Source organism: Alicyclobacillus herbarius DSM 13609 (genome assembly GCF_000430585.1).
Lineage (GTDB): Bacteria > Bacillota > Bacilli > Alicyclobacillales > Alicyclobacillaceae > Alicyclobacillus_G > Alicyclobacillus_G herbarius.
The window spans coordinates 1-57,671 of record NZ_AUMH01000004.1; the positions used below are offsets into that span (position 1 = coordinate 1).

Consider the following 57,671-nt stretch of genomic DNA (forward strand, 5'->3'; position numbering starts at 1 on the left):
GGCTACGCATCGTCGCCTTGGTGGGCCGTTACCCCGCCAACCAGCTAATGCGCCGCGGGCTCCTCCATCAGCAGCGCCTTAGCGCCTTTCCCATCCCAGGGATGCCCCCAAGATGCCTATCCGGCATTAGCACCCGTTTCCGAGTGTTATTCCCGACTGATGGGCAGATTGCCCACGTGTTCCTCACCCGTCCGCCGCTGACGTCCGGGAGCAAGCTCCCTTCCGTCCGCTCGACTTGCATGTATTAGGCACGCCGCCAGCGTTCGTCCTGAGCCAGGATCAAACTCTCAACAAAAGTTCGCCTCCCGGAGTCCAGCGCCCCAAAGGGAGCGCTTGCACCCCGGTCCTTGGCTCTTATTGCGAATCACATCCGTGTTCGCAAGACTCTCTGTGCGTGTTTAGTTTTCAAGGAACCTCATTGACTTGCTTCACCTGTTCCCGCAGTGACCGGGCTATCCGGTCGCAAGCGGCATCGTTCATCGTATCACCCACGCGCCCTAATGGCAAGCGGTAGATGATGGATGCCGATGTTTTGCGGTTTTCAGGGTCGCCGGTCGATTGGCGACGCTGACTAATATAGCACGGATTGAAAGAGAGATCAAATGGAATCTTATGGAGCAAGATGCTTGCTGGGGAGCAGCATTCAACTCAGGAGTCGCAACGAAACTAGAGACATCATAACAACATGGATTAAAGAAGGCGCTGCCCCCTCCCCCATCTTACGATGAGTTGTGGAACAGCCCCGTTTTCTAGCCACGGAGTGATGAGATCATAAAGTCATTCTACATAAATCATTTTGCGCGTCATGCCCCCATCGAGCACCAGGTTCACCCCGGTCAGGAAATCATTCTCGGGATCCGTCAGGTAGAAGCAGGCACGTGCCACGTCCTCGGGCCGACCCACACGGCCCGCCGGGTGTTGGGCGTGATCGGCCTGGGTTAACGCCCCATAATCGCCCGTCTCAATCCAGCCCGGGCTGATGCAATTGACGCGAATGCGCTTATCTCCGAGGGAGACAGCCAGGGCGTGGGTGAGGGCCACAATCCCCCCTTTGGAAGCAGCATATGCCTCGCTGTTGGGTTCGGACATGAGCGCCCGCGTCGAAGCGATGTTGACAATACATCCGCCCTCAGGCATCTCCTTCGCCACTTCGCGGGCGCATAAAAACGCCCCGCGCAGGTTCGTATTGAGCACCGAATCCCACTCGTCTACCGTGAGTTCCAACGGCGATTTCCAAATCCCAATGCCGGCATTGTTGATGACGATGTCGATCCGCCCGAAGCGCTGCACGGCGGTATTGACCATCTGCACCACCTGGTCGGGTACGCGCAGGTCGCATACCACCGAGGCGATAGACGCGTTGTGCAGGGATGCGGTGGCCTCAGCCAGCAGATTGGCGTCCTTGTCTGCGAAAACGACGTACGCGCCGGCTTCCACATACGCTGTGGCCACCACCCGGCCGATGCCGCGACCGGCCCCCGTAACCAAAACGACTCGATTTGCAAAACGGTCTTTCGTCATAAGAATTCGTCCCTCCGTTCCGGAATCGTAGAACGATTAAGTGATGATTCGGGCCCGATGAACGGAGCTTGCGGATTGTCGGCCGGTCGAAAACCAGGCCACCCCCGCCACTAGGAGTAAGAGCCCACCCGTGCACCAAAACAAGCTGTGAATGGAATAGGCGCCGCCAATCCAACCACCGACCAGCGGGCCAAGCGTGTTTCCAATCTGATTGGCGGTCTGGTTCAGACCAAATGCGCGGCCGCGAAACTCGGGCGTCGTGCAGCGGACGACTAGACCGTTAATGGCCGGAAACACCGCGCAGAAGAACGCCCCATAGATAAAACGCACCAGGGCAAATGTCCACACTTGATGAAACGGGATCTGCGCCAAGGTCCACACCCCGCCGCCCACCAAGCCAATCAGCAGTACACGGCGAAACGTCGTTTTGTCCGCCAGTTTTCCCCACATCGGAGCAAACACCACGCTCGCGATGCCTGCCAGCGAGAAAACGACGCCGGACAGGAGCGACGCATCGCGCATCGATCCGGACAATTGCGCTACATAAAGCGTCAAAACGGGCTCCACGGTCATAATCGAAAAGGCGGTCAGTGCATTCAACCCGAGCGCGGAAAGGAGTGGTTTGTTCTGCCACGCGTCACGAAACGCGCCAAACACGGATGTACGCTGCTTGGTCGGCTCAAATTTTTCCTCGCGGACCCAGAAGATAACCAGCAGCGTCGAACAAAAGACCAACAGACCCGCGCTAGCAAACGCGATACGGTTGCCGAGCAAATGCGCGATGCCTCCACCAATCAAAGGGCCAATAATGCCTCCCGTCGCCGTAGCAGCAGAAATCATGGAGAGAGCATACCCCACCTTGTTCTCCGGTGTATTGGTGCCCACGAGCGCGATCGAACCGGGGATATATCCAGACAAGAGACCCTGCAGAATGCGCAGGCCCAAAACTTCGTATGGATTGGTCGTGAATGCCGTGAGGGTGTAGACCACAAACAACACAAACCCCGCTCGGACAATCATCGGTTTGCGCCCGTATTTATCGGCCATCGATCCCCAAAACGGAGACGAGATGGCCCCCGCCACAAACGCCACGCTGTACAACAGGCCAGACCACATTTCCGTGTGCGTATGCACGCCAATCTGAATCAGGAACAAAGGTAAAAATGGAACGACCATCGAAAAGCTCGCCGAAGTGACCAAACAGCCAATCCATAACACTGCCAGGTTGCGCCGCCACGTCTCCATGCTGCTTCGCCTCTTTACCCTGTATCTTCTTTCACTCATTCTACAAGGTTTTTCAGACGGAAGCATCTTACATGTTACGCGACATGAAAATTCCGCGGGTTGAAGGATAGGCGGACGATCCGCCCGTGAGGCCACGTTCTTAACGCGACCAAAGGTCCAAATGAAGAAACTCCTGCGCCTCCAACATCAAGAAGAAAATGACTGCCAGCAGGATGACGATCGCGGCCACATGCTTTGTTTTCATGAATACCGGTCTCCTCACAATAAGATGAGGATAGGATACCCAAATGATGGACGGTTCATAAAGGAGGTCGATGTAATTTGACATAACAGGTTTTCGTACGGATCGGGCCAGTTTTCGACCTACCAGTGGCGCCCCAACAAGAGACTCCGGTTATTCATCCAGGTCTTCCGACTCGTTTTCTGCGAGCAATTCCGCCTGTTGAATCACGAGGTCAATGGCCATTTTCTCAAGGTCGGGTGGATACCCGTATTTCTTTAGTAGCCTTTTGACGGTGACCCGCATCTGCGCACGTACATTTTCACGCAAAGTCCAATCCACGGTGATGTTCTTCTTGATGGCTTGGGTTAACTCGTGCGCGATTTGCTTGAGTACTAAGTCACCCATCAACTCCTTGGCCGAATCGTTCGCAGATAAGGCCTCGTAGAACGCGGCTTCTTCCTTCACGAGACCAAGGTCTTCGCCGCGCTTGACGGCCTCGTTCATCTCTTTGGCCATCTGAATCAATTCTTCAATCACTTGCGTCGTTTCAATCGTACGGTTGTTGTACTTGCGAATGGCTTGCTCGAGCATCTCGGAGAACTTCCGGGATTGCACGATGCTGGTGCGCGAGACCGCCTTCACCTTGCCTTGCAGGAGCCTGCGCAGCAATTCCACCGCGAGGTTCTTCTGCTTTAAGCCCCGGACGTGCTCTAAGAACTCATCCGACAGGATGGCGATGTTTGGCTTTTGCAACCCGACGGCGTCGAGGATGTCCACAACTTCCTCGGAGACGATAGACTTGGAGATCAGCTGATTGAGCTGGGCATCCAGCTCGCGGGTTGTTTTCTTCTTGTTCTCCGTTGTGATGAGTTTGACGATGCCAGATTTGACGGCCTTGAAGAAGCTGATCTCCAGATTGACCTCTTCGGCAGCGGCTGTGGTCGCACACAAGGCGTACGCCCGGGCCAGCTCCGTCGTCCAGTTGAGGAAGTTCTGCTTGCCCTCCTCTCCAAGGCCAAGGACATAGTCCACCGTTTCCACAATGGCTTTCATCCTGTCCGCTGCCCTCTCCGAAGTGAACCTGCTGTAGTCGTGCCCGTGCAGCAGCTCGCGAATGAGTTGCAGCTTCTCCAGCATAAAGTCCACTGCGGCGTCTGTGTCGATGCCGGCCGTTTTCCGGTCGTTTTCCGTGTACTGCTGCAGCGCCGACTTCAGCATGTCCGCAATCCCGATGTAATCCACAATCAGGCCACCCGGCTTATCCCGAAAGACTCGGTTGACGCGCGCAATCGCCTGCATCAGGTTATGGCCTTTCATCGGCTTGTCGATGTACATGGTGTTCAGGCACGGCACGTCAAACCCAGTCAGCCACATGTCACGGACTATCACAATCTGGAGCGGATCGTCCACATCTTTCATCCGCTTCGCCAAGTACTCGCGGCGGCGCTTGGTGCCAATGTAAGGTTGCCATTCCTCCGGATCGCTCGAGTTGCCGGTCATGACGATTTTGATTTTGCCCTCGCTGTCGTCGTCGCTGTGCCACTGCGGGCGTAGCGCGACGATGGCCTTGTATAGGTCGATGGCAATGCGACGAGACATCACGACAATCATCACCTTGCCGAACATAGCCGCCTGGCGCTGCTCAAAGTGCTCCACGATGTCTTTCGCGATCTGTTTGACCCGTTTTTCCGATCCCGCTAGTGCCTCCAACCTGGCCCACTTGGACTTGAGACGCTCACGCTGGGTGTATTCCTGGTACTCCGTAATCTCCTCGTACTCGTCGTCGATGACTGGCCGCTCCGCCTCGGACAGCTCCAACCGGGCGATGCGGCTCTCGTAATAGATCTTAACCGTGGTCCCGTCCTCCACCGCGCGTGTCATGTCATACACGTCGATGTAGTCGCCGAAGACCGCCGGCGTATTCTTGTCGGTCAACTCGACGGGCGTCCCCGTGAACCCGATGTACGATGCGTTGGGCAGGGCGTCCCGCATGTACTTGGCGTAGCCGTATGTAATTTCCGCCCCGTTCTGACGCGCGACGATTTCCGCCTGAAATCCGTACTGGCTGCGGTGCGCTTCGTCTGCGATGACGATGACATTTTTTCGGTCGGTTAGAACAGGGAGCGTGTCCTCATCATCGTCTGGCGCAAACTTTTGCACGGTCGTGAAGATGATGCCGCCTGATTCCACGGACAGCAATTCGCGTAGATGTGCACGGCTCTCAGCCTGTTGGGGCATCTGTCGAAGCAAGTCCTGTGATTTACTGAAAGTGGTAAACAATTGGTCATCGAGATCGTTCCTGTCCGTCACCACGACGATGGTGGGATTGTCGAGCGTGAGTACCAGCTTTCCCGTATAGAAGACCATGGACAGGCTTTTTCCCGACCCTTGCGTGTGCCAGACGACGCCAATCTTCCTATCCCCTTCGTCCATGGTAGCGCGCAGGGTGCTCTCGATGGCCTTGTTGGTCGCATGGTACTGGTGGTAGCCGGCCAGAATCTTGATGAGGTTTTCTCCGTCCGTCTGAAACAGGACAAAGTGCTTCATGATGTCGAGCAAGCGCCGCTTCTCGAACATCCCCTTAATTAGCACTTCGAGCTGAGGCAGCGAAGACGGCGCGACGTCGTCGCCATCCACCGTGCGCCACATCATGAAACGGTCTTCGTCGGCTGTTAGCGTGCCAGCGCGAGCGTTGACCCCGTCGCTGATGACGAGGAACGAGTTATACGTAAACAGTGACGGAATCGCGCTTTTGTAGGTTTGCACTTGGTTGTACGCGTCGCTGATGCCGACTTCCTCGTTGGAAGCGTTTTTCAGCTCCACCACCGCAATCGGGAGCCCGTTCACGAACACAACGATATCTGGCCGCTTCTCCTGATTCTCCACCACAGTAAACTGATTGACCACTAGAAAGTCGTTGTTCTCCACGCGATCCGGATCTGTCTCGAACACCCAGACCTTTTCGGTCCGGTACTCACCGTTACCTGCGGGAACCTGCACGTCGATGCCGTCCGTGATCATCTTTTGAAACGCCCGGTTATTGATGAGCAGGCTGGGACTCTGTGGCACCTCGATGAGGCGAATCGCCTCTTCGATGGCTTCCTGAGGCACGCGTCGGTTGATGCGCTGCAAAGCCTCACGCAGTCGATCTTTCAAAATCACGTCGTGATAGGATTCCCGCTCTGGGTATTCGCCGCCCGGCGAGATTTCCGGACCGTATGCCCGGTCGTAGTTTAATTCCTCGAACCACTCCAACGCAGCCTGTTCGAGGTCGCTCTCGTTATAGGATGGGTGGTACACTGCGGCGCGTTCGGACATCAGCGCATCTCCTCTAGCTCTGCCTCTTCTATTGGCACACGGATTTCCCCGGACATGAGTTTGGGGAGCAGGGCGTCGCGGATTTCGGCAAGTTTATGGGCTTGTGCCCCCAACAACTGTATAGTCCTATATAACTCGTGAAACATGCTTGCATATTGCCTGGCGACTTCTATCGTCGGAATGGCCACGCGATGGACATTGAGCAAACTCGTGATGTCAAGGTTCTTGATCCCTGTCGTACCGTTCTCATATTGAAAAAGGATACCTTCTTGGTACAAATAGGACAGGTAGCTGTAGAGATAATCACCGTAATCAGATAACGGTTTAATGACTCGACAAAAGTTGGTGCATATCAATGGCGCTTCAAATTTCTGTAGGATTTCGTCCACAATCAGCACCGCTCTCCCCGTCGACTGTGTTGGGCTACCTCCTGAAATCTCAATCACGATGTCGCCATGCGATAGAACTTTCCTTGAAACATTCTTAGGTAGGATGAAACGGCGTGGAACCTTTCCAAGTGCACCCTTTCTAAGTTCGGGGATGTCTGCTCCACGGATACAAGATACTTCGTGCACGTGATTTCCTTGCGGACTGTCTTTCCCCCAATCTCCACCTGATATTGCGATAATTAAGTCTTGGATACTCCCAACCTGCCATCCCTTCGGGATGGGACCCAACTCACTTTCCTCAAACTCGCCGCCACTCGCCTTGTACGGATCTCCATCCTCATTCGGAAACTCAAAGTCGACGAACCAGCGCTTAAAGAGGGCCTGGGCTATTTCCTCGAGGTTCTTGTTGATGGCGTTGTTAAGTTCTATTTTGTCGTCCAGAGACGACAATATGGATGTAATTGCGATTTGATCAGCTAACTTGGGCGCTTTAATCTCCAAATTAGCCATTATTTTCGTATTTAACGAAGGCATGGTAGCCCCGACTGCAATATTGCGAACGTGCTCCTTAAAAGTTTCAAGCCCAAAATAATAGGATAGATACCTGGGATATATTCGCTTGGTATCGATCACACGTACACGTAAACACCGACCAGAAAACAGCCATCCATCTTCCTTTCGAGAAACGTATGCCCGCCTATCAACAGAACCGACCCTGCTGAATACAATGTCGCCCTCTCTGAGGGTATATTTGTTTAGCCGAGTTGCGTCTTCGTCGGATACAAATGGAGTATTCTCATGGATTATCCTATTCTCACCCAGATGTTCAACGGTAATAATAGGAGTCCCGCTCTCTACATAGTCTTCCTTGTGCAGCTGGCTTCCAAAAGGCCCCGTCTGTACATTGGCGATATCGCCAATTTTGAATGTTTCCCACTCAAAACTCAAACCCAATCCCCCCCAATCGCTTGCGAATTTCATCTTCCAATTGCCGCGACTTCGCGAACTGCTCAGCCAGTTCTGCCGTCAAGCGAGCCATTTTCTCCTCAAACGGTTCGCCATCTTCCTCGACCTCTTCGATACCGACATACCGGCCCGGGGTCAAAATGTACTCGTGCTCCTGGACTTCAGCAAGCTTGGCCGCATAGCAGAATCCCTTCACATCCTCGTACGTCCCGGCTTCACTCTGCCCGCGCCACGCGTGATATGTATCGGCAATCTTGCGGATGTCGTCCGGTGTCAGCTCGCGATGCGTGCGGTCCACCATCTGCCCCATCTTGCGGGCATCGATGAACAGGATTTCGTTACGGCGATCCCGCAACCCCTTCGGCGCTTTGTTCTTCGCGATGAACCACAGGCATACCGGGATTTGCGTCGAGTAGAAGAGCTGTCCGGGCAACGTGACGATGCAGTCCACAAGCCCCGCCTCGACAAGATTTTTCCGAATCTCGAACTCGGCGGTCGTGCTGGTCGACATCGATCCGTTCGCTAACACAAACCCGGCCACGCCGCTCGGAGCCAATTTGTTCACGATGTGCTGAATCCACGCGTAGTTGGCGTTCCCGGCTGGAGGCACACCGTACGTCCAGCGAGCGTCTTCGGTAAGCCGTTCACCGCCCCAGTCGCTCACGTTAAACGGCGGATTGGCAAGGATGAAGTCGGCCTTCAGGTGCTTGTGCAGGTCGTTGTGAAACGTGTCTGCATTGTGTGGGCCCAAGTTGCCGTCAATCCCGCGAATGGCCAGGTTCATTTTGCACAGCCGCCAGGTGGTGGGATTGGACTCCTGACCGTACACCGCAATGTCGCCGATTTTCCCCTGATGCTCTTCCACAAATTTTTCACTTTGGACAAACATACCGCCCGATCCGCAGCAGGGATCGTACACACGCCCCTTAAACGGCTGAATCATCTCTACGAGCAGTCGCACCACGCAGGTAGGGGTGTAGAATTCGCCGCCGTTTTTCCCTTCGGCGCTGGCGAATTTGCTCAGGAAGTACTCGTATACCCGTCCCAACACATCCTTGGCGCGGCTCTCCCGGTCGCCCACCTTGAACGAAAACAGGTCAATCACTCCGCCGAGCCGCGTCTTGTCGAGCGCCGGCCGCGCGTAATCCTTCGGCAGTACACCCTTGAGTGACGGGTTTTCCTTTTCAATCGCAATCATCGCGTTGTCGATGATTTGGCCAATCTCCGGCTTCTTTGCGTTGGCCTGAATGTGACTCCAACGCGCCTCTTTTGGCACCCAGAAAATGTTTGCCGCAGTGTATTCGTCACGGTCTTCCGGATCGGCATAGGGCTCATGCTTTAACGCCTCGTACTTTTCCTCAAAGGCGTCTGAGACGTACTTTAAAAACAACAGTCCAAGCACGACGTGTTTGTATTCCGCCGCGTCCATGCTGCCACGGAGCTTGTCGGCCATACTCCACAGCTTTTCTTCAAATCCGATATTTGCCGTCGCCACGGTCTATGTCCTCCTTAGTACAACTCACAGTAGAGTTGGTTTTTGACCTGCTCCCACCGGGTGGTCGCGTCCCGAATGGCAGATAAATAGCGTTCTTTCTCTTTTAAATAGCGTTCAATGATGCTGCGCTGTTGCTCTTCCGAAATCAAAGGCACCTCGATGTCCCCGACGTCGGCCGCGTTTAAGTTCATCACCGTTGTTCCCCTCTGGAAACGCTGAATCAGCGCTGTACCCGTCGGGCTTTCGAGGAATATTTTTGCGAAATGGCTCAAAATAGCCTTCTTAAATCGCAGAACCAGAATATTGGCGGACGCGATGACCATGCCGTCGGTCTCCGGAAAGACGGCAAGTTTTGTCACAGTCCCACGGCATGTTATGACCAAATCCCCAGGTAGAATCTCGTAGCGCTTCACTTTGCGCTCTTCCTCATCGATGGTGTCCAATCCACGCAAGTCTACCTCTCCATCCTGGAGATTCGATATGTTCAACACACGTATATTTCCAGCCTTTATGTCCTGCTTCAAAATGGACTTGCCACGGAAGATATCCGCCACATCCCGCAGCTTCACCTTAGGAGTCGCAGCTTGTTGGTAATCACGGAGTACATCCTCATTGACATCAAGTAATACGTCAATCCGCCAATTATCCAGCAGCCGAAACTTGTCCGGATGAACGGAAACCTGTTGTTCCGGGACCAGCTTCGTACTTTCCAGTGCAAACCGTCCAAGAACAACCTCGTCAGGAGGGGTGTTTCCAAATTCAACCTGATACGTTTTCACAGACGTAAAAGGACGGAACAACCCTTCGGGTAGTGCATAAATCGAGTGTACTGGAGCTTGTTCATTCGTTTTTTGCCGCCAAGCGGCGATATCTCCAGATTGGAAAACCACGCGCGCAGGAAGGGTGGTACTGAGTCGACCGCCCCCCCGCAGCAACGGTAGGAGATGATTTATCGCGACAGCCTCAGCTTCCCTGGTCGTGGTTTCGAGGCCCTCGCTCACCTTTGTGCCGAAGTCCGGGATCGTCAAAATGGCGTCAAATCTAGTCTCAAGCGGCAGCGGCTGATAAATGGAGCCTTGAATTACGGTGACATTGGGGAACGGATCGAAATACGTTTTCAACAACCGCCCGAGGACATAGTTTTGCGTCAGCAACGTCATCGAGAACGGCTGTAGATAACACTTGGTTTCCATCAAACCCCATATGTATTTCTCCGCCTCACAGAACAGCAAGGACTGATACCGTCGTTTCCGACACGTTTCAATAAATCGCTCGACGATTCCAGGATGAACCATGACGGTCCCCGTCACTCTATCGCGTCGCAGGGTTTCGCAGGCGTACTCCAGTAAGTCTAAATCCTTGCCGGCGTGGTACAACTTGAAGAATAAGTCCTGGTCACCAGGAAAGTGGCCAAATTCCCGTTCCCCGACTCCTTCCTTCATAAAGCGAAAGAGTTGCTCCGGATTCGAAGAGATCTCTTCTCCATTCTCGGTCTGCTCTAATTCTTGTTTGGTCCGTCCGACGCGAGCGGCTTCCCGGAGCAGTTGATCCCGAGAGGTTATTTCATGCAACAGGCAGATGTTCCAAAACGAATCCTTCACCTGGCTCACTCATTTCGCTTTCGGTTCTTGCATGAATTATACATACTCAGATTTAGTATCGCAATACTAATCGCAGTGGTCATCGGGCATTCTAAGTGGGGGAGACGAATTTATTCATTTCCGGCGTATTCATACCAGTTTAGTATGCTATAATGGGCACGAGGCTCAGAAATCTGAACCCGGAGCAACGGAAGGAAGGTTGAGATTATGTCCGAGTCGCTTAAAATCCCTCCTCGTCCGAAAATTGCCCGCAACATCACGGAACTGATTGGCCACACCCCTTTGGTTCGGCTCAACCAGATTAGCGATGCCAGCGGAGCAGAAGTTTTGGCCAAGCTGGAGTATTTCAATCCGCTGGGCAGCGTCAAAGACCGTATTGGGTATGCGATGATTGCCGCGGCTGAGGCGGAAGGCCGCATCAACAAGGATACCGTCATCATCGAGCCGACCAGCGGTAACACCGGCATTGCTTTGGCGTTTGTCTGTGCCGCGAAAGGGTATCGGTGCATCCTTTGCATGCCGGAAACCATGAGCATCGAACGTCGTAAGCTGTTAAAGGCGCTCGGCGCGGAGCTGGTTCTGACCGAAGGCCCCAAGGGTATGAAGGGTGCCATCGCCAAGGCCGAAGAACTCGCCAAGGAGACCCCGAACTCCTTCATCCCTCAGCAGTTTTCAAACCCGGCTAACCCGGAAATCCACCGCAAGACAACCGCTGAGGAGATTTGGGCGGATACCGATGGCAAGGTCGACATCCTCATCAGCGGCATCGGTACCGGTGGAACCATTACGGGCATTGCGGAAGTCATCAAACAACGCAAGCCTTCCTTCAAGGCGATTGCCGTGGAGCCGACCGATTCGCCAGTACTCTCCGGCGGACAGCCTGGCCCGCATAAGATTCAGGGGATTGGCGCTGGATTTATCCCTGATGTTCTGAATACGGAAATCTACGATGAAGTCGTTCAGGTTTCCAACGACGAAGCGTTCCAGGCTGCGCGCAAGTTGGCCCGTGAAGAAGGCGTCCTCGTCGGCATCTCGTCAGGCGCAGCACTGCATGCGGCAGCGACCGTCGCCAATCGGCCAGAAAACCGTGGCAAGACGATTGTCGCCATCCTGCCGGACACCGGCGAGCGGTATTTGTCGACAGCTTTGTTTGAGGAGTAAGTCCGGTATTCTTGTTGTGGTTGCGAGTCAAAGCACGAAGATAATCGTGAGCGGGGAGTTGTGAGTCTCCCCGCTCTTTGTATGAACGATTAAACAGCCAGGTTCCCGACCCTATCTTATGACAGTGCCATGCCGGGTTTTTGTTCAACGTACCCTCTCAGGCAGATTATCACGACACGCAACCGTTGAAGGCGGTTGAGACAACTTGGGTAAGCTCACTTCACGGCGGTTCTGCTACGCCATTACATAAAACGGTATTCCTTTAGTTTACGATATAATGTGGTACGCGACATACCGAGATACTGTGCGGTTCGACTGATGTTCCCGCCGAATTCGTTCAGATAGTATTGAATCTTATCTCGCTCGGATGCTATATTGAGGTTTCGTATCTCATATAAGTTTGACAGCCGGGACCGAATACCCCTCCGTTCTAAACTCTCATGGCGCACATGACCCGCGTTATTCACATAAAGATGCTCTGGCAGATGATTAAGCTGTAACTGTTTGGATTCTCCGGCTAGATAAAACGCACGTTCTATAACGTTTTGCAATTCACGGACGTTCCCGGGCCAGCTATAGCTCAGAAAAATTTTCATTACATCTTTCGAGATTGTTTTTCTTGGTAATTTAGAACGCTCACTTAATCGTTGTATAAAATGATATGTGAGTTCAGGAATATCCTCTTTTCTGTTACGCAAAGGCACAAGCTCGATTGAAAAAACATTGAGTCGATAGTACAGATCCCCCCGAAACGTCCCTCCAGCGACTTCCTGGGTGAGATCACGATGTGTGGCTGCAATCACACGTACGTCCACACAAATCGGTTGGTTATCCCCAACTCTTACGACTTCCTTTTCCTGTAACACCCTCAATAGCACGGCCTGCTGTTCGGCAGGCATGTCTCCAATCTCATCAAGAAACAACGTCCCGCCACTAGCGGCTTCAAATTTACCTTTGCTGCCTCCCTTTCTAGCCCCCGTAAATGCGCCTTCCACATAACCAAACAACTCTGCAGTCAAGAGATCTCCGGACAACGCAGCGCAATTAACAGGGATAAACGGTCCATTCCTTCGTGAACTCAGCTGGTGGATGGTTTTCGCAAACAGTTCTTTCCCAGTCCCACTCTCGCCAAGAATGAGCACGTTCGCATCAATCTTCGAGGCCAAGTGGGCGAGTTCGAGATTCCGCACGAAAGCAGGACTGTGACCAATCAGTATCGGCTCTTCAACCGATGTTGTAGCTACCTTTCGGCTAGCAACTGTGCGACACACGAGATGGAGAAACTCCCCGTCTCGATGACTCTCAACTTGGACTACATGGTTGTCGATGGTGTCCAGTCGGAAAGATATATCATATTTTTCTTTCGACAGGCGCGACAGAATCCGAGGGAGCAAGGAACAATCCTTTTCTACCAAACGCCTCCCAGTCTGATTCGCGATTAGCAACTCACCACTTTTCACCAACAGATGAGGTTCTTGATCCTGTTCAAGCACCGACTGGAGCATTTCCTCCGCCTGCGCGAGTTTATCTTTTGTCTGTTCCAATCGCATAATAGTGTCCAATACCGTCCGCCCTGCATCTCGCAAAGTATCTATAGCCTCCCGTGACATGGCTCGAAGCGGAACGAACACGCCAACGATTGCTCGTAGATCGCCGCCAGGAAGACGTATAGGGAGACCAATACTTACCCAATCCCGAAGTTCTTCTCGTGTATGCGAAGATCCCCACACCGTGGTATCACTGCGGCTCTTGAGGGCTAACACAAGACCGCAAGTGCCAATCAATTCCTCTCGGACATAGATCCCTGGTTGCAGAAATGCAGGGAGTTCAGGCACCGAGGCATCGCTACGTACAGAGCGTACAACCAATCCATCTGCTGTACAGAATACAAGATGCCCATGAAACAGCGTGATCAGTCGCTCGACGTCATTCACAAACGACTGCATGTGATCCAACTGCTTCCTTAACTCATCACTGGACGCCACTGTACGAACAGGAGTTGCTTCCAAACTGCTTACAGTGTTTACGTCGTTCAGAAATGGAATCGGGCGAATTGGTCGCTCTGACGCCCACACGATTTCAAATCGTCCCTGTCTATTGATCCTTCCAATTCGTGAATACAGCCACATGTGCTGGTTGTCCGGGTCAACCTTTATTGTCCCTTGTGGAGCCGAGAACGTCATACCTCGAAGGGTCGATCTCAGTGTGTCCGTGTTGGTCGTCCCGGATTTCTCAATTGCCTGTGCCAACAAGTAAACACTGTAGTAAGCGCTTTCCATAACAAAACTTAATACGTCAGTTCCATAGACCATCTGATAGTTGTGGACGAAAGCCTCATTCTCTCGTGTCTTTACACTCGAGAAATACGGAAATGAGGTATAGTGTCCAACCGCATATTCTGCCCCTATGGCAGCAACCTCGGTCTCTGCCGTAATGCCACTCGCAATCGGTATGCCTATTTGCGCGTGATAGAATTGCTGATAAAAGGCGACGGCGCTATCTCCGACTAACGTAGAAAAAACGACACTCGGTTTACGGGAACGTAGTTCATCCAGTACATGTTGAAACTTCTGGTTTCCCAACTGGACATACGTCTCCCCGCATACCCTGCCATGCTGTACACGAAGGAGACGGCGAACGTGTTTGTTCGTTTCACGTGGATAAACATAATCAGAGCCAATCAAATAGAAATCTCGCCCGCATTTTTCAATCAACCACGGAATAAAATATTCTAGCTGCTGATTGGGTACCGGTCCGCAATAAAACACATATGGTGAGAACTCCTCTCCCTCATAGAGGGCCGGATAGAAAAGTAGTCGATTATACTTTTCTAGTACAGGGATAACAACTTTCCGACATGCGGACGTATACAGGCCGACCAAAGCCGCGACCTTATCCTCACGTATCAATTTCTCTGCCTTGCGAGCGGCGGTCACCGGATCTGATCCGATGTCCTCCGTAACCGGTATAATCCTTCGACCTAGAGGCCCGCCTCCCTGATTGATTTCACGAACGGCCAGCAAGGCAGCTTGATACTGCCCCCGCTCTGTGACACTTGTTGTACCAGTCAGAGAAAATAATAGCCCCAATTTGATGGCCTGGTTCTCCGACATTACACCTCATCCTCCCCGTAACATCCCGACGCTACGTCATATTCGAGAAGGAATACACACCAAATCGAAGGCATTTTGGCTTAATTTTCTGGCGCGTAAACGAACGCTTCCCCCGCTCTTTTCCATGTGAATTAAGAGGTGTTGTAGTTAAAAACCCCATTCGACGTGTACACCGACAGGGAGTGGTGCCGCGTTACCCTTATACGAGGATTCGATGAAGCTGCAGAAACTCCTCCTATCTAGCCCTTAATGGCCTCTTCGTCATTTCAAGTGGGTAGGTCGAGCTCCAGTTTGCCGAGCAACAAGTAGATGATAGTGATAAAGTTGTCTACATTTCTGTACCCTCTGGCCCTGCGCTTTGCGGCTTGAATCAAACCGTTTAAGTTTTCAAGGAGTGCGTTTGTGACATACGTGTCGAACCAGGACAGAATGCCCTCTTGGTGTCGACGAATGGTCTTCGCTGCTTGAATCATCGGCTGTAAACCTCTTAAGCCCCGTAATCGAGTTGGACAATCTCCCTAATCCATGAGACCATTAGGTCAGGAGGTTGTTCACGTGGAACGTCGGAAATTTACTCCAGAGTTCAAACGCCAAGTTGTCGAACAGGCGATCGCCGCCGGGAACAATTCCGTTGTGGCTCGGAAGTACGATATCCGTCCGAATCTTGTTAGCCGATGGGTCCGCCAGTATAAAGCTGGCCAATCCATGCAGGGCAGCAGTCCGAAAGGAAACGCTACCCATGTCACCCAGCAGGAACATGCTCAACTCGTCGCAGAGAACCGTGAATTGGACAAGCAAAATGCCCATCTCAAACAGCTTCTGGGCGAGAAAGACCTTGAAATTGCCATTTTGCGTGACCTGCTAAAAAAACAGAGCCCTCACTTGCGGATAAAGTAGCCATTGCGCACAAGTGGATCACAGCCGGGTATAACGCTACTCTCGTGCTGCGCATAGTGGGGGTCTCTCGATCCACTTATTACTATCAGTTAACACACGAGCCAAAACCGCACACTACCTCGGGTGGGCGCCCGATTCCTGGGTACTCACTAACTGCGGAGGGCCGCAAGGTCAGCGATGAGCAGATCAAGGAATGGATTATGGAGTCCATTGCCGGAGATGGTTACGCCTACGGGTACCGCAAGCTGACCCACATGCTCAGACAAGACCATGGACTCGTGATCAACGAGAAAAAGGTGTACCGCCTGTGTAAGGAACTGGATATCCTGCGGCCGCAACGGAAACTCCGTCATACACACCCGAGGAAGCTGGCACAGAACCGTACCATCACGGCACCAAACCAGCTCTGGGAGGTGGACGTCAAGTACGGGTACATCGCAGGAGAGGACCGCTTCTTCTTCGTACTGTCGTACATCAACGTGTATGACAGGCAGATTGTGGGATACCATATCGGTTTAACCTGCGAAGCCAGACATGCCGTCGAGACGTTTCGAGCAGCACTGTGGAAGCGTCAGATTCTTCAGTGTCATATACCGTTGCCCACCGTCCGTTCGGATAACGGCCCGCAGTTCGTGAGCAATTTATTTGAATCGGAGTGTGAACGATGGAATGTCGTACACGAGCGTATACCACCCAAAACGCCAAATATGAACGCCTACATCGAGTCGTATCACAGGCTCCTGGAGGATGAGTGCTTGTCAATGTACGAGTTTCAGACCTACGCAGAGGCGTATCAGGCGGTCGTCGAATTCGTGACCCGATACAACAACCGCCGGCTGCACTCGAGCCTGCATTACCTGTCCCCGTCGGAGTTCTACCGCCGTCATATCGAGACAGGGCTCGAGCCTAGACGCCCTGTGAGGGTGTGACGCACGTCGGTGTGTATCCCGGACCTTTGCCCCTAACTGCCCAAAGGCCAGAGGGCGGAGGGGCGGTCAAGGGGAACCGAAGGTTCAGCGACAGCGGCCCTTGACGGACCGACGACCGATGGCAATTTGTGGCCCAGGGCAAAGGCCAAAAGAAAAACTGTGATTGAGCTCAATATCGGGAGCATGTGTCCAATCTACGGGTGTTAATCCGTAAACGTGAATGGGTGGCCCAGAAATACCATTTGTCCAGAAACGGTTTGGCCAGAACTTTCGGTTGCTGCCATAATTCTTTGAAGTTCATTTGCAAGTGGTACGCCCGCACGGTTTTGAGATTCTGTTTACTCAGCGTCGAAAGCATTTTGGATTGAGCTGCCGTCAGCTTGTTTGGATTCTTGAGCCAAACATAGCGGGAACGTTTCAGTTCCGGATGTTTGCGTTGCTCGTCCCTACGAACCGCGTCCACTGCCTCGGATAGAACCTTGACCACATGGAACTTGTCAAACGTAATCGTGGCATTCGGGAACACTTGCTTGGTACCCGTAATAAAGGCTGGAGACATATCGCAGGAGACGGTCGTTACATTCTCGGGATGTCCCTTATGGCTCCGAAAGTCCTTGGCAAAAGCCTCTACAGTCGCGGCATCCTTGCCTGGTGTGACAAACAAAACCTTTCGCTCATCAATATCGGCAACAACGGTGACGTACTGATGTCCGCGTGCCACAGAGGTTTCATCGATGGAAATGCGGCTGACGTTGGAGAAATCCTCTTTGTCACGGGCCTTTTGAACGTAATGCTGGATGATACGCCAGATTCGTTTATCTCGTTCACCAACAAGTCGGCCGACGGAACTGACAGACATCTCCCTGGCCAATTGAATCACGTATGCCTCAAACAACTTGGTGAAATGACTGGACTTTCTCGACCATGGAACGTTTACCAGCCTGACACCGTTGCTACTTTCACTTGAGCAGTCATGACACCACACACGTGGTACTCGGGCATGCAAGTGTGTTTGATGCTCAAAATAGTTGACATGACGCCATGTGTGCTCCTTCCGGTCATAAATGTCTGTGTTTGTTCCACCGCATTCAGAACAGGGGAATTTTGCGCCTTTGCGATAATCAAGCTGGATATCCAGGCGTTTTTGCGCTCGACTAAACTCTACGGAAGAGACGTACCATGGTTCGTCGATGCCAAGCGACTCCGTGAACAAAGCCAGAACTGGATCATGCATGTGAATCGGCTCCTAGAGGTCAAGAGACCGTGGAATACCGAAGCGAAGCGAGGATATGCCGCGAAAGCTCTTGACCGATAGTTCTTGGGCAAAATCTGATTCAGAGAAGGGCCGACTATAGGGAGGCCTTCTCCTAACCCTCCTGCCTCAATCTCTTTCTATCCACATGCTTGACATCTTCAACCCATTTCAACCGACGAAGCGCCCCTTAATGCCCTTATAGACCATCGGCACACGTGTGAGAAGAATGGATAGTCCCGTCCCGCAGGCTTTATCCCATTGTTATTACATTATGTCCCAATGTGTTAGAAAGCTGTCCGATGGTGTTCCACGTCTCTTCCTACGCTACGCCTCATAAAACACTATCGCATATTCAATGACAAAGGTGAACACGTATGAACACCCACAAGTAACGCCGTCCCTGATTCCATATGTGACCGCTCGCCCTGTCTATTTGTGTCCAAATGGCTGCAATAAAGGTCTTAATCACCTGTAACCCTTCAGTAGAAAACCGTCTTATGTCTTAATGGCACGATAATTGCATTCAAAATTGAGCGACAGCAAAATCCCAATGAAGGAGTGTTACACGTATGCGACATGGGGACATATCGAGCAGTCCGGATACTGTAGGCGTAGCAGTAGTCAACTACAAAATGCCCCGACTCCATTCTCGGGAAGAAGTCATTGAAAACGCACACAAGATTGCCGATATGGTGGTTGGCATGAAGCAAGGACTGCCTGGGATGGACCTAGTTGTATTTCCGGAGTACAGCACGCAAGGAATTATGTATGACCCGAAGGAAATGTTCGAAACAGCATCTCTTATCCCCGGCGAAGAAACAGAAATTTTTGGGGAGGCGTGCAGACAGGCGAATACGTGGGGTGTCTTCTCACTGACTGGTGAACGCCATGAGGAGCATCCGAAAAAATGGCCCTACAACACGTTAGTCCTTATTAATAATAAAGGAGAGATAGTACAAAAATATCGAAAGATACTTCCGTGGAACCCTATTGAGGGATGGTATCCTGGCGACAAGACATATGTGTCTGAAGGACCTAAGGGGCTTAAGATCAGCCTCATTATCTGCGATGATGGAAACTACCCCGAAATCTGGCGCGACTGCGCTATGAAGGGAGCAGAGCTCATCGTACGTCCGCAGGGCTATATGTATCCGGCTAAGGAACAGCAGATTATGATGTCCAAGGTCATGGCTTGGGCCAACAACTGCTATGTGGCTGTTGCCAATGCTACAGGCTTCGATGGTGTTTACTCCTACTTCGGACACTCTGCCATCATCGGATTCGATGGCCGTACATTGGGTGAGTGCGGCGAAGAGGAATACGGAATTCAGTACGCCGAGCTTTCGCTGTCGCAAATTCGCGACGCACGTGCGAACTGGCAGTCCCAGAACCAATTGTTCAAGCTGCTGCACCGTGGATATACGGGAATCTTCAACTCCGGAGACGGAGATAAAGGTGTTGCAGACTGTCCGTTCGATTTCTATCGTACGTGGGTTCTGGATGCCGAAAGGGCTCGTGAAAACGTCGAGAAGATCACTCGTGCCACGGTAGGTGTGGCTTGTTGCCCAGTCGGCAATCTGCCGAGACCAGAGCGGGAAATGGAAGAGACCCGATGAAACGTCTGCAACAAGCAAGGGCCGGAATATACCCCGGCTCTTGCTATCGGTGAATTCGATGGACATTGGTGCTAGCGAAAGGAGCCTAATTGCATGCCTTTCATTAACGAGATGGTCGACAGTTTTTCGAACCGCAGTAGAGAAAATAGGGGACAGACGTCTAACGAACCCGCTACGGAAGAGAATCTCAGGCCCGCGACGGTTACCCGGATGGTCACTCGGTTTCGATTTGACCCGCAACAGGTTTTGCGATATTTGCGTGACCGTCTCGCGGGTCAGGACGAAGCCCTAACTGCCATATACTCGATGCTGCGATTGATCCGTGTTGATATCACTGACCCTTCTCGCCCACTGTATGTTGCATTACTACTAGGTCCGACCGGCGTGGGCAAGACAGAATTGGTTCGTGTGCTGGCCGAAGCCATCCATGGTCGGAGAGACGCCTTATGCCGAATCGACATGAACACGTTGTCACAAGAACATTACGCTGCATCACTTACGGGGGCACCACCAGGTTATGTGGGTAGTAAAGAGGGAATAACATTGCTGGAAAAGGAAAAGATTGAAGGTTCCTTTAGTGCCCCGGGCATTGTATTGTTTGATGAGGTCGAAAAGGCAAGTGAAACTGTACTACAGACCCTCTTAAACGTTTTTGACAATGGTCTCATGACAGTTGCATCTGGTCAACAAACGATCAATTTTCGTAACAGCATCATCTTTATGACGAGTAACGTCGCGGCTCGTGAACTCCAGCAATACGCCAAGGAACAAAAGGCGGACACAAACAAGCATCCGCATTCGGACGACGAAAATGATTCATATCGTAACACTCGTGGGCTCTCCATTTTGGGAACTGTAAAAAACGAAACTCGACAAATCGTTGAAAAGAGGTTAGAAGAGGTATTCTCACCAGAGTTCCTCAATCGAATCGATGACATCATTACATTCAACTGGCTGGACGAGCATACGATAGATTCGATTATTCAAATGGAGCTGTCTCGGTTAAACCAACGGCTCACAAAGCATGGGTATCAGGTCAGTTTAGACGAATCGGCCATCTCTTTACTGAGAGAAATCGGATTCGACACACGCTTCGGAGCGCGTTCCCTCAAGCGGTGTCTAAGAAGATACGTGGAGCTGCCGCTCGCAGATTTTCTGTTTGACCACGAAAACCAACTGAACCAACAAAGAGAGGAGGCTGAGATTGAACAGCAGCTGCCTTTGGAACGAGCGATTGTTCTCATAGGTTCCCGATCCGGAGACACCGTCTACTTTCATCTGTAATATGAATTCCCAGATTGGGGGTGAGCATATGAGCAATGTCGGACTCATGTATGTTGGAGCCGTGCTGTTCATCAACGCACTGATGCTACTGAACAAAATCGATAATAAGAGTGCAGGAGTGTTCAACCTGTTTGTTGGTAGTTTGCAAGTATTGACACCTATCTACATAATATTTAGCACTCAAGATTCCTGGACCATATGGTCCGCCTCTGGAATTTTTCTATTTGGATTCACCTATCTGTATGTGGGCCTCACAAACCTCTGTAAACTTAGCACCACAGGCCTAGGCTGGTATTGCCTGTGGGTTTGCATCCTCGCTATCGGTTATTCGATCGTAAATTTTGTACATTTCCACGACTTGAAATTTGGTATTATCTGGATGATGTGGTCATTCCTTTGGGGGCTCTTCTATCTACTGCTCGCGCAAAATCGTGACATCGCCCTGTTCACGGGCTGGGTGACGTTCATCGAGGCGTGGGTTACGTGCACAATCCCCGCTTTCCTGTCCATGGTAGGACTGTGGAAAGCCATCGGCCCCACTCTCGTGTGGATTTCTACTGCCATTATAATAGTTTCCTTCGCCGTCGTATTTATTCGTACACACTCACCCAGTGAACGCCACCCTACAGCGTCCGCGCCTTAACCTGCTTCACGAAAAAAATCTTACCAAGGCGTTTTAGCAATGTAGAGAGTGATCCAAACCCAGCAGGTATAACGCATATTACGAAGCAGTGCGCGTCGATTTGGCTACTAGAAACAAAACGGGAACCTCGCAAACTAACTCGCGAGATTCCCTATGCCATTTGGCTTTCGATCTTCCGTGGTGTCGAGGACGGGACTTGAACCCGTACGGGTTTCCCCACACGCCCCTCAAACGTGCGCGTCTGCCGATTCCGCCACCTCGACATGGATGAAGTGGGTACCACCTAATGCCCAATACCATTCAATCGACAGACTTTATTATACGGACGGGATGAGCGTTTGTCAACCTTATGTGGGCATTTTCCATGCCGCGTCCGATCCGTAGATCCGCTTGTACAGCATATAATTATAAAAGACTCGGTCCACAAAGTGCCGTGTCTCGCCCACCGGAATCTGCTGTACGTCGGCCAGTTGACCGTTCCAAGTGCCGTCCTTCAGCCAGGTGCTGACGCGCCGGGGACCGGCGTTATACGCCGCAATGGCGGCGGTTTGGTTGCCGTGGAAGGCAGCCATGAGATAGTGAATATACCAACTGCCGATTCGGATGTTGGTGCGTGGATTGTGTAGGTCAAGCTGGCCTTCTAGCACCGGATCCTGGTCTCCGTGCTGGCGCATCTGAACGCGAATCCACTGGGCGGTGCCGGGCATCAATTGCATGAGTCCGACGGCGCCAGCATGTGAAACATCGTTTGTATTAAACTTACTCTCCACGCGGATGACACTCGCGACCAGGAGCGGATCGACATGAGCCGCGCGGGCCGCCTGCTGAATCTCCGCAGTATACCCGATGGGATATATCCACTGCCAAAACCGGTTGGAACTCATCAACCCAATCAAAGCCACAAGCAAAATCAGGCTGATGAGAATGCGTCGGTTTACGATGAAAATCCGCAGCCGGCCGCCTCGCTGCGAATGCTGTTCCATATCCGTTCAACCTGCTCTCTGGTAAGGTCTAGGGTTCCCGTATTATCAATGACGTAATCGGCCAGGCGTCGTTTCTCCTCGATGGACATCTGCGCGCGGATGCGGGCTTTCGCTTCCGCCTCCGAATAGCCGTTGCGGGCCATCAGACGGGCGAGTTGGGTGGCTTCGTCGGTGTAGACGACAATCGTACGCTGGACTAGGTGGCGTGTTTCCCCTTCAAAAAGGAGCGGTACATCCCAAACGACGGGGTTGCCCGGATGCTCGGACAGGTACGCTTTGGTCTCGGCCATCATTCCGCTCCGCACACGCGGATGCGTGATGGCGTTCAACCGCTGCCTGGCCGCCTCGTCCTGAAAGACGATGGCCGCCAGAGCGCCCCGGTCCAGGCTCCCATCGGATCGCAAGATGCGGTCCCCGAACGCCGCCACCACCTCGCGCAGCCCCTCGGACCCCGGTTCCACCACCTTGCGTGCCCAAACGTCCGCATCCACGACATACGCGCCCAGCTCCCGCAGCATGCCTGTAACGGTACTCTTGCCGGTGGCGATGCCACCGGTCAACCCGACGATGAGCCCGTTCATGTGCCGATCCCCTCATCTTCCTTTGTTCGTCTAGGGCTTTTCCGGCTTGCCGCAGCACGTTTCTTCGCGGGCCGGGGCGGGCGCTGGCAGTTCGGACAAAAGTGCGTACCGCGGCCGGCCACCCGCGTCTTGACGATGGTCGACTGACATACGCGGCAGGCCTGCCCTTCGCGAGCGTAGACGTTCAGCTCCATTTGGAAACCACCATGCCGTCCATATCCATCCACGTACGTGCTGACGGACGATCCGCCCGCGGCGATGGCGCGGGTCAGCACATCCCGCACGGCGTCCAACAGTTCGCTGCATTGGCGACGGGTGAGTTTTTCCGCCGCACGCTCCGGATGAATGCGGGCGAGGAACAACGCCTCGTCCACATAGATGTTGCCCAGACCGGCCAGGCACGTCTGATCCAACAATACCGCCTTGATGGGCGCCCGACGTCCGTGAATGCGCCGATAGAGGGCGGCCCCATCCAAGTCTTCCGCAAACGGTTCGGGCCCCAGACTGGTGAGTCCCTTCGGCAGGGGTTCGCCCATGCCGACGAGGTCCATCGTGCCAAACTGGCGCACGTCACGATACCGCAACTCGGTTCCGTCGGTGAAGTGAAAGATGACGTGGGTGTGCGGGCGCTCTGCGTCTCCGTGCGGATGCAGCCGATACTGTCCCTCCATACGCAGGTGGGACACGAGCTGATACGGCGGCACCCGGAAAATGAGATACTTTCCTCGTCGATCCACCCCCTCAATGCGACAGCCTGCTAACTCCGCGGCAAACCGCTCTGCGTCATCGGGGGTACGCACGATACGCGGCAATCGAACCTCCACACGTTCAATGGTCTTCCCGACGACAAGTGTCTCGAGGCTGCGGCGGACGTTCTCCACCTCGGGCAGTTCGGGCACGGCTCATCCCCCTTTCTCGCGTGTCAATCATGGTTGCTTCACTCGTTAAATCGCGGCGCGTCACTTGTTACACCACGCTGGCTTTACTTATGGAACAGGCCCGTTGCGTCACTGTCGCTCGTTGCGTCACTTGGCTTCGTACCACGTCTTCCCGGCGTGGACATCCACTTTTAAAGGTACGCTAAGCACCATCGCGTTCTCCATCTTCTCCTCGACCAAATCACGCAGGGCGTCAAGCTCGTCGTCGGGACACTCGAAGATCAGCTCGTCATGCACCTGCAGCAGCATGCGGGCCTTGAGGCCGGAGTTGTGTAGGGCCTCGTCGATGCGCACCATCGCCAACTTGATGATGTCGGCGGCGGTCCCCTGAATCGGCGTGTTCATGGCGGTGCGTTCGGCGAAACTCCGCAGATTGTAGTTGCGGCTCCGGATATCCGGCAGGTAGCGACGGCGGTTGAGCAGAGTGGTCACGTACCCTTGCTGTTTGGCCGTCTCGACGATCTCGTCCATGTACCGTTTCACGCCAGGGAACTTGGCGAAATACCCTTCGATAAATTCGGCCGCCTGTTTGCGCGGGATGCCGAGGTTCTGCGACAGACCGTAGTCGCTAATACCATAGACGATGCCAAAGTTAACCGCCTTGGCCTGTCGGCGCATCAGTGGCGTGACCTCGTCCGGGCTGACTTCAAACACGTCGGCGGCGGTGCGGGTATGGATGTCCATGCCCTGCCGGAACGCCTCTATCAATGCCTCGTCTCCAGAGAGGTGGGCGAGAATGCGTAATTCAATCTGCGAGTAATCGGCCGACAGAATCGACCAATCCTCGTAGCTGGCGGCAAACGCTTGACGTAAGCGACGCCCCTCTTCCATCCGAATTGGGATGTTCTGCAGGTTCGGATCGCTGCTGGATAGCCGTCCCGTAGCCGTCAAGGTCTGGTGAAAGCGGGTGTGGACGCGGCCGGTCTCGGGGCGGATGACCTTGAGCAGGCCATCCACGTACGTGGATTGCAGCTTGCCCAACTGGCGAAACTCCAAAATCCGCTCCACGACTTCGTGATACGGAGCCAGTTTCTCTAACACATCCGCGCTGGTGGAATAGCCGGTTTTGGTCTTTTTCATCGCCGGTAGGCCCAGCTTGTCAAATAATACGTCCCCCAGCTGCTTAGGCGAATTGATGTTGAACTCGCAGCCCGCCAGCCGGTAGATCTCCTGTTCCAGTGCCGCAATCCGTCCGGTCAGCTCTTTGCCATAGTCGCGCAGCCAGTCAGCATTGACAGAAAAGCCCAAGGCTTCCATGCGAGCCAACACCAAGGCGAGCGGCAGCTCGACGTCTCGGTATAACCCATCGAGGTCTTGAGCCGAAAGGGCGTCCTGAATGTGTTCATTCAGTTGGAGCAAAAGCGACGCGATGCGGGCGGCCGCCTCTGCCGCCTGCTCCTCGGCATCCGTAGCCTGACCCTCGCTTGCCGTCTTTTTGTCTCGCCCTCCGGCCATGATGGCCGTACGGCCTGTCACCTTGGCGCCCGCCGCGCGGCGCAACGTACCATCCAAGCGCACCTGCAGTTCCCGTTCCAGAATGTCCGCCAGTGACGGCTCACCGTCGGACGGGTTGAGCAGATAACTGCCAATCATTGTATCGTCCCACGTGTCGTCCAATGTTAACGTGTGGCCGTGACTATCGAGCGCGACCGCCAGGGCCTTGATGTCAAACACGACCTTATCCACGTCATCGCTCCACAGCCGCTCCACGTCTGCCACGCCCAGGTCACCGGCAAACGAAATGTAGTACCCCTTATCACGCAGGCCGATGGCGATACCGCGGATGTCCGCCGTCTGATAATCGCCCTCCGCAAAATCGATCAGCACGCCACAAGGACTGCGCAGCGAGTCCCAAAAGGCGGTCAGCTGTTCGGAATGGGTGATAACGTCCACCGGCAAATCCGCTGCGGCTGCCCTTCGGTCCTCCTCTATAACGCCCGTCTCGTCCGGATTGTCAATTTCCCCGGAAATCCTGTCGACCAGTGACTGAAATCCCAAATCGAGAAAAACACGGCGGACGGCGGACGGATCGTACCCTGAATACTTCAACTCATCCAGTGTGACGTCAATCGGCGCCTCACGGCAAATGGTAGCCAGTTGCTTGGAGAGCAGGGCCTCCTCGCGGTGTTCCTTGAGGCGTTCCTGAAGCTTCTTCCCAGAAACTTCTTCGATATGGTTGAGGACGTTCTCCACCGTCTCATACTGTTTCAGCAGCTTGATCGCCGTCTTCTCCCCGACCCCAGGCACCCCCGGAATGTTATCCGAACTATCCCCCATCAGTCCCTTTAGATCGACAATTTGTGCGGGCGACAGCTCAAAACGGGCGCGCACCGCCTCGACGTCGTACCTATCCATTTCCGTGATGCCTTTGCGGGTGACGGCGGCGTGTACGGTATCGCTGACGAGTTGAAGGAGATCCCTGTCCCCAGAGACGACCAGGGTATATAGGCCCTGGGCCTCCGCGATGCGGGATAAGGTGCCAATGAGGTCGTCCGCCTCATAGTTTTCCAACTCGATGATGGGGATGCGAAACGCTTTTAGCACCTCGCGAACGAGCGGAAACTGTTCTGACAGTTCGCTGGGAGTCTTCTGGCGTGTTCCTTTGTATGCGTCAAACACCTGGTGACGAAACGTGGTCTTGCCTACGTCGAACGCCACGGCGATGTGTGTCGGTTGTTCATCTTGGAGCAATCGCAACAGCATCTGTGTGAAGCCAAACACCGCATTCGTAAACTGTCCCCGCGCGTTGGACAACGACGGCAGCGCGAAAAACGCACGATACGTGATGCTGTTTCCGTCAATCAGGACCAGTTTCGATGATGGGCTGGTCATATGGGCACCTCACACTCCCAAACGGGGCCGAATCCTCGGCATACTTTTTTCATTGTACCATACCCCCATCCCCGGGTTGCGCCAACCGCGCATGCGGTATAAGGTATCTGGAATGTCGTAGGGTGGATTTGTATCACCGGTCATGGGGATGAACACGGATGGCCAACAAAAGAGCCCGCACGAAACGCGCGGGCTTGCGAATGCTTTTGTGAGTCTTTTGGCGGCCGTCGAGTTATCGCTTCGTCTTCACCACATTAATGACGTTGCGAACCGACTGAGCCGACTTATCGAGGGCCTCCTTCTCTTCGGGCAGCAGGTCAACCTCGATAATCTTCTCAAGGCCATTGCCACCGAGAATAGTCGGCACACCCAAGAACAGATCCTGATATCCATACTCGCCCTCAAGGTAGGCGATGGCAGGCAACAGACGCCGCTTGTCCTTCAGAATGGCTTCGGCCATTTGAGCCAGCGAAGCGGCTGGCGCGTAATACGCGCTGCCGTTGCCAAGCAGGTTCACGATTTCACCGCCGCCTTTACGGGTCCGCTCGACGATGGCATCAATCTTGTCCTTCGAGAGCAGCTTCTCCAGCGGGACACCGCCGACATAGGAGTAGCGAATGAGCGGAACCATGTCGTCCCCGTGGACACCCAAGACAAATCCCGACACATCCTCGACCGACACCCCCACTTCCTCCGCCACGAAGGTGCGGAAACGAGCGGTGTCAAGCACACCGGCCTGGCCGATGACGCGGTTCTTCGGAAAGCCGGAGGTCTTGTACGCCACGTAAGTCATGGCGTCTACCGGGTTGCTCAGCACGATGATGATGCAGTCGGGCGAAAACTTGACCACCTGCTCCGTCACCGACCGAACGATGCCCGCGTTGGTTGCGACGAGATCGTCGCGGCTCATGCCGGGCTTACGGGCAACACCTGCGGTAATAATCACCAGGTCCGATCCGGCCGTGTCTTCGTAGCTCGAGGTGCCGATGACGTGGACGTCCTTGCCGACTACCGGCAACGCCTCGGCCATATCCAGGGCCTTGCCGCGCGTCGGGTTTTCCAACTGAGGAATGTCCACGAGGATGACGTCGCCCAATTCCTTCAATGCCAACATGAAGGCCGTTGTTGACCCCGTGAACCCAGCGCCAATCACGGAAATCTTTTTCCGCTTCAACATTTTCAATTCCTCCTTGAATGCCATGCCTCGCAGTCCCTTCCGCGGCCTTGCCCATACTAGACCGAGTTACAGATTGGCAATCAGTGCATCGCCAAACTCAGACGTCTTGACTTCCTTGGCGCCTTCCATCAGGCGAGCAAAGTCGTACGTGACCACTTTTTGTTCAATCGTCTTCTCCAGGGCCTTCGTGATGGCGTCTGCCACCTCTTGCCAGCCCAAGTATTCAAACATCATCACGCCAGACAAAATGACGGAACCAGGATTGACCTTGTCCAAACCGGCGTACTTAGGCGCGGTGCCATGGGTGGCTTCAAACACGGCGTGCCCGGAGTCGTAGTTAATATTGGCTCCCGGCGCGATTCCAATGCCGCCAACCTGTGCCGCCAACGCATCGGAGATGTAGTCCCCGTTCAGGTTGAGGGTCGCGATGACATCGTACTCTGCCGGACGCAACAGGATTTGCTGTAGGAAGGCGTCGGCAATGACGTCCTTGACAATCAATTTCCCGGCGGCAACGGCGTCGGCCTGCGCTTTGTCTGCCGCCTCCTTGCCCTGTTCCGCTTTAATGCGGTCATACTGTGCCCAGGTGAAGACCTTGTCCGCGTACTCTCGCTCGGCCACCTCGTAGCCCCAGTTCTTGAACGCGCCTTCAGTGAACTTCATGATGTTGCCTTTGTGCACCAACGTCACGCTCTTGCGGCCGTGCGCCAGCGCGTAGTCAATGGCCGCGCGAACCAGCCGTTCCGTGCCCTCGCGGGAAACCGGTTTGACCCCGATGCCCGACGTTTCTGGGAAGCGGATTTTGCTGACCTTCATCTCATTGCGCAAGAAGTCAATTACCTTTTTGACTTCCTCGGTTCCTTCCGCCCATTCCACGCCAGCGTAGATGTCTTCGGAGTTCTCCCGGAAGATGACCATATCGACCAGTTCGGGGTGCTTAACCGGGGAAGGGACACCAGAGAACCAGCGAACCGGGCGCTGACAGACGTACAGGTCGAGTTCCTGCCGCAGCGCCACGTTAAGAGAGCGGATGCCGCCGCCGACGGGAGTGGTCAGCGGTCCTTTGATGCCCACCAAATACGTGGACAGCGCTGTGAGCGTATCCTCCGGCAGCCATTCGCCAAACTTGTTGAAGGCCTTTTCACCGGCGTAAACCTCATACCAGGCAATGCGCCGCTTGCCGCCATACACCTTAGCTACTGCGGCATCAAACACACGCTGAGAGGCTCTCCAGATATCAGGGCCTGTCCCGTCGCCCTCGATAAACGGAATGATGGGTACATCCGGAACCTGCAACTTACCCGCTTGCTTTGTAATCGGTTCTCCTTCAACCGGAGGTTGATAGGTCTTGAACGCCATTGCCGCTGCCTCCCTTTGCACGCGTGGTTTGTCTCCTATGAATCTTACCACAGGCAATTTTCAAAGAAAAATCACATATTGTTCAGAAGAAATCCTTGTATTGACAAGAAATGTTTACAGGAAGAAACCTTTCCACAGATTCAACCCAACTGCTTATCCTGCCGCAGGTGCGGCACGCGCACTTCCGTCCGCACCAAGTGCTGAGCGACTTCAATCCGAAATTCTCCGCCCATCGTCTTGGCCAGACGACGCACGATGTGCAGACCAAACCCGTGTGTCCCTCCCGTGTCCGCGACGGACCCGAGAGCCTGCGACTCGTTTTCGACGCGGAAGACAACTTCGCCCTCCTCAGGGGCGAGACGCCAGGTGGCACGACTGCCTGGTCGGGCGTGATCGACCACGTTTTTGAGCAGGGTGCTGATTAAACGCCGCCATTCGTCCGGAACAGCCAACACGTACAGCCCTTGCACCGCCGACCCAGTCAGATTGATTCCTTGCCGATGCGCCAGCCACCCGATTTGGTCGGCAACTTCCTCGGTCAAATCGGAGACGGCGACCGGCTCTGGTTCCTGGCGCGGCATCCCCTCCAGGCGGGACAAGTAGAGGATGTCGCTGACCAAGTCAGACGCGCGGTGGATTTCCCGCATCAGCCGACGCCGCACGTCCAAATCACGGACCTGACCGGCCGCCAAAGCGTTCATGGTGGCCAAGGGAGTCTGTAATTCGTGCGACAACTCCACGATCATCCTCTGCTGAGCCTGCCAAGACTCCCGGGCTGGGCGCAGGACAAGCCGACTCAACCAGAGATAGAACAGACAAGCGAGAATAGCGCCGAGGGAGCCGGACAGGATAATCAGGCGCAAGGCATGACGCAAAACCTGGCGCTCATTGGCAATCGACTGATATAGGTACAGCTTGTACACCTGGCCGTGGTAGTGCCAGGCGGTGGCAACGAGGCGATATGGCTCGCGGTGGTATTCAATCACGCGATACGCCAGTTCGTCTTCCTCCGCCGGGATGACACTGCGCAAACGAGCGCTCGGAATTGGCGGGTGGTATGATTCAATGCGTAGGGAGCCGCGTTTAAACACGGCGAAATACAGGTGCTGGCCACGGTCGTCCGCCAGATCGGACCTGACCGGGACGCTTTTTTCCGAGGTGGGTGACAACGAGGTAATGAGCGCCTGCAGTTCGGTGAGGTCGGTCTGCAGGTCCCCTTCGGCGTCTTTGGCCATTTGCACCTTCAGCTCGATGTATACAATCGATCCGACCAGCAACAAGATGGTCAACATGCTGCCGGTCAAGATGGTCACTATCTGGAGATACATACGGCGGAATATACGTTGACCGGTAAAAGTAAGTGGAGTATCAGACGGTTTCAATCCGATACCCCTGCCCGCGCACGGTGTGGATGAAGTTCTTAAGCCCCAACCGTGCCAATTTTCGGCGGAGAAAATAGACGTACGTGTCCAAAGCACTGTCTGCTACCTCCGCGTCCGGACCCCATAGGTGCATCACCAGCTGCTCCCGGGTCAATACCTGGCCCGGGTGGCGCATCAGGTACTCCATCAAGAGAAACTCCTTGCTGGAGAGCTCCACCGACTTCTGGTTGACCTCGAGTGTCCGTGAGGCACGCCAGAGGATGGCTGGGCCCCATGTCAGGCAATCCACCTTTTGGTCACGGGCGGATCGCCGAACGAGGGCATGGATGCGGGCAATCAGCTCCTCTAGGTGAAACGGTTTGCCGAGGTAATCGTCGGCCCCGGCGTTGAGCCCACGCACCCGGTCCACGGTTTCGTTCAGCACGGTCAACATCAAAATCGGGGTAGCGCAGTCCGCCTCGCGCAGATCCCGGACCAAATCGACGCCGCTCCCGTCCGGAAGCATCACATCGATCACCAGACAGTCGTAGGCGCCAGAGACCGCTTTGTCAAACCCATCCTCCACGGTAGCAGCCCAGTCTACCACCATCTGCTGGGCGCTGAGCGCCTCTTGCACCGCCCTGGCCAGGCTCGCCTCATCTTCGACCATCAACACCCTCACGGGTCTTCTCTCCCCTCGTGCTGGGAGCCATTTAAACCAAAAAACCGATGCGCTGTTTCACCATACGCAACGTCTCTTCACACTTGGCGGCAGCCCGCTCGGCACCGTCCCGAAGAATCGCATCCAGTTCCGGCGAATCGAGGATTTCCTGGTAACGTTCCTGAATCGGCGAAAGGCCCGCTACGACGGCCTCAGCCAGGTCCTTTTTGAATGGCCCATAACCCTGCCCTTGGTATTGTTTCTCCAATTCGGCCACAGATTTGCCCGAGAACAACGAGTAGATGGTCAGCAGGTTGCTGATGGCCGGTTTGTTTTCCACATCATACCGCACCTCCCGCTCCGAGTCGGTCACGGCGCGGGAAATTTTCTTGCGGATGACGTCAGGCGTATCCAGCATGGAGATATAGGCCCCGGCGGACGCGTCGCTCTTACTCATCTTCTTCAGTGGGTCTTCGAGGCTCATGATGCGCGCGCCGATTTTGGCAATCATCGGCTCAGGGATGGTGAACGTCTCACCGTAGCGCTTGTTGAACCGCTCGGCCAAGTCACGGGTTAGCTCCAGGTGCTGCTTTTGGTCTTCGCCCACTGGCACCCAATCGGTTTGGTAGAGCAAGATGTCGGCCGCCATCAAGGCTGGGTACGTGAATAGCCCAGCTGTGACCACGTCAGCCTTCTCGGATTTGTCCTTGAATTGCGTCATGCGGCCCAGTTCACCATAGTGGACGATGCACTGCAGCAGCCAACCGAGTTCGGCATGCGCGGGAACGTGTGACTGGACAAACAGAATGGACTTCCGAGGGTCAATCCCAGCGGCCAGATACAGGGCGGCAAGGCTGCGCGTGTTCCGCAGCAGTTCCTCGGGGTCCTGAGGCACAGTGATGGCGTGCATGTCGACGACGCAGAATAGACAATCTGCCTCATCCTGTAGGGCGACGAAGTGACGCATGGCCCCTAGGTAATTCCCGATGGTGAGTGTCCCGCTGGGCTGGATGCCCGAAAAAACTCGTTTCATCACAAGCTCCTCCTTTGACACCAGTTCAGCTGGGGAGACAGTCCGGCCCCGGGACGGAGAGCCGCCCCTGCCATGGATGCCTGGCCCCAGATACGTTGTCGGGTGTGACATACCGGCACGAATCGTCCGACCGGAAAATAAAAATCCGCCCCATATGGGACGGATAAACCGCGGTACCACCCACGTTCGCCGGCCATAGACCGGCGCGCTCAAGCCGGATACCGGGGGCTAACCGGGTGCACCTACGCAGCGTCGCAAGACCCCCTGAACGTGCTGCGCGATGGACAGACCACAGGTTCAGGGTGATACGTGCGCGACGCCTTCAGCGCACCAGCTCACGGGCCCATTCCGGGCATTTCCCCAACCGGGATTCCAGCCCCCCCGGCTCTCTGGATGGCGAAACCTGCCCGTACTCTTCCCGATCAACACTGTGTTCGCGCGATTCAACGCTTTTTTGGCGGGATGTGGCGTGTGCCCCATCCCGTTCATCCATGATGCGCCTCCATCATAGCGGAGTGCGGGGATGCCTGCAAGTGCGTTTCAGAGGTTGTCCAGACAACCTAGCACTCGCGCCCGGCCGTCAGCGGAACGTCCGTAGCATACTCTGCACTCACCTGGACGGCGAATTCCAGGCCGCGCACGATGTCCGACAGGCTCATGCTCGGGGCCTCGCGCTGGACCGTCTGCTCCGGCAAAAACGGGATGTGAATAAAGCCACCGCGCACCCCTGGAAACTCGGTGGCCAGAAGGTGCATCAAGCCGTAGAACAAGTGGTTGCAAACGTAAGTCCCCGCCGTGTTGGAGACTGCGGCCGGGATGCCGGCCTCGCGCAGCGTCTGGACGATCCGTTTGATAGGGAGGCGGCTAAAGTAAGCCGCGGGCCCATCGGGGACGATGGGCTCATCCACCGGCTGTTGACCCTCGTTGTCGGGGATACGCGCATCGTCTACATTGATAGCCACTCGCTCCGGGGTGATGGCGTATCGTCCACCGGCCTGCCCCACCGCCACCACAACGTCCGGCCGATGGCGGACTATCGCCTGCCGGAGCACCTGAATCGATTTATGGAAGACCGTCGGTATGGGCTCGGACTGAATCGAAACGGTGCGAGGGCCAACCTGCAGACGTCGACCGTGCAGCTGTTTCGCCGCCTCTAGGGCCGGATTGACCGCATCGCCGTCAAATGGTTCAAACCCGGTGACAAGGACGCGCGTTTCCGTCATCGGTTTCATCTCCTCTCGACGTTTCGTGCGTGTCCGTGACGTAATAATATTATCGCACGAATAGTCATTGTAAGCACGGCCATGCCGGGCGCACAAAAGCGAGCCGCCCTGTGGGGGCGGCTTGCGCGAACCAAAGCGTGTCCCAAAACGGTTCAGGAACGAACTCGACGCAGTAGGTCTTGTAGGGTGCGTATGACAATCAAAGCGGCTGCGACATAGTACCAGGCCCGCATAATGATGTGGGTGGGGTCAACGATCGTCAGCCAGGACAACAGGATGAGCGGCAAGGCGTCCAGCAAGATGGGGCGCGTTACCGCCTGCGCCAGATTTGGCCAGTTCACCGATTGGCGCAGGTCCATGGCACCGATGACGAGAATGCGAATGGCGATGAGGGCAAGAACGACTTGCAGGGCGACCAACATGCCAGCGTGTCCTAAAAGGGTGCTCATGAGTCCAACCTCCTCAGTCTGGAATGAAGGATGATTTCCCTTCACCAGTATGGCGGCGCCATGCGGTCGGACTCCGATAAACGCCCAGCATCCGGCCTATTTTCATTGCAAAACGGCAGCCCGAACCTTCAGGCTGCCGCTTGGCGAAAGTGTCGTTCCATTCAATAAGCGGCCCCGTAGGGAACCAGAAGGATGAACAGTACGAAGATGATCAGAAACACTACGGCCCAACGGGTGTAGGCACCGAACACTCCGTCCATTGCCACCCCTCCCTTCGTCGGAAGCTAAGAAAGTATATGTCTTCTTGTCCTCCGACGTATGGGCGGGTGACTACACCTCCGGCTCTCTGTGGCGAGCGCAATTTCCGCCGCTCAGAGCACCTGTGCACGCCCGCGGTAGACCAGACCGCGCGCCGGATCGACCGTGATGACCTCTCCGTCCTGAATGCGACGGGTTGCCTCGTGGGCACCGACAATGACCGGTTTGCCTAGGCTCAGACCGACCACCGCCGGGTGCGAAGTCAAACCGCCTTCCTCCGTGATGATGGCAGCCGCTCGTTCCATGGCCGGCACTGCGTCCGCATCCGTCGCGGTGGTGATAAGGATGTCCCCTTCCTGGACACGCTGCAGCAGCTCTTCCGTGCGCGTAGCGACGACCGCTCGGCCGCTGACCGCCTTTTGGCCAAGCCCCTGCCCCTGCGCGACCACTTCACCGATGGTGTGCACCTTGATGAGGTTGGTGGTACCCTGTTGGCCGACCGGCACACCGGCGATGATAATCACCATGTCGCCGGGCTCGACGTATCCGGCCGACAGCGCCCCGTCGACGGCCGTCTCCAGCACCTCGTCGGTCGTCTGCGCCTGTTCTACAACCACAGGACGCACTCCAAACGACACCGCCAACCGACGCGCCACCTTATCCGACGGAGTGGCCGCGATAATCTGCGCGTTGGGGCGGTGCTTCGAGATCATGCGGGCCGTGTGACCGGACGTGGTGGCCGTGACCACCGCGCGCACGCCGAGATCGGCCGCCATCGTCTCGACCGCGTGGCCAATCACATCTGTCACCGTCTTCTCCACCCCGGTCCGGTGGCGGGTGGCCACCTCATCCTCTGCCAACGCCCGCTCGGCCCGTTCCGCAATCTGCGCCATCGTTCGCACAGCTTCCAGAGGATAGCGACCAGCCGCCGTTTCCCCACTAAGCATAATCGCGTCCGTGCCGTCGAAGATGGCGTTGGCCACATCACTCGCCTCGGCTCGAGTGGGACGGGGGTTGCGCTGCATCGAATCGAGCATCTGCGTGGCCGTGATGACCGGCTTGCCGGCCTGATTGCACAGGCGAATCATCCGTTTTTGTGCCAACGGCACTTCCTCAGTCGGTATTTCTACCCCCAGGTCGCCGCGGGCCACCATGATGCCGTCGGAGACTGCGATGATTTCCTCCAACCGGTCCAAGCCTTCCTGGGTTTCAATCTTGGAGATGATGTCCGCCTGATAGTTCTGTTCCTCTAGCAGCCGCCGCACCTCGAGCACGTCGGCCGCCTTACGGACAAACGAGGCGGCAATCAGGTCGACCCCCTGCTCAATACCAAACCGAATGTCTGCCACGTCTTTTTCGGTGACCCCCGGAATGCGCAGAGTCACGCCGGGAACATTGATGCCTTTGCGGTCTTTGAGCACTCCTCCGTTAGTCACGCGGCAGAGGATGTCGTGACCCTCGACCTTTTCCACCACTAGGCCAATCAATCCGTCGTCAATCCGAATCGGCGCGCCAGGATAGACGTCTTCGACCAAGCCCTTGTAAGAAATCTCCACGCGATCCGCCGTGCCGTATTCGACCGGGTCAATCGTCAAGGTGATGAGGGCTCCGTCGACCAACTCCACTTGGCCGCCTTGAATTTTCCCGGTGCGAATCTTCGGCCCTTTGATGTCCAACATGATGGCAACGTGCTTGCCGACCGTCGCCGCGGCTTCCCGAATGCGGCGGATACGCTCCGCATGCTCCTCGTGCGAGCCATGTGAAAAGTTGAGCCGCGCCACGTCCATTCCGGCCGCGATGAGAGACTGGAGCACCTCCGGCGATTCGCTGGCAGGTCCTATGGTACAAACAATTTTTGTCTTGCGCATGATTTTCCTCCTCAACTAAATGGAAAGCATCTCTGCCAGGTCGTGCAGGCTCAACTCCGGCTGTCTGGGGGTCGTGAATACCGTCTCAAAATCGACGGCGTGCAGCTCGCCATGACGCGTGGCGACCATCTTTCCACCGACCCCTTGCTTGAGCAGCTGCACCGCGTACGCCCCAAGGCGACTGGCCAAAACCCGATCACGGGCACTGGGAGCCCCTCCGCGCTGAATGTGTCCAAGCACGGTAACGCGTACATCAAAACCAGTGTGCTCTTTCAAGTATTTCCCAATCTCAATACCGCTGCCCGCACCTTCAGCAACAATGATGATGGAGTGCTTCTTACCCCGCGCCACACCGCGTTCGAGTTTGCGAATGACGTCATCCATATCAAACGGGACTTCCGGAATGAGCACGGATTCAGCCCCTCCAGCAAGCCCCACCTGAATGGCGATATCGCCCGCGTGTCGGCCCATCACCTCGACGACATACGTCCGTTCATGCGAAGTGGCCGTATCGCGGATTTTATCAATGGCCTCTATCGCCGTGTTCACCGCAGTATCGTAGCCAACGGTAGCGTCACAGCACGGTAGGTCATTGTCGATGGTGCCCGGAATGCCGATAGTCGGAATCCCTCGCTTCCAAAGTTCCAAAGCCCCATGGAACGATCCGTCCCCACCGATGACCACCAGGCCGTCAACGCCAGCCTCGCGCAGGCGCTGGGCGCCCTTGTCCTGCCCCTCGGGCGTCCTGAACTCATCGCAGCGAGCCGTGAATAGAATCGTGCCACCGCGTTGGATGATATCCGCCACCGACCCCAGAGACATATCGCTCCATTCGCCGTTCATCAATCCTTGATACCCGCGCCGAATTCCGACCACTTCCAGCCCTTCGTAAATGGCGGTGCGCACGACCGCGCGAATCGCCGCGTTCATTCCCGGCGCATCCCCACCGCTGGTCAATACCGCAATCCTTTGCACTCGTCGCCACCCCCGCGTGTGCTATCTGCCCAACCTGGGCACTGCGGATTTACCGTCTTAAACCTCGACGCCGTCCCTCGAAACGGTACCGGACGGCTATCACCGGAACGATTTTCGTCCCGGAGGGACGTAAAGTGTCCCTTCAGAACAATACACCTCTTCGTCGCAATGGTTTGAGATGGGCCTCTCGTCCATGAGACGACAAGAACCGAGCGGATTGTAGACCTCATCCACAGCCCAACCTGGCATTCCCTGGTTCTGGACCCGTAAAAGCGGGGCGGCCTTTTGCGCTGTATGCCGCCCCGTCTCCCGGACCGTTGTCGTGCTCTGAGTCACCTCGCCGCGCGAGATGCATACCGATTCCGACAAATCCTCATGACTCCGAATAAACACCCATCTGGCGATATTTATCATAGCGCTCCGCCAACAGCTGTTCAAGCGGCTTTGCGACCAATTCTCGCAAGGCGGCCACAGCTTTATCCGCTACGCGGGCAATCATCTCTTGAGGATTTTTTTGCGCCCCGCCGAGGGGTTCCGGGATGACCTCGTCTGCTACCCCTAATTCGACCAAATTCCGGGCGCCGATGCGCATCATCTCGGCTGCGCGGGGTCCCAGCGCACTGTCTTTCCATAGGATGGCGGCCGCCGACTCGGGGGCAATCACCGAATACCAGGCGTATTCCAGCACGTAGATCCGGTCAGTGAGTCCCAGCCCTAATGCGCCGCCGCTACCGCCTTCACCCGTGACAAAACAGATGGTCGGCACGCGCAGGCCAGACATTTCCACCAGGTTGCGCGCAATCGCCTCACTCTGCCCGCGCTCTTCCGCCGACATGCCAGGATATGCCCCTGCTGTATCAATAAATAGGACCACAGGGCGATGAAATTTCTCCGCCTGCTTCATCAGGCGTAACGCCTTGCGGTACCCTTCCGGATTGGCCATACCAAAGTTACGATAGACGTTTTCCTTCGTGTCGCGCCCCTTCTGGGTTCCGATGACAGTCACGGGCTGGTCATCGATCAGACCAATGCCCCCAATCACGGCCGGATCATCCCGGTAGTTGCGGTCCCCGTGCAGTTCGATAAACTCGCTGCACAACCCACGTATGTAGTCGAGCGTCGTCGGGCGGCCAGGTTGGCGCGCGATTTGCACACGTTGCCACGGTGTCAATTCTCCGTATACCTTGGCGGTGACCTGTTCCAATTCGGCCTCTAAGCGGGCGACCTCCTCCGACAGGTCAATGCCGTGCTGGTGCATGAACGCCCGGACTTCGGACAGCTTCTTGGTCAGCTCCTCAATGGGGCGCTCAAACTCCAACTGCCCCGCCATCTCGCCACCCCCTTGCCGCGTGGATGCGCAGGATGGCTGAGAGCGTTTCGCGCATCTGTTTGCGGTGCACCACCTTATCAATCATTCCGTGCTTGAGCATGAATTCGGCGGTCTGAAAGTCGTCTGGGAGCTTCTGGCGGATGGTCTGCTCAATCACCCGCCGACCGGCAAAACCAAACAGAGCCCCCGGTTCAGCCAGGATGATGTCGCCGACACTGGCAAAGCTGGCACTGACCCCGCCTGTGGTCGGGTGGGTAATGACACTGACATAGAGGATTCCGGCCTCGTGCATGCGGTGAAGCGCTGCACTCGTCTTGGCCATTTGCATCAGCGACAAAATGCCTTCCTGCATGCGGGCGCCGCCCGAAGCCGTGAACAGCACCAGCGGGCAGCGCCGCTTGAGGGCCTCCTCCATGGCGCGGGTGAGCTTTTCGCCCACGGCTGACCCCATGCTGCCCATGATAAACCGAGAGTCCATGACGCCGACCACGAGAGGTTGGCCTTCAATGCGGCCCGCCCCGGTCACGACTCCCTCTGCCAGGTTGGTCGCCTGCTTGGCCTTCTCGACCTTTTCCAAGTAACCTGGAAATCCCAACGGGTCTTTCGACGTGAGAGACGCGTCAAACTCCTCAAACGATCCGTCGTCCAAAAGAAGCGTCAGTCTGTCCGGAGCGCCGATAGGAAAGTGATAGTCGCATTGTGGACAGGTATACGCGTGTTTTTGCAGTTCTCGGGCCATCAAGAGTGCGCCGCAGCCTTTGCACTTCTCGACGAGTCCCTTGGGCACGTCACGCGGCGGGACCTCATCCGGAATCTCCGGCCGTGGGCGCCGGTCCGTCTGGGCCACCGTCGCGTAACGGTGTCGTTTCTTATAAAACAAGTCCTTCAGCACCTTCTCACCTCGGTCGTTGCCGGTTGCGAAGACGCCCCCACAGAGCGGGGCGGTCCCGTGCCCCGGACTGGGCCGCTTACGGATTCGAGGCGTGCAGGATGTCGTTCAGCACCTCTTGCACCTCGTCCAATTCCGCCTCAGGAACGACGATTTCAAACTGCTGCCGGGACACGCGGGTCTGTCGAACCTTCGCCAGAAAGCCCTCTGCGGCCAGTCGGTCGACAATCTGCCGAGCCTGTTTTTCGGATTGCGCGATGTAGATGACCGTCCACATACACATCGCCCCTGTCAGCATCGATAACTCCATGAATTATACCATGTCCAGCAGACAATCGGAAAAGCAGGGAGTTATACGTTCACGTCACCTGCGTCGTACGACTGCGCCCGGTGGTGGTGCGCAATCCGCGCCGCAGCTGAAGCCGCCACACTCGCCACCAAATCGTCGAGAAAGACATGGATGCGGCCGGAGTGATTGTTCAAAACACCGATGACCCCCAGCTTCGTCTTGTCGAGGTAGCCGAAGTTCGTCAGTCCGATGGATCCGTACACGTTGGTGATGGACAAAGCAAGGATTTCATCCACGCCGTACAGGGGCTCATCCTCCTCCATGATCCGCTGGAGGGGCGAGGGCAAGGCTTTGGCTTCCGCCAGCATGTCGAGCGCCACACCCGTGAATATGGCGTGCTGTACCTCGCGTTTGGCGAGCACGTGTAGAACGCTCTCCTGGCAATCTGTGAGTGTCAAGTCGGGATGATAAGGCCGTTGTAAATCATAGACGATTTGCGCAATCTGGTTCACTTCCACGCCCCGCTCCTGCAGCAGTGCGACGACTTTCTCGACCACGGGCATCCAGTCCTTTCGTCAAGGTGACGCTGGGCTCTGCCGCTTTGGCAGCCGTCCCACGCGGGCGTTACCAAGCCCTACAACTTCCTCCAGCGCCCCAATTAAATCGGGGGACAGCGCCACCGACCACGACTCTGGCAACAGCCGTGCGCGCCGTCTCTTTTCATCATATAATGCAACCCGCAGATTGCCCGGGTGGGACCGGAGCACCTCGCGCACAGCCTCCAGTCCGTTTCCGGGAAGCCTCTCGGCGTGGTAGCGAACAAACAAGACCTGACCTTCGGCGGCGTCGTCCACTCGGGAACGCCGGTGAAGCAGGTCTGGTTCGGCAGCCGGCTCGGAGGGTACGGCCGGCCCTTGCGCCCCATTCCGTGCAGGTCCCGCACTCAGCACCGGATCGAACGTGAGACCGAGCCCCGTCGTCTTTCCACCCTGGCCCGACTCGAGATAGGCCTCTTCGAGAATCTGCCGTTTGGCCTCCGGGGAAGCTTGACTCGGCAGGAACACGTCCAGCGCCCCCGCATCACACAGGCTTTCCATCGCTTTCCGATTGCAACGGCGCGGGTGAACGCGCGTCACGACGTCCACCAGCGAAGTGAACGGCTTCTCCTTGCGCGCCTCCAGAATTGCCTCGACGGCACCTCGGCCTACGTTGCGTACGGATAACAGCCCTGTCCGGATCTGCCGCTCCCCGGCCACGGTATACAGGGGCCCGCTGTCCTGAACGGAAGGCGGGAGGACCTCGATGCCAAGGCGCCGCGCGTCGCGCAGGTATTCCGCGTGCTTGGCCGGATTGCCCGCATCCAAGGAGAGGAGCGCGGCCAAAAAGTCGGCCGGGAAATGCGCCCGCAGATACGCGGTCCGGTAGCAGAGCACCGCATACGCGGCCGCATGGCTGCGATTAAAGCCGTAATCGGCGAAGCGGACAATCAAGTCGTATACCTCGTGAGCCGTCGCCTCCGCATAGCCGCGGGCCACACAACCTTCGACAAACCGCGTGCGCTGCTGGTCCAGCACGTCCCGCTTCTTCTTGCTTACAGCGCGCCGCAATAAATCCGCCTGACCGAGCGAAAACCCGGCCATCCGCGCCGCAATCTGCATGATTTGTTCCTGATAAACGATGACTCCGTACGTGTCGCGAAGAATCGGCTCCAAATCAGGGTGTGGATACGTGATGGCGGCTTTCCCCTGTCGAGCCGCCAAAAACGTCGGGATGTTCTCCATCGGACCCGGTCGATACAATGAGATGACCGCAATCAGGTCCTCCAGACGACTTGGCCGCATCTGGCGCAAAATTCGCCGCACGCCGGACGACTCCAGTTGAAAACAGCCGTTGGTTTCACCACGCCCGAGCATGGCGAACGTCGCCTCATCGCCATCGGGCAGCCGGCGGACATCTAGATCTTGGCCGGTGCGGCGCTTTACGCTATCCACACACGTGTCAATGAGAGTCAATGTGCGCAGCCCGAGAAAGTCCATCTTCATCAGCCCGAGGCGTTCCACGTCCTCCATGGCGTACTGTGTGACCGCCACGCCATCCGGCCCCGGTTGCGTCGGAACGAGAGAAGACAGGGGCACTGGAGAAATGACCACACCCGCGGCATGAATCGAAGTATGGCGGGGTAACCCTTCAATGGCGGCTGCCGCTTGCCACAACGGACGCAGACGCGGCTCTTCCGCCAACAGCTCGGAAATCGCCGGCACCTCCTGTTGCGCCCGGGCCAACGTCATCCCCGGTCCAGAAGGAATCCGCCGCGCCAGTTTGTCCACGAGGGGCAGCGGGGTCCCCAGCGCCCGTCCAGCGTCGCGTACGGCAGCCCGAGCTGCGAGCGTCCCAAACGTGCCAATCTGTGCGACATGGTCTGCGCCGTACCGCTCCACTACATACCGAATGACCTCCCCGCGCCGCTCGTACTCAAAGTCGGTGTCGATATCCGGCCAACTGACCCGTTCCGGGTTAAGGAAGCGTTCGAACAACAGGTGATTGGCAAGCGGATCGACATCGGTGATACGTAAACAGTAGGCAACGAGGCTACCGGCGGCCGAGCCGCGGCCGGGGCCGGTCGAAATGCCTTGCTTATGGGCAAAGCGGATGAAGTCGGCGACCACCAGGAAATAATCTGCGAAGCCTAACTGCTCAATGATGCCAAGTTCGTATTCAAGCCGCTGGGAAACCTCGTTTGTAAGCTGCCCATAGCGCTGCCGGGCCCCCGCCGTCGCTGCTTGACGCAGTACCCGCGCGGCGGTTTCCCCGGGCGGTACCGGGTAGCGCGGCTGGCGCAGTTGTCCCAGGGGTAACTCAACGCGGCAACGCTCGGCAATGGCCAGGGTGTTGGCCAGCGCGTCCGGCAGGGCGGCAAAACGCCGCGCCATTTCGGCCGGATCGGCAAATCCGTAGGTGTCGGCCTGCAATGGGCGATGCTCCGAACCCGCGTCGATGTTCGCCAGCAGGCGCTGCACCGGGGCATCCGCGGCATCCAAATAATGGACGTCATTGGTCGCGACCAAATCGAGACCGTAGCGGCGGGCCGCATAGAGGAGTCCAGCCAAGCCCCGCCTTTCTTCGGGCACCCCATGATCTTGCACATCGAGAAACAGGCTGCCTTTAGGTATAACCGCCGCCCAAGCGTTCAGCCAGGTCTGTCCAGACGCCTCGTCGCCAGTGGCAAACAGGCGGAGCAAGGCCGACTCCCCACCCCCGACGAGGGCAATCAAGCCGTCAGACCGCTCGCCAATCTCCGCCATGGTCACAGCCACCAAGCGCGGCCGCGAGTGAGCCCGTGTCACCAGGTCCACGAGGTGCGCATACCCGGTCAGGTTCTCTGCCAAAAGCACCGCAGTATCCATCGCCTCGGCCGGTGGTCGACCTGGCTGTTCAAACACTGCGGCATCCTGGACCACCGACAACTGCGCCCCGAGAATCGGCTGAATCCCCGCCTTTTGTGCCAGCGTGTAGAAAGAAACCGCCCCGTAGAGGGCGTTCGTGTCCGTCACAGCCACGGCGGGCATCCCGAGTTGGGCCGCCCGCTCCACCAATTGCGTCAAACGCAGCGGGGCCTGACGCAGCGAATATTCGCTGTGCACGTGCAGATGGACAAAGGTATCCATCCCTCTCCCCCTTTCTCACCCCCGATTTCCGATTCTATCCAACGTCTGCGCGGTCAGCAGGGCTTTGGCCATGCACTCCCCTTGCTCGTAAACCTCGACATCCACCTTCGCAAACCGGCGACCGCTATCGAGAATCCTGGACCGAACTTCCACGCGCGCGTCGACCGAGATCGGCCGGAGGAAATATAACGTAACGTTCTCTACCCGCATGTCCCCGTGCCGGTTCCGCTCTAGGCAAAGCATGGCACCGTGTTCAATCAGGGTCATCAGCGGCCCTGTTGCCAGGGTTCCGACCGAGTTGGTCATCTGCGGAGTGACATCCCCGATTAAACAGGTCGATCCGTCCCCTGCCCGCTCCTCCCGGAAGCCACGCAGGGCCATGTCGGTTAGGGTTTCTGCCACTTGCGGCTGGCGGTTCATCAGCTGCAGGGCCTTAATGACGTCCTGGCGGCTGACCACCCCCACGAGGCGCCTTTGTTCTACCACCGGCAATAGCTCAATCCCCTCCCACACCATGCGGTGTGCAGCCGAGGCTACCGTGGCGTTGGGAGACACGGAGAACGGGTGGCGGCGCATGTACTCCTCCACGCGCGCCTCCGGTTTCGCCTCCGCGACATCGCGGGCGGTCAAAATGCCGACCAGGCGTCGGTGTTCGTCAATCACCGGGATGCGGGCGTGTCCGGTCGATTCGACCAGGCTCAAGTAGTCACGGACCGTCTGCTCCGGCCTAAGGGTGGCCAGGGAACGACGAACGACAATGTCCTTCACATAAAGAATATCCTTCTTAATCAAGCGGTCGTAAATAGCCCGGTTGATGAGCGAGGCCGTCGTGAAAGTGTCGTAGGAACAGGAGAGAAGCGGTAGCTTGCGCTCGTTGGCGAGCCGCTGCACCTCTTCGGAAGCCTCAAATCCCCCGGTGATGAGCACCGCCGCCCCGTGTTCGAGAGACAGACGCTGCACCTGTTCACGGTTGCCGACCAACATCAGGCTGCCCGGGGTAATGTAGCGGACAATGTCTGGGAGCTGCATCGCCCCAATCACAAACTTCTGCAGTGTCTTGTGCAGCCCGTCGCGCCCGCCCAGGACGGTGCCCTCGACAATGCCGACCACCTCTGCAAAAGTGAGCCGCTCGATATCTCGCCGTTCCTGGCGGTCGATACGCACCGTGCCAATGCGGTCGATGGAGCTGACCCATCCGCGCAGCTCCGCTTCCTTAATGGCCCGATACGCTGTACCTTCGCTGACGCCGAGTTCGCGGGCGATACCTCGTACAGAGATGCGCTCACCCACCTGTAAATTCTGTATATACTCTAGGATCTGCTCGTGTTTTGTCGTCATCGCGCAACCTCCGGCCCGCTGGTTATGACCAATTCCATATGTCCATTATATACAGACATAAGTCTTCACCAATTTGCCATCAACCGTACGCTCCCGTCGCGAGAGAATCATATACACTCTTGCTTGTGGCACACTAGAGAACACGATTAGCACCGTGCCTCCGTCGTGCCCCACTTGATTTGCGGAGAGGAAGGGTTTGTGCATGGTTGAGCAAGCCATCACACAGTCGCGCCCGATGAAAAAACTGAGGCAATCCAAGGGATACCCGGTCTGGGCTACCTTGGCCCGCCTTGTGGTCATCTTGTTTGCCGACCTGTTAGCCGCCGTTTCACTCGAAAACTTCCTCGTCCCAGCCAACATCCTGTCCGGTGGTATCACCGGCGTGACCCAGCTCATTTATCACTTGACCGGCTGGCCCATCGGGATTCTCTATCTCTTGTTCAATGTGCCCCTGTTTATCTTGGGTTACAAGTACCTTGGGAAGCGGTTCATCCTGCTCACTGGGGTGGGGATTGTCGGCTTTTCCCTGATGACCGACTGGGTACACTTGAATCTCAATCTTCCTCTTCAGGACCCGCTCATCATCAGCCTGTACGGCGGTGTACTCGCCGGATTGGCCTCTGGATTGGTCATTCGCGTGGGCGGATCGCTCGGCGGGACCGATATCCTCAGTCTAGTCATCAACCGAGTGACCGGGAAAAGCGTTGGCGGCGTGTCGTTTGCCGTCAACGTCGTGGTGGTTCTGTTATCGCTGGGGGTATTCGGAATCAAGGCCGGCATGTACACGCTGGTCTCAATGTTTGCGGCCGCGCGTGTGGTGAACGCCCTGCTCCACTTTCAAGCACGCAAGACCGCCCTTATCATCTCTCCCAAATCGGCAGAGATCTCCGAAGCCATCACCAAGCGGCTGAACCGGGGCAGCACCTTTATTCAAGGCCACGGGACGTATACGAAAGCCGATTTGGGCGTTTTGGTCTGTGTCCTGACACACCTCGAATTGCCGGAACTGCGCGCGTTGGCCACCGAGATCGATCCGAACGTGTTTATCACCGTCCTCGACACGGGCGAAGTGGTCGGCCACTTTCGCCGCCTGCCCATCTAGCTGACCCCTCCCTCTCAAGTATTTAAAACGGCAAAAAAGTGCATTCCCATATGTCTATCCGGTTTATTTTCTTGCGAACTGGGTGATAACGTAACTAGACCCGGCCGGCTCTGGGCGGCCACTGGCCTGTCCCGGGACCGGCGAGACTTGGCAAGGAGTGAACCGGATGAAACAAGTACCTTTAACCCTCGTCCTGATGGCGGTCTGCCTGGTCGCTGTCAATTGGCCATCGATACAAACGTGGGCGACGGCGAACATGATTCACCACTACCTGGCACACGGTCTGTACCTCATCGCAGGAGCTTGTTTGGGGCTGCAAACCAGCCGCTGGTTGACCTCCACACGTAGCGACGTGATTTCCGAAGACCCGGGGGTGAGTTCATGAAACGCCGCTCGACCAACGCTGCGCTGGCAGCCTACTTCGGTGCACTGCTGATTGTTATCTGCTTCTATCCGGACCTAGACAGCGTGCTCAATCAGCACTTGTTCTTGCATGCGCTCTGGCACATCTCGATTTTCACGGGTGCTACGCTGCTCGTCTATGGACTGGAAAGCCTGCGTACGTACGCGCGACAATCGCGTCGCATAACGAGCATGTAAGCACATTGATGAATTTCCGGAGCCCACGCGTCCCGTCCGTCTCGGTGGAAGGTATGCGTGGGCTCATATTTTGTCGGTTTCTTATCGGTTTTGCAAAAGCTACCCTCAATCCTCTTCCCATTGCCACGCATCTACACGAATCTATGAATTACAAACCGGTCGATGAATGAGGAGGCGAATATGACAGGTCGATTCTGGAGCCACTGGAGCATGAAGCTGATGACTGGGGCGAGCAGCAGTCAACAATGCGGTTGCCGCGGCGAAATCCGTTTTGGCCCAGCTCCAATCTGCGAAGAAAGCCCAGGCTCTGACAACTGCGGCTCAACACCTGCAGGCTTTAGTGGAAACCTGAACCAGGCATTGGCTGATACATCCAGCCCGGCATCCACGGGAACAGACAATTCCGCTGGACAAGCTTCCGGTTTAGGACAGGTGACGGTTTCGGTGACAGACACTACGAGTAACTGAAACTCCATCTGCGGTTAACACAGCCGAGCCCCCAGCCAGGTTATGTTGGGACTATGCACCCACACCGTCCAGCATGAATCGCACCGGAGACGTAGAACACAGTTCGTTTATGTATTTCATCTTATCTCCTGCATGTCTCCCCCGCTAGAAAATAGAACGCGGTACACATTCTCTATACATCTTCCATAAACAATGCCAGGAGCTCCGCCGTGGCGACGTCCGGTTGAGGGGCGCTCATGACGGCCGAGACCACGGCCAGGCCATCGGCGCCATGGCGCAGCACGTCCGAGGCGTTACCGCGATGAATTCCCCCAATGGCCACGACCGGGATGTGGACTGCCTCGACAATTTCCTTCAGTCCAGACAAGCCGGTGTAGCCTGCGTCGGGCTTGGATTGCGTGGGGAAAACGGCACCCACGCCTAGGTAGTCGGCACCATCCGCTTCCGCCTGGCGCGCCTCAGTCACGGTCTCCGCCGACACCCCAATCACCTTGTCCGGTCCCAAAAGACGCCTGGCGTCCCGGCACGAGATGTCGTCCTGGCCGATGTGCACGCCGTCCGCGTCCACCACCATCGCGACGTCGACCCGGTCATTGATGAAAAAGAGCGCCCCGTGGTCATGGGCAAGCTGGCGTAAAGCCCGCCCCAGTTCAACAAATCGGCGGCCGAGCTCCTGTTTGCGGCGGAGCTGAATGGCGGTAGCCCCGCCCGCCAAGGCCAGCCGCACCGTATCAACCAGCGTCTCTGCATCTGGACGCTCGTCCGTCACCACATACACCCGCAATCGCCTGGCCAGCTCGCATGACACACTCATGCGCCCTCGCCTCCCCAAATCCGGATGTGCGCCCGGGCCGCCACGACTTCTGGCCGCAAGTGATACAAGGCATCAAATAGAGCCGCCTGGAACGTGCCGGGGCCCTCTGCGCGCTGTGCCGCCAGCTCCCCGGCCACGTTGTACGCCGTCAGCGCGGCCACTGTGGCGTGCGCCAGCTCAGTGGGCCCGGCATGACGTCCCGCTGTCGCCGCAAAAGCGCCGAGAATCCCCGTCGCCATACACCCCGAACCGGTGATGGCCGCGAGCAGCGAGTGTCCGTTTTGAAGCGCCCAGACCGTCTCCCCGTCGGTGACATAATCGGTTTCCCCGGTGGCTACGACCACCATCTGATGCGTCTTTGCGTACCGTTGCATCACAGCCGGCAAACGGTCACTGGCACCGGCCGCGTCGACACCCTTGACCTCGCCTCCGGCGCCGAGGAGCACACCCATCTCCCCCGCGTTCCCGCGCAAGATGTCGACCTTGACATCTGACAGCACCTTGTCCGCCGCCTGATTTCGGAACCCGGTCGCACCGACGCCGACCGGATCGAACACGACCGGTACACCGACCTCGTTTGCCGCCTGCCCGGCCAAACAAATCGCCGTCAGCACCGCGCTGTCAAGCGTCCCCATATTCAACGCCAAGCCGCCCGCAATCCGGGCCATATCCGCCACCTCTTCTTGAGCATAAGCCATCACCGGGGACGCCCCCACTGCCAGCAGCGCATTGGCGACGATATTCGTCACCACCCAATTGGTGATATTGTGCACCAGCGGGCGTTCTTGCCGCACCTTCTCCAGCCACGTGGCCACATCGATGGACGAGGTTCTGTCCATACCCAAGCCTCCCCCTCCTCAGGTTTCCCCTATCGCTTGCCAACGGTCATCCTGCCAGACATACACGTACCCAGGCTCTAGACCCCGAAAGCCCTGCACAGGAGCGGAGTGATCCGTCGGTCCATGGCCGTGTCCGACATCCCAGTCCTGGGCCCTCCGGATGGCTCGGTCAATGAACACCTTGGCGCTGGCCACCGCGTCCGTCACATTGGCGCCCAGAGCCATGGCAGCGGCGGCAGCCGAGGAGAACGTGCAACCTGTGCCATGAGTCTTTTCAGTCTCCGTCCGCTCGCAGGCCAGAATCGTATAATGAGTGCCGTCGTAGAGGACGTCCGCCGCCATCTGCTGGGTCAACTGGGGCCAGGGCGAATCCATCCACAGCGCGTCGGCGGCGTGGCCGCCTTTGAGGATGACCGCCTTCGCCCCTTTACCTACGAGCTCGGCGCACACGTCCAAGGCGTTTTGCCAGGTGCGGATTTCGCGTCCATAGAGCACCTCGGCTTCCGGCAGGTTTGGAGTCACCAGTGCCGCCAAGGGCAGCAGCTTGTCCACCAGGGTGGCCACCGCATCCTCATCCATCAGCCGGGCACCCCCCTTGGCCACCATCACCGGATCGAGCACAATCGGAACCGATACCTTGGTCAACTCCGCAGCCACGGTCCCCATAATCTGGACGCTGCCAAGCATCCCCAACTTGATTGCATCCGTGCCCAAATCCTCCAGGACCGAGCGAATCTGTGCCCGGACGACACCCTCGTCCAGGTATTCGACCGCTTGTACCCCGAGCGTGTTTTGCGCCGTGACCGCCGTGATGGCCGACATGCCAAACACCCCGTAGGCGGCAAACGTCTTCAAATCCGCCTGGATGCCGGCTCCACCGCCGCTATCCGATCCCGCGATGGTCAGCGCCCGCACGACGTGTCCGGTGGCTGTTTTCCTCATCCCGATTCCCCTTTCACGGACGATCAGGCAAATAAATCGGAGGACAGGTACCGCTCCCCCGTATCCGGCGCGAGGAACAGGACCCGTTGGTCTTTGTTCATCTCTGCCGCAATCTTGACCGCAAAGTACGCGGACGCTGCGGCCGAAGCTCCGACAAAGATACCTTCCTCGCGCGCCAGTCGCCGGGCCATCTCCTGCGCGTCCTCGTCCTCGATGTGCAGCAGGTCATCGTAGATGTTTCGGTTTAAGATTTTCGGGATAAATCCGGGGCCTGTACCGGGAATCTTGTGTGGTCCTGGTTGTCCCCCCGCCAATACGGGCGATCCGGCCGGCTCCACGACGTAAATGCGAAGGCCCGGAATTTTCTCCTTGAGGACCTCCCCGGTTCCGGTCACGGTGCCGCCGGTACCCGCGGTCAACACGAATACGTCAAGTTTTCCACCGAAATCCTCGTAGATTTCGATGGCGGTCGTCGTCCGATGGGCATCCGGGTTGGCCGGATTCTCAAACTGCATGGGGATGAAGCTGTCCGGAATTTCGGCCGCAAGTTTATTGGCGGCATCGATGGCCCCCTGCATACGCAGTGCAGCCGGAGTCAGGTGAACTTCCGCTCCATAGGCCTTGAGAATTTTCACCCGCTCTGCGGTCGCATTGTCCGGCATCGTGATGATGCATCGGTACCCTTTGGCCGCACACACCATGGCCAAACCGATACCGGTGTTACCCGATGTCGGTTCGATAATCGTGCTTTGGCCGGGTCGAATCTGCCCGGCACGCTCGGCAGCCTCAATCATATTCAAGGCCGGGCGGTCTTTGACGCTCCCCCCGGGGTTGAAGGATTCGAGCTTGACATACACCTGTGCCCCATTGGGGTCAGGAATCCGATTCAACTTGACCGTCGGCGTCCTTCCGACCAGGTCTAACACAGAGTTATACAACGACATGCCATTCTCCTCTTTCCATTCAAATCTTGGATGCTGGTCAAGTCTTCGGGAGTATCGTCTGGATGGGGTTTATCCGTATATCGAAGACCAAGGCGCCTCATCAAGTCAAATCGTTCTCCAGACGGATGGCTGACGCTTCGTCCTGACAGATGAGCAGGAGCGTATCGTCACCAGCGATGGTCCCAATCAGCCCCTCAATCGAAACCGCGTCAATCATCGCCGCAATCGCGTGGGCGTTGCCCGGCATCACCTTGAGCACCAATAGGTTCTGTGCCCGTCCGAGCGAGACGAATACGTCCGCCAACCGCCGTCTCAACGCATCCAGGTTGACTGGCGGAGAGACCGCAGGAATGGCATATTTATAACGGCCGTTGCTGCCGATCACTTTAATCAATTGCAGCTCCTTGATGTCTCGGGATACGGTGGCCTGAGTGACATTGAATCCCGACTCCTCAAGGTGGCGAATGAGCTCTTCCTGGGTTTCGATGTCATATTGGCTGACGATTTCGCGAATCCGCATCTGGCGTTTGTCTTTCACTCACGCGACCTCCTGCCTGCTGCGCGGCATCAGTGAATGGTATGCGCCTTCCCCAGCGGCCAGATGACCATATCTGCCCGTCCGATGATGGCCGACCTGGCGACGTAGCGGTGCTGCCAGAACCGACTGTCATCGGAGACGTTGCGATTGTCACCCATCATGAAGTATTCACCGGCTGGGACTTTATACGGTCCATAATCGCCTTTCGTGCCGCCGGGAGCCACGTACGGTTCATACAACTCTTTGCCGTTGCGATAGACGTGTCCATCGTGCACGACAATGGTATCCCCCGGCATGCCGATTATACGCTTGACGAAAATCTTGGAGGGGTCATCCGGCCAGTGAAACAACACGACCTCTCCCTCGTAGGGGGCGTGAAACTCCGTCGCCAAATGGTCCACGAGGACGTAACACGGATTGTTGATGGTTGGATACATCGATTCGGAAGGGACCATCGCCACGCCGAAAATCCATTTCTGAATACCCCAGGCGACCAGACATCCGAGGGCGATGGGCCACACCCACTCCCATACCGTCCGCCAAAGCGGGGACCGACGGTTCGACTCACGTTCGGACAGCTCCATGAAGTCACCTCGTCCACTTACATCATCCCGTGTTCAGTGCCTTGGCTTGAGAGCCGCACTGGGATGGCAACAAGTTAAGTATGACGGAAAATCCATCGAGATGCCAGCGAGTCCCCGATGCTAGACGCGCGGTGCGAACGGGGCTGGTGGCGTAGCCGCAGGCGTTCCCAAGCGGCCGCCCATCCGGGCGCCATCAGCGAGACAGACACCGCTAAAGCGGCACCTGTCAGGTCGTCCGTAAAGTAGTGCATGCGCAGGTACAGCGTTGAAAAGATGATGAGTGCCGCAAATGGGCTATAAAACCACGCCCACCGCCGCCGAAAGCGCCACACGTAAATAACCATCACCAAGGAAATCGCCGTGTGCAAACTCGGAAAGCAGTCGCGTGGGATAGTCAGGCGGTGGGTCGTAAAGACGGGCGCAATGTCGCCCACCGTATGCGAGAAATGCATCGTATATCCCGGCCCCACAACCGGCACCAGGATATAGCAGACGTACCCCATGTAAAACGCGGCCAGCGAGGTAAGGACATACTCGGCGGCCGCCCGACGCGAGTGCGTGAGCATCAACAGGATGGTCAAAAACAATAGCCAAAACCACGACACGTAACAGACGGTCATCAGGTGCGTCAACCAGGGCCGAACCAGCGGATCGAGCCACTGACTGCCAACGCGCCCAAAGAGAAGTGCCTTGTCCATCGTTTGTATGACCGGATCGCGCAGGCCCGGATGGAGAACGGGCACATAGAAATTGATGATCCGAAACACAACCAGCAAGGCGCAATAGGAGAGGAAGATTCGCAGCCCGTAGCGAAACCGTGCCAACGCCTGCCTCCCGCCGACACGCAGCCACCAGGCAGCCAGTGCGGTCAGCAGACCTCCAACGAGCAACGCCCAGGGAATAAACCGCCCGTAGATGGAGAGGATTTGCAGCACCACTTGCCAGTGGTAGCCACGCGAACCCTCCAACTGGTCTAAGGCGGCACCCTTGACAAAAAACAGACAGAGCGCAGGGATGGACGCCACGAGACCGATGACTTCATATAGTTCTAGAGAAAGTAGCGCTGAAATGAGACGCGCCACGCCCCCCCGCTCCTTTCTTATGCTGAAACGCTTTAAGCGCAACTTCGATGCATGCAACCTATGATTATACAACAAACGCCCGATTGCACGGAAAGGCACCCCGGTCGCTGGTACACAAGGCTTGGACACTTCGCGCTGCGATGATAACCATCGAACCTTGAAATTTCCCCAAAAGGGACGCTCGATGAGTGCACGTGACGAGGTGAACACGGGGCGAAGTTGGAGCACACAAAGAGAACATGTGTTCCCACCGCCTCAGCGTGGTACAATCAGACCAGCAAAACTTCTTGTAGCCGGCAGTTTCTGAGCTTGGAGGCATTCGACGTGGTTGAACGGGACATCCTCCACATCGACATGAACGCGTTCTACTGCTCGTGCCATGCAGCGGCCCATCCGGCCCGCTACCGCGGCAAGCCGACTGCGGTCGCGGGCAGTCCGGAAACGCGGCACGGCGTGGTCGTTACGGCCAGCTACGAGGCGCGGAGGCTCGGGGTGCGGGCCACGATGACCGTCCCAGAGGCGCTGCGCGCCTGTCCGTCCCTCATCCTGATTCAGCCTGACTTCTCGCTCTACCGTAGATACTCGCGCAAAGTCATGGACATCGTACGCGAATACACCCCACTGGTCGAGGTGTTCAGCATCGACGAATGCTTTGCGGACGTGAGCGGAAGCCATCGTCTGGGGAATGCACGGGAGATGGCTAAAAACATCCAAGACCGCCTCTACCAGGAACTCCAGCTGCCGTGTTCGGTCGGCATCGGATCAAACAAGTTTCTGGCCAAAATGGCGAGCGACCGAAAGAAGCCGCTTGGAATCACGGAAATCCGGCGAGCGGATATCCGCACCGAGCTCTGGCCTCTGCCACTGAGCGAGATGTTCGGCGTGGGGCGGCGGACCGCTGACCGCTTAGCAACACTTGGGATAACCCGCATCGGGGACCTCGCCGCCGCTAATCCGCTGCGCATGGAACGCCTTTTGGGCAAGCGTGGCGTCGAGCTGTGGCAGTTGGCAAACGGCAAAGACGACCGCCCCGTCTCACCGACAAGGCCGCCGAACAAGAGCGTCGGTCATTCCATCACGATGCCCCGCGACGTAGTGCAGTTTGACGAGATTCAAACCGTGCTCTTGAACCTGGCGGATCAAGTCGGGCGGCGCCTGCGCAGGCACGGCGCGCGAGCCCGGAGCGTACAAGTGACGATCCGCTATTCCAACCGGCAGACCATCACCCGCGCCAAGACCCTGGTACATGCGAGCGATGTGACGGAGGACCTGTATACGGCGGCCGTCGAGCTGGCGCGAGTGCACTGGGAACGGGGGCGGCCCGTGCGGCTTTTGGGGATAAGCGCCCAGCAGCTTTCCTACGACTTAAATCCGTCCTCCCCCACCGTGCAGCTCAGCTTGTTTTCGGATGCCGACGGGGCTGTGATGGCGGACGAGGGCAAAGCGAGAGAACGGTGGCAGCGACTGGACCGGGTCACCGATAGACTGCGTGACAAATACGGGGAAAACATCATCTTGCGGGGACGAATGTTGACCGCGCATGCGAGTGCAGAGCTCAGGGATCACGGCAAGCGCGGTACGTCCCTGCAAAAGGACATCCTAGACAATGCGGAATGGAACGGTGAAGAAGGCGGCTTCGGCGAAGATGGCTTTTGAGATTCGGGAGGCGAAAGCATGCAAGTGTTTGGCGGAGCGCTGGCGCCGATTCTGACGATACTAACGTGCCTGCTGGCGGCCGGCCTGTTCGTTCTGCGTGCGCGACGGTGAGAGGTTGACGTAAGCTGACGTAAGATGACGCAGGGCGCCCATAAGCCTTTGGCAGCCGGATGGGGACTCCCCCCCTCCGGCCACTTTATCAAAGCAGGCCGCGTTGGGGCGCAGCGCGCGGCGTCTCTCCGGGCTCCGGGTGCGTGTCCATTTCTTCCAACATGCGGCTTCGCTCTTTATCGGCTCCGAACACGAAGTACAAATTGGCCGCGACACCCAGCCCCAAAAATAAGATCCACAAAAGCGCAAACGTGCCCGCCAGTCCGGGTTGCAAGCTCGGCAAGCGCGGAATCCCGTAGGCACCAAGCGCGATGAGCGCCGTAGCATACACCAGCGCCCGCCGTCGACTGTAACTATCCGGTCGTGTGTGCCTGCGCATGGAACGACCTCCCCTTCGCATCTTGTCCGTCGCTACATGACTATGCTGTGCGGTGGTCCCTTATACCAGGCGGCCCGCTCTGGGCTGGGCGCACCTTTGCATACTTGGGCGCAAATTGCGGCACGCTGTCAGGTGAACCGAAATGTCATGAACTAGGAGGGAAACCGCATGGACGTTCTCGAGAATTTCGAGCGATGGAAAGAGTTTCTCGGGGAACAAGTCAATAAGGCGCACGCCATGGGCATGTCGGAAGACCAGGTCGCATCCGTGGCGAAAAAAATGGGTGATTACCTGGCGAATAAGGTCGATCCGAAAAACGAACAAGAGCGCCTGCTGAAACAGATGTGGGACGTGGGTGACGAGCAGGATCGGCACGCGTTGGCTAAGATGATGATCCGCATGTCGGAGCAAAAGGTGCACTGACGCGGGCATCCCTCGCCCTGCGGCCATTCTTGTGACCGGCCGGCCGCAGGGCTTTGCCTGCTTTCGAAGCGAGACCTCTCAGCGCTTACCGTGCTTAGACCTCAATGGTCTCGCCCGGTTTGACGACCGTTCCGCGCAGTCCCTTGTCCGCCAACGCGCGCACAAAGGCGTCCGCGTCCTGGCGAATCAAGTCAAACGTGTTATAGTGTATCGGTATCACCCGCCCGGCCTTTAACCACTCTGCGGCCAACAGCGCATCTTCGGGGCCCATGGTGAAATTGTCGCCGATGGGCAGCGCCGCAACGTCGATGTGATTGAGCTCGCCGAGCAGCTTCATATCGCCAAACAAAGCCGTATCACCAGCATGATAGAACGTCTTGCCGCCCATGGTAATCAGAAAGCCGCATGGATTGCCGGCGTACAGCAGGTTGTTCCCATCTTCGAAGGCCGACCCGTGAAAGGCGATGGTCAGTTTCACTCGCCCAAACGGGAAGGTACGGGCTCCGCCCAGGTGCATCGGATGCACTTTGCAACCCCGTTGCCCATAGATCATGGCCAGCTCGTTGGGAGCGATGATAAGCGCGTCATTCGCCTTGGCAATCGCCTCCGCGTCCGCCACATGGTCGCTGTGACCGTGGGTTAAGAGCACCGCTTCGCAGCGGATGTCTTCCGGTTTCGCCACCGCCGTAGGGTTTCCCGTCAGGAACGGATCGATCACAATCGTATGACCATCGGCTTCGACGACAAAACACGCTTGTCCATGAAACGTCAGTTTCACGTTCAATCCCCCTATCCTTATTCGTTTTCCTTGGTATCGCCAAGCCCCGGATGAGGCAGGAGCGCGTCCTCAACGACTTTGGAAAGGATGTCCTGAATGTCCATCAGCATGACGGTCAGTTGCCGCTCCGCTTCCAGGTATTCGCTCACATCGCGGTTTAGGCGCACAATCTCCGCCAGCCGCGCAAGATTATCCTGCTCCTCCTGAGAGAGTTCCTGACCGTCGATGATTTTTGTCTGCAACTCCCACTCGCGAAGCCGGAAATCCTGCAGCATATGTAGAGTCGATGGGTCCTGCTCAATACGCTCGCGGGCGTCCTTGACCCTTTGGAATACGTCAGAGCTGCGGATTTCCTTGGCCAATTCATGCGCCCTGTCGTACGGATTCATAGCTGACCTCCCATTTGACTCGCTGCCTGCCTGTTGGCAGGACCGACGCATCTGGTTTCAGTATAGCGGATTTGTGAGGCCAGAACCATTCGATATACTATGGAATAGGAACAGAGCTTAACCGCTGTCGGCCTAACAAGCAGGGGTTGTCCAGAAAGAGGGGCCCCCAGGGCTATCGTCGGCCTCTACGCTCACTTTCCGGACACAAAATATATCAGGCTGTGCGCAGAAAAGGAGCATGTCCCATGCGAGGAATTCCCAGTCCCGCAATCATCTATGAAATGGTTGGCGGTGCCGACACGATTCGTGAGCTGGTCAACCACTTTTATAACTACGTGGCAAAAGACCCGGACCTACGGCCGATATTTCCGGAGGATTTCACCGAGATTCGAGAAAAGCAATACGCGTTTTTGACGCAATTCTTTGGTGGCCCGCCGCTCTACAGCCAGACGTATGGCCCCCCGATGATGCGGGCGCGACACCTGCCGCACCCGATTACCCCGCGGCGAGCAGAGGCCTGGCTGCGCTGCATGCAGCGCGCCATGGATGATACGGGGATTGAGGGTGAGGTGCGTCAATTCATGCTGCAACGGCTAACGTTGACAGCTCACCATATGGTCAATACCCCAGACGATGAGACCCCAGACGGTGAGTCAGAGTAAGCAATAACCGGTTATCAAACAGACAAGGAGGACCACGATGCCGCTGAGACTGGCCGAGTGGCGTAAACAAAAAGGATGGACGCAGGCTCGCCTGGCGAAAGAGACGGGGATGTCGGCGAGTGCCATCGCCATGTACGAGACCGGGCGGCGAACGCCCGACACAGGAGCGTTGGCGCGGCTGGCTGCCGCCCTTGGCGTCTCGATGGCCGATTTACAGGCCTCACCGGTTGAGTCGAAGAGCGAATCGGACCCAGTGCATCCTCCTCAAGATGCGCCCAGCGTCCCCCGAGACACAGGTGTAACACCGACGGAAGTCCAGGAGACGGCTGCCCCGTTCGAAACTCGCCCTGCCGGAAATAAAAACCCCGTTTCGTCTTTAGCAGCCAGTTCCTCGCCGTCGCCCGCCGCATCGCAGGGTTGGTCACCAGCGACGGCCATCCCGCTCTCGGCGGATGAAGCGCGTATCGTGCTGTTCCTCCGCCTCCACCCAGAAGC

Annotated in this window: 51 protein-coding genes, 1 tRNA gene, 1 rRNA gene and 1 other annotated feature (1 of these 54 running past the window's edge); of the genes, 13 read left to right on the plus strand and 40 right to left on the minus strand. The window is 56.6% G+C overall.

Going from position 1 to position 57,671, the window contains the following annotated elements:
• The 7 genes from H522_RS0103560 to H522_RS21810 all read right to left on the minus strand — a co-directional run.
• Positions 1-295 (minus strand): 16S ribosomal RNA (locus H522_RS0103560); the annotation flags it as partial.
• A gap of 482 nt (positions 296-777) precedes the next feature.
• A complete protein-coding gene (locus tag H522_RS0103565) occupies positions 778-1,521 on the minus strand; it encodes an SDR family NAD(P)-dependent oxidoreductase (RefSeq protein ID WP_026961248.1) in 744 nt (247 codons plus the stop codon).
• A 36-nt stretch (positions 1,522-1,557) separates the two neighbouring features.
• A complete protein-coding gene (locus tag H522_RS0103570; protein WP_026961249.1) occupies positions 1,558-2,766 on the minus strand; it encodes an MFS transporter in 1,209 nt (402 codons plus the stop codon).
• 394 nt (positions 2,767-3,160) lie between these two features.
• Positions 3,161-6,307, minus strand: a complete 3,147-nt coding sequence (locus tag H522_RS0103580; RefSeq protein ID WP_035452478.1) for a type I restriction endonuclease subunit R — start codon at positions 6,305-6,307, stop codon at positions 3,161-3,163.
• Positions 6,307-7,644 carry a restriction endonuclease subunit S gene (locus H522_RS17390; RefSeq protein ID WP_051343816.1) on the minus strand — a complete coding sequence of 446 codons (1,338 nt, stop codon included), beginning with the start codon at positions 7,642-7,644 and terminating at the stop codon, positions 6,307-6,309. Before H522_RS17390 ends, H522_RS0103580 begins: the two co-directional genes overlap by 1 nt.
• On the minus strand, positions 7,634-9,157 hold the full coding sequence (locus H522_RS0103590; RefSeq protein ID WP_026961251.1) for a class I SAM-dependent DNA methyltransferase: 1,524 nt from the start codon (positions 9,155-9,157) through the stop codon (positions 7,634-7,636). Before H522_RS0103590 ends, H522_RS17390 begins: the two co-directional genes overlap by 11 nt.
• A gap of 14 nt (positions 9,158-9,171) precedes the next feature.
• Positions 9,172-10,758 carry a restriction endonuclease subunit S gene (locus H522_RS21810; protein WP_026961252.1) on the minus strand — a complete coding sequence of 529 codons (1,587 nt, stop codon included), beginning with the start codon at positions 10,756-10,758 and terminating at the stop codon, positions 9,172-9,174.
• A 207-nt stretch (positions 10,759-10,965) separates the two neighbouring features.
• Here H522_RS21810 and cysK (H522_RS0103600) point away from each other — a divergent pair, with 207 nt between their 5' ends.
• Positions 10,966-11,919: a cysteine synthase A gene (gene cysK / locus H522_RS0103600; protein ID WP_026961253.1), complete on the plus strand. Its 954-nt coding sequence runs from the start codon at positions 10,966-10,968 to the stop codon at positions 11,917-11,919.
• 242 nt (positions 11,920-12,161) lie between these two features.
• On the opposite strand, the gene H522_RS0103605 is transcribed toward cysK (H522_RS0103600), so the two are convergent.
• Entirely contained in the window at positions 12,162-15,032 is a 2,871-nt protein-coding gene (locus H522_RS0103605) for a transporter substrate-binding protein (RefSeq protein ID WP_026961254.1), read from the minus strand.
• Positions 15,033-15,298: 266 nt separating this feature from the next.
• Positions 15,299-15,505: a transposase gene (locus H522_RS0103610; RefSeq protein ID WP_026961255.1), complete on the minus strand. Its 207-nt coding sequence runs from the start codon at positions 15,503-15,505 to the stop codon at positions 15,299-15,301.
• Positions 15,506-15,587: 82 nt separating this feature from the next.
• Between H522_RS0103610 and H522_RS0103615 the strand changes: the two genes are divergently transcribed.
• Both H522_RS0103615 and H522_RS0103620 read left to right on the plus strand, forming a co-directional pair.
• Entirely contained in the window at positions 15,588-15,929 is a 342-nt protein-coding gene (locus H522_RS0103615) for a transposase (RefSeq protein ID WP_026961256.1), read from the plus strand.
• A gap of 17 nt (positions 15,930-15,946) precedes the next feature.
• Positions 15,947-16,858, plus strand: coding sequence for an IS3 family transposase (locus tag H522_RS0103620; protein WP_026961257.1), 912 nt, complete (start codon positions 15,947-15,949; stop codon positions 16,856-16,858).
• A gap of 169 nt (positions 16,859-17,027) precedes the next feature.
• Here the strand turns inward: H522_RS0103620 and H522_RS17395 are convergent, their stop codons facing one another.
• The gene (locus H522_RS17395; RefSeq protein WP_081411845.1) at positions 17,028-18,092 is read right to left on the minus strand and encodes an ISL3 family transposase; all 1,065 of its coding nucleotides are present in this window, start codon (positions 18,090-18,092) and stop codon (positions 17,028-17,030) included.
• Positions 18,093-18,682: 590 nt separating this feature from the next.
• Here H522_RS17395 and H522_RS0103630 point away from each other — a divergent pair.
• The 3 genes from H522_RS0103630 (at position 18,683) to H522_RS0103640 (ending at position 21,656) form a co-directional block, all read left to right on the plus strand.
• Entirely contained in the window at positions 18,683-19,729 is a 1,047-nt protein-coding gene (locus H522_RS0103630) for an aliphatic amidase (RefSeq protein ID WP_026961258.1), read from the plus strand.
• A gap of 93 nt (positions 19,730-19,822) precedes the next feature.
• On the plus strand, positions 19,823-21,013 hold the full coding sequence (locus tag H522_RS17400) for an AAA family ATPase (RefSeq protein WP_081411846.1): 1,191 nt from the start codon (positions 19,823-19,825) through the stop codon (positions 21,011-21,013).
• Between the two features lie 28 nt (positions 21,014-21,041).
• Positions 21,042-21,656, plus strand: a complete 615-nt coding sequence (locus tag H522_RS0103640) for an AmiS/UreI family transporter (protein WP_026961259.1) — start codon at positions 21,042-21,044, stop codon at positions 21,654-21,656.
• A 178-nt stretch (positions 21,657-21,834) separates the two neighbouring features.
• On the opposite strand, the gene H522_RS0103645 is transcribed toward H522_RS0103640, so the two are convergent.
• The 20 genes from H522_RS0103645 to H522_RS0103750 all read right to left on the minus strand — a co-directional run bounded on the left by H522_RS0103645 (position 21,835) and on the right by H522_RS0103750 (position 44,865).
• Positions 21,835-21,919, minus strand: a tRNA-Leu gene (locus tag H522_RS0103645).
• A gap of 84 nt (positions 21,920-22,003) precedes the next feature.
• The gene (locus H522_RS0103650; RefSeq protein WP_051343821.1) at positions 22,004-22,639 is read right to left on the minus strand and encodes a lytic transglycosylase domain-containing protein; all 636 of its coding nucleotides are present in this window, start codon (positions 22,637-22,639) and stop codon (positions 22,004-22,006) included.
• A complete protein-coding gene (coaE, locus tag H522_RS17405; RefSeq protein ID WP_035452481.1) occupies positions 22,591-23,220 on the minus strand; it encodes a dephospho-CoA kinase in 630 nt (209 codons plus the stop codon). The genes H522_RS0103650 and coaE overlap by 49 nt, the downstream gene beginning before the upstream one ends.
• Positions 23,217-24,119, minus strand: a complete 903-nt coding sequence (gene mutM, locus H522_RS0103660; protein ID WP_026961261.1) for a DNA-formamidopyrimidine glycosylase — start codon at positions 24,117-24,119, stop codon at positions 23,217-23,219. Before mutM ends, coaE begins: the two co-directional genes overlap by 4 nt.
• Before the next feature lie 126 nt (positions 24,120-24,245).
• Complete coding sequence (gene polA, locus H522_RS0103665) at positions 24,246-26,990, minus strand: DNA polymerase I (RefSeq protein ID WP_026961262.1); 2,745 nt, start codon at positions 26,988-26,990, stop codon at positions 24,246-24,248.
• A 232-nt stretch (positions 26,991-27,222) separates the two neighbouring features.
• A complete protein-coding gene (mdh, locus tag H522_RS0103670; RefSeq protein ID WP_026961263.1) occupies positions 27,223-28,167 on the minus strand; it encodes a malate dehydrogenase in 945 nt (314 codons plus the stop codon).
• A gap of 66 nt (positions 28,168-28,233) precedes the next feature.
• Positions 28,234-29,526, minus strand: coding sequence for an NADP-dependent isocitrate dehydrogenase (icd, locus tag H522_RS0103675; RefSeq protein WP_026961264.1), 1,293 nt, complete (start codon positions 29,524-29,526; stop codon positions 28,234-28,236).
• A 140-nt stretch (positions 29,527-29,666) separates the two neighbouring features.
• Positions 29,667-30,908, minus strand: coding sequence for a sensor histidine kinase (locus tag H522_RS0103680; RefSeq protein WP_155836161.1), 1,242 nt, complete (start codon positions 30,906-30,908; stop codon positions 29,667-29,669).
• On the minus strand, positions 30,895-31,569 hold the full coding sequence (locus H522_RS0103685; protein WP_026961266.1) for a response regulator transcription factor: 675 nt from the start codon (positions 31,567-31,569) through the stop codon (positions 30,895-30,897). Before H522_RS0103685 ends, H522_RS0103680 begins: the two co-directional genes overlap by 14 nt.
• A gap of 31 nt (positions 31,570-31,600) precedes the next feature.
• Positions 31,601-32,581 carry a tryptophan--tRNA ligase gene (gene trpS, locus H522_RS0103690; protein WP_026961267.1) on the minus strand — a complete coding sequence of 327 codons (981 nt, stop codon included), beginning with the start codon at positions 32,579-32,581 and terminating at the stop codon, positions 31,601-31,603.
• Between the two features lie 152 nt (positions 32,582-32,733).
• Positions 32,734-33,016, minus strand: a binding site (T-box leader).
• 125 nt (positions 33,017-33,141) lie between these two features.
• Positions 33,142-33,804: a pyroglutamyl-peptidase I gene (pcp, locus tag H522_RS0103700; RefSeq protein ID WP_245578004.1), complete on the minus strand. Its 663-nt coding sequence runs from the start codon at positions 33,802-33,804 to the stop codon at positions 33,142-33,144.
• A gap of 152 nt (positions 33,805-33,956) precedes the next feature.
• The gene (locus tag H522_RS0103705; RefSeq protein WP_026961269.1) at positions 33,957-34,253 is read right to left on the minus strand and encodes a hypothetical protein; all 297 of its coding nucleotides are present in this window, start codon (positions 34,251-34,253) and stop codon (positions 33,957-33,959) included.
• A 371-nt stretch (positions 34,254-34,624) separates the two neighbouring features.
• A complete protein-coding gene (pyk, locus tag H522_RS0103715; protein WP_026961270.1) occupies positions 34,625-36,379 on the minus strand; it encodes a pyruvate kinase in 1,755 nt (584 codons plus the stop codon).
• A gap of 15 nt (positions 36,380-36,394) precedes the next feature.
• Positions 36,395-37,354 (minus strand): 6-phosphofructokinase, encoded by a 960-nt coding sequence (gene pfkA, locus H522_RS0103720; protein WP_026961271.1) that lies wholly within the window; start codon positions 37,352-37,354, stop codon positions 36,395-36,397.
• 373 nt (positions 37,355-37,727) lie between these two features.
• Positions 37,728-38,684, minus strand: a complete 957-nt coding sequence (locus H522_RS0103725; RefSeq protein WP_026961272.1) for an acetyl-CoA carboxylase carboxyltransferase subunit alpha — start codon at positions 38,682-38,684, stop codon at positions 37,728-37,730.
• On the minus strand, positions 38,662-39,576 hold the full coding sequence (gene accD / locus H522_RS0103730; protein ID WP_026961273.1) for an acetyl-CoA carboxylase, carboxyltransferase subunit beta: 915 nt from the start codon (positions 39,574-39,576) through the stop codon (positions 38,662-38,664). The genes H522_RS0103725 and accD overlap by 23 nt, the downstream gene beginning before the upstream one ends.
• 76 nt (positions 39,577-39,652) lie before the next feature.
• Positions 39,653-39,850 carry a hypothetical protein gene (locus H522_RS0103735; protein WP_026961274.1) on the minus strand — a complete coding sequence of 66 codons (198 nt, stop codon included), beginning with the start codon at positions 39,848-39,850 and terminating at the stop codon, positions 39,653-39,655.
• Between the two features lie 74 nt (positions 39,851-39,924).
• Entirely contained in the window at positions 39,925-40,425 is a 501-nt protein-coding gene (locus tag H522_RS0103740) for a phosphatidylglycerophosphatase A family protein (protein ID WP_035452483.1), read from the minus strand.
• A gap of 12 nt (positions 40,426-40,437) precedes the next feature.
• The gene (dnaE, locus tag H522_RS0103745; protein WP_026961276.1) at positions 40,438-43,527 is read right to left on the minus strand and encodes a DNA polymerase III subunit alpha; all 3,090 of its coding nucleotides are present in this window, start codon (positions 43,525-43,527) and stop codon (positions 40,438-40,440) included.
• Between the two features lie 15 nt (positions 43,528-43,542).
• Positions 43,543-44,865, minus strand: coding sequence for a DRTGG domain-containing protein (locus H522_RS0103750; protein ID WP_026961277.1), 1,323 nt, complete (start codon positions 44,863-44,865; stop codon positions 43,543-43,545).
• Between the two features lie 202 nt (positions 44,866-45,067).
• Here H522_RS0103750 and H522_RS17410 point away from each other — a divergent pair, with 202 nt between their 5' ends.
• From H522_RS17410 to H522_RS0103765, 3 genes are all read left to right on the plus strand, one after another.
• Positions 45,068-45,967: a YitT family protein gene (locus tag H522_RS17410; protein ID WP_245578005.1), complete on the plus strand. Its 900-nt coding sequence runs from the start codon at positions 45,068-45,070 to the stop codon at positions 45,965-45,967.
• Positions 45,968-46,133: 166 nt separating this feature from the next.
• Positions 46,134-46,352, plus strand: a complete 219-nt coding sequence (locus H522_RS0103760; protein ID WP_026961278.1) for a hypothetical protein — start codon at positions 46,134-46,136, stop codon at positions 46,350-46,352.
• Entirely contained in the window at positions 46,349-46,567 is a 219-nt protein-coding gene (locus H522_RS0103765) for a hypothetical protein (protein WP_026961279.1), read from the plus strand. The genes H522_RS0103760 and H522_RS0103765 overlap by 4 nt, the downstream gene beginning before the upstream one ends.
• Positions 46,568-47,207: 640 nt before the next feature.
• On the opposite strand, the gene thiE is transcribed toward H522_RS0103765, so the two are convergent.
• The 7 genes from thiE to H522_RS0103800 all read right to left on the minus strand — a co-directional run bounded on the left by thiE (position 47,208) and on the right by H522_RS0103800 (position 52,778).
• On the minus strand, positions 47,208-47,849 hold the full coding sequence (gene thiE, locus H522_RS0103770) for a thiamine phosphate synthase (protein WP_035452485.1): 642 nt from the start codon (positions 47,847-47,849) through the stop codon (positions 47,208-47,210).
• Positions 47,846-48,688, minus strand: coding sequence for a hydroxyethylthiazole kinase (gene thiM / locus H522_RS0103775; RefSeq protein ID WP_211230643.1), 843 nt, complete (start codon positions 48,686-48,688; stop codon positions 47,846-47,848). The genes thiE and thiM overlap by 4 nt, the downstream gene beginning before the upstream one ends.
• 18 nt (positions 48,689-48,706) lie before the next feature.
• Positions 48,707-49,630: a bifunctional hydroxymethylpyrimidine kinase/phosphomethylpyrimidine kinase gene (gene thiD, locus H522_RS0103780; RefSeq protein ID WP_026961282.1), complete on the minus strand. Its 924-nt coding sequence runs from the start codon at positions 49,628-49,630 to the stop codon at positions 48,707-48,709.
• Positions 49,631-49,653: 23 nt separating this feature from the next.
• On the minus strand, positions 49,654-50,574 hold the full coding sequence (cysK, locus tag H522_RS0103785; protein ID WP_026961283.1) for a cysteine synthase A: 921 nt from the start codon (positions 50,572-50,574) through the stop codon (positions 49,654-49,656).
• A 100-nt stretch (positions 50,575-50,674) separates the two neighbouring features.
• Complete coding sequence (argR, locus tag H522_RS0103790; protein ID WP_026961284.1) at positions 50,675-51,112, minus strand: arginine repressor; 438 nt, start codon at positions 51,110-51,112, stop codon at positions 50,675-50,677.
• Positions 51,113-51,141: 29 nt separating this feature from the next.
• The gene (lepB, locus tag H522_RS0103795; RefSeq protein ID WP_081411847.1) at positions 51,142-51,696 is read right to left on the minus strand and encodes a signal peptidase I; all 555 of its coding nucleotides are present in this window, start codon (positions 51,694-51,696) and stop codon (positions 51,142-51,144) included.
• A 74-nt stretch (positions 51,697-51,770) separates the two neighbouring features.
• Positions 51,771-52,778: a phosphatase PAP2 family protein gene (locus tag H522_RS0103800; RefSeq protein WP_026961286.1), complete on the minus strand. Its 1,008-nt coding sequence runs from the start codon at positions 52,776-52,778 to the stop codon at positions 51,771-51,773.
• A gap of 324 nt (positions 52,779-53,102) precedes the next feature.
• On the opposite strand from H522_RS0103800, the gene H522_RS17415 reads away from it, so the two are divergent.
• On the plus strand, positions 53,103-54,434 hold the full coding sequence (locus H522_RS17415) for a DNA polymerase IV (RefSeq protein ID WP_051343823.1): 1,332 nt from the start codon (positions 53,103-53,105) through the stop codon (positions 54,432-54,434).
• Between the two features lie 199 nt (positions 54,435-54,633).
• Here the strand turns inward: H522_RS17415 and H522_RS17420 are convergent, their stop codons facing one another.
• Positions 54,634-54,924 (minus strand): hypothetical protein, encoded by a 291-nt coding sequence (locus tag H522_RS17420; protein WP_211230644.1) that lies wholly within the window; start codon positions 54,922-54,924, stop codon positions 54,634-54,636.
• Positions 54,925-55,092: 168 nt separating this feature from the next.
• On the opposite strand from H522_RS17420, the gene H522_RS0103820 reads away from it, so the two are divergent.
• Entirely contained in the window at positions 55,093-55,347 is a 255-nt protein-coding gene (locus H522_RS0103820; RefSeq protein WP_026961287.1) for a DUF3243 domain-containing protein, read from the plus strand.
• A 94-nt stretch (positions 55,348-55,441) separates the two neighbouring features.
• On the opposite strand, the gene H522_RS0103825 is transcribed toward H522_RS0103820, so the two are convergent.
• Complete coding sequence (locus H522_RS0103825; protein ID WP_026961288.1) at positions 55,442-56,125, minus strand: metal-dependent hydrolase; 684 nt, start codon at positions 56,123-56,125, stop codon at positions 55,442-55,444.
• A gap of 17 nt (positions 56,126-56,142) precedes the next feature.
• The gene (locus H522_RS17425; RefSeq protein ID WP_051343825.1) at positions 56,143-56,514 is read right to left on the minus strand and encodes a YlbF/YmcA family competence regulator; all 372 of its coding nucleotides are present in this window, start codon (positions 56,512-56,514) and stop codon (positions 56,143-56,145) included.
• 245 nt (positions 56,515-56,759) lie between these two features.
• Between H522_RS17425 and H522_RS0103835 the strand changes: the two genes are divergently transcribed.
• Both H522_RS0103835 and H522_RS17430 read left to right on the plus strand, forming a co-directional pair.
• A complete protein-coding gene (locus tag H522_RS0103835) occupies positions 56,760-57,176 on the plus strand; it encodes a globin domain-containing protein (RefSeq protein ID WP_026961289.1) in 417 nt (138 codons plus the stop codon).
• A 37-nt stretch (positions 57,177-57,213) separates the two neighbouring features.
• Positions 57,214-57,671: the 5' portion of a helix-turn-helix domain-containing protein gene (locus H522_RS17430; protein WP_035452488.1), read on the plus strand. Its footprint extends 94 nt past the window's final position; only the first 458 of its 552 coding nucleotides appear in the window; its start codon is at positions 57,214-57,216; the stop codon falls past the right edge of the window.

Excerpts from the sequence above, each read along its gene's own strand:
- H522_RS0103565 (WP_026961248.1), bottom strand. The coding sequence starts at position 1,521 with ATGACGAAAGACCGTTTTGCAAATCGAGTCGTTTTGGTTACGGGGGCC.
- H522_RS0103570 (WP_026961249.1), bottom strand. The coding sequence starts at position 2,766 with ATGGAGACGTGGCGGCGCAACCTGGCAGTGTTATGGATTGGCTGTTTG.
- H522_RS0103580 (WP_035452478.1), bottom strand. The coding sequence starts at position 6,307 with ATGTCCGAACGCGCCGCAGTGTACCACCCATCCTATAACGAGAGCGAC.
- cysK (WP_026961253.1), top strand. The coding sequence starts at position 10,966 with ATGTCCGAGTCGCTTAAAATCCCTCCTCGTCCGAAAATTGCCCGCAAC.
- H522_RS0103605 (WP_026961254.1), bottom strand. The coding sequence starts at position 15,032 with ATGTCGGAGAACCAGGCCATCAAATTGGGGCTATTATTTTCTCTGACT.
- H522_RS0103610 (WP_026961255.1), bottom strand. The coding sequence starts at position 15,505 with ATGATTCAAGCAGCGAAGACCATTCGTCGACACCAAGAGGGCATTCTG.
- H522_RS17395 (WP_081411845.1), bottom strand. The coding sequence starts at position 18,092 with ATGCATGATCCAGTTCTGGCTTTGTTCACGGAGTCGCTTGGCATCGAC.
- H522_RS0103630 (WP_026961258.1), top strand. The coding sequence starts at position 18,683 with ATGCGACATGGGGACATATCGAGCAGTCCGGATACTGTAGGCGTAGCA.
- H522_RS17400 (WP_081411846.1), top strand. The coding sequence starts at position 19,823 with ATGCCTTTCATTAACGAGATGGTCGACAGTTTTTCGAACCGCAGTAGA.
- H522_RS0103640 (WP_026961259.1), top strand. The coding sequence starts at position 21,042 with ATGAGCAATGTCGGACTCATGTATGTTGGAGCCGTGCTGTTCATCAAC.
- H522_RS0103650 (WP_051343821.1), bottom strand. The coding sequence starts at position 22,639 with ATGGAACAGCATTCGCAGCGAGGCGGCCGGCTGCGGATTTTCATCGTA.
- coaE (WP_035452481.1), bottom strand. The coding sequence starts at position 23,220 with ATGAACGGGCTCATCGTCGGGTTGACCGGTGGCATCGCCACCGGCAAG.
- polA (WP_026961262.1), bottom strand. The coding sequence starts at position 26,990 with ATGACCAGCCCATCATCGAAACTGGTCCTGATTGACGGAAACAGCATC.
- mdh (WP_026961263.1), bottom strand. The coding sequence starts at position 28,167 with ATGTTGAAGCGGAAAAAGATTTCCGTGATTGGCGCTGGGTTCACGGGG.
- icd (WP_026961264.1), bottom strand. The coding sequence starts at position 29,526 with ATGGCGTTCAAGACCTATCAACCTCCGGTTGAAGGAGAACCGATTACA.
- trpS (WP_026961267.1), bottom strand. The coding sequence starts at position 32,581 with ATGAAACGAGTTTTTTCGGGCATCCAGCCCAGCGGGACACTCACCATC.
- pcp (WP_245578004.1), bottom strand. The coding sequence starts at position 33,804 with ATGACGGAAACGCGCGTCCTTGTCACCGGGTTTGAACCATTTGACGGC.
- H522_RS0103705 (WP_026961269.1), bottom strand. The coding sequence starts at position 34,253 with ATGAGCACCCTTTTAGGACACGCTGGCATGTTGGTCGCCCTGCAAGTC.
- pyk (WP_026961270.1), bottom strand. The coding sequence starts at position 36,379 with ATGCGCAAGACAAAAATTGTTTGTACCATAGGACCTGCCAGCGAATCG.
- H522_RS0103725 (WP_026961272.1), bottom strand. The coding sequence starts at position 38,684 with ATGGCGGGGCAGTTGGAGTTTGAGCGCCCCATTGAGGAGCTGACCAAG.
- H522_RS0103735 (WP_026961274.1), bottom strand. The coding sequence starts at position 39,850 with ATGTGGACGGTCATCTACATCGCGCAATCCGAAAAACAGGCTCGGCAG.
- H522_RS0103740 (WP_035452483.1), bottom strand. The coding sequence starts at position 40,425 with ATGCCCGTGGTCGAGAAAGTCGTCGCACTGCTGCAGGAGCGGGGCGTG.
- dnaE (WP_026961276.1), bottom strand. The coding sequence starts at position 43,527 with ATGGATACCTTTGTCCATCTGCACGTGCACAGCGAATATTCGCTGCGT.
- H522_RS0103750 (WP_026961277.1), bottom strand. The coding sequence starts at position 44,865 with ATGACGACAAAACACGAGCAGATCCTAGAGTATATACAGAATTTACAG.
- H522_RS17410 (WP_245578005.1), top strand. The coding sequence starts at position 45,068 with ATGGTTGAGCAAGCCATCACACAGTCGCGCCCGATGAAAAAACTGAGG.
- H522_RS0103760 (WP_026961278.1), top strand. The coding sequence starts at position 46,134 with ATGAAACAAGTACCTTTAACCCTCGTCCTGATGGCGGTCTGCCTGGTC.
- H522_RS0103765 (WP_026961279.1), top strand. The coding sequence starts at position 46,349 with ATGAAACGCCGCTCGACCAACGCTGCGCTGGCAGCCTACTTCGGTGCA.
- thiE (WP_035452485.1), bottom strand. The coding sequence starts at position 47,849 with ATGAGTGTGTCATGCGAGCTGGCCAGGCGATTGCGGGTGTATGTGGTG.
- thiM (WP_211230643.1), bottom strand. The coding sequence starts at position 48,688 with ATGGACAGAACCTCGTCCATCGATGTGGCCACGTGGCTGGAGAAGGTG.
- thiD (WP_026961282.1), bottom strand. The coding sequence starts at position 49,630 with ATGAGGAAAACAGCCACCGGACACGTCGTGCGGGCGCTGACCATCGCG.
- cysK (WP_026961283.1), bottom strand. The coding sequence starts at position 50,574 with ATGTCGTTGTATAACTCTGTGTTAGACCTGGTCGGAAGGACGCCGACG.
- lepB (WP_081411847.1), bottom strand. The coding sequence starts at position 51,696 with ATGGAGCTGTCCGAACGTGAGTCGAACCGTCGGTCCCCGCTTTGGCGG.
- H522_RS17420 (WP_211230644.1), bottom strand. The coding sequence starts at position 54,924 with ATGCGCAGGCACACACGACCGGATAGTTACAGTCGACGGCGGGCGCTG.
- H522_RS0103820 (WP_026961287.1), top strand. The coding sequence starts at position 55,093 with ATGGACGTTCTCGAGAATTTCGAGCGATGGAAAGAGTTTCTCGGGGAA.
- H522_RS17425 (WP_051343825.1), bottom strand. The coding sequence starts at position 56,514 with ATGAATCCGTACGACAGGGCGCATGAATTGGCCAAGGAAATCCGCAGC.
- H522_RS0103835 (WP_026961289.1), top strand. The coding sequence starts at position 56,760 with ATGCGAGGAATTCCCAGTCCCGCAATCATCTATGAAATGGTTGGCGGT.